The 57,671-nt window shown below is 68.2% G+C and carries 43 protein-coding genes (1 of these 43 cut by a window edge); 29 read left to right on the forward strand and 14 right to left on the reverse strand.

All coding sequences use genetic code 11. The features are described from left to right. Positions 1-2,347, forward strand: partial view of a hypothetical protein gene (locus tag ABS88_RS06950; RefSeq protein ID WP_076077308.1) — the 3' portion only. It extends 1,886 nt beyond the left edge of the window; the window shows 2,347 of its 4,233 coding nt (coding positions 1,887-4,233); the start codon falls outside the window, past its left edge; the stop codon is at positions 2,345-2,347. Between the two features lie 294 nt (positions 2,348-2,641). Here ABS88_RS06950 and ABS88_RS06955 read toward each other — a convergent pair whose 3' ends face one another. Further along, positions 2,642-3,394 carry a cold-shock protein gene (locus tag ABS88_RS06955; RefSeq protein ID WP_067113233.1) on the reverse strand — a complete coding sequence of 251 codons (753 nt, stop codon included), beginning with the start codon at positions 3,392-3,394 and terminating at the stop codon, positions 2,642-2,644. Between the two features lie 260 nt (positions 3,395-3,654). Between ABS88_RS06955 and ABS88_RS06960 the strand changes: the two genes are divergently transcribed. The 7 genes from ABS88_RS06960 (at position 3,655) to ABS88_RS06990 (ending at position 10,894) form a co-directional block, all read left to right on the forward strand. Next, the gene (locus ABS88_RS06960) at positions 3,655-4,272 is read left to right on the forward strand and encodes a ribonuclease D (protein ID WP_067186362.1); all 618 of its coding nucleotides are present in this window, start codon (positions 3,655-3,657) and stop codon (positions 4,270-4,272) included. Between the two features lie 29 nt (positions 4,273-4,301). Then, positions 4,302-4,940 (forward strand): LPS export ABC transporter periplasmic protein LptC, encoded by a 639-nt coding sequence (locus ABS88_RS06965; protein ID WP_067186361.1) that lies wholly within the window; start codon positions 4,302-4,304, stop codon positions 4,938-4,940. After that, entirely contained in the window at positions 4,937-5,521 is a 585-nt protein-coding gene (locus ABS88_RS06970; protein WP_067113226.1) for an LptA/OstA family protein, read from the forward strand. The genes ABS88_RS06965 and ABS88_RS06970 overlap by 4 nt, the downstream gene beginning before the upstream one ends. A 91-nt stretch (positions 5,522-5,612) precedes the next feature. Then, complete coding sequence (locus ABS88_RS06975; protein WP_286749481.1) at positions 5,613-7,427, forward strand: ABCB family ABC transporter ATP-binding protein/permease; 1,815 nt, start codon at positions 5,613-5,615, stop codon at positions 7,425-7,427. A gap of 109 nt (positions 7,428-7,536) precedes the next feature. Continuing rightward, positions 7,537-9,177, forward strand: coding sequence for a cation:proton antiporter domain-containing protein (locus ABS88_RS06980; RefSeq protein ID WP_286749482.1), 1,641 nt, complete (start codon positions 7,537-7,539; stop codon positions 9,175-9,177). A gap of 63 nt (positions 9,178-9,240) precedes the next feature. Next, positions 9,241-9,732, forward strand: a complete 492-nt coding sequence (locus ABS88_RS06985) for a hypothetical protein (protein WP_286749483.1) — start codon at positions 9,241-9,243, stop codon at positions 9,730-9,732. 19 nt (positions 9,733-9,751) lie between these two features. Further along, positions 9,752-10,894 (forward strand): epoxide hydrolase family protein, encoded by a 1,143-nt coding sequence (locus ABS88_RS06990; RefSeq protein ID WP_286749484.1) that lies wholly within the window; start codon positions 9,752-9,754, stop codon positions 10,892-10,894. Between the two features lie 205 nt (positions 10,895-11,099). Here ABS88_RS06990 and ABS88_RS06995 read toward each other — a convergent pair whose 3' ends face one another. Continuing rightward, a complete protein-coding gene (locus tag ABS88_RS06995; protein WP_067107239.1) occupies positions 11,100-12,350 on the reverse strand; it encodes a NupC/NupG family nucleoside CNT transporter in 1,251 nt (416 codons plus the stop codon). Between the two features lie 126 nt (positions 12,351-12,476). Between ABS88_RS06995 and ABS88_RS07000 the strand changes: the two genes are divergently transcribed. From ABS88_RS07000 to ABS88_RS07025, 6 genes are read left to right on the forward strand one after another with little or no spacing between them, the layout of a single operon-like run. Then, positions 12,477-13,151: a queuosine precursor transporter gene (locus ABS88_RS07000; RefSeq protein ID WP_067107241.1), complete on the forward strand. Its 675-nt coding sequence runs from the start codon at positions 12,477-12,479 to the stop codon at positions 13,149-13,151. After that, positions 13,148-14,056 carry an acetylglutamate kinase gene (gene argB / locus ABS88_RS07005; protein WP_404950385.1) on the forward strand — a complete coding sequence of 303 codons (909 nt, stop codon included), beginning with the start codon at positions 13,148-13,150 and terminating at the stop codon, positions 14,054-14,056. The genes ABS88_RS07000 and argB overlap by 4 nt, the downstream gene beginning before the upstream one ends. 45 nt (positions 14,057-14,101) lie before the next feature. Then, a complete protein-coding gene (locus tag ABS88_RS07010) occupies positions 14,102-14,401 on the forward strand; it encodes a YggT family protein (protein WP_067107243.1) in 300 nt (99 codons plus the stop codon). After that, complete coding sequence (gene folD / locus ABS88_RS07015; RefSeq protein WP_286749518.1) at positions 14,401-15,300, forward strand: bifunctional methylenetetrahydrofolate dehydrogenase/methenyltetrahydrofolate cyclohydrolase FolD; 900 nt, start codon at positions 14,401-14,403, stop codon at positions 15,298-15,300. Before ABS88_RS07010 ends, folD begins: the two co-directional genes overlap by 1 nt. After that, entirely contained in the window at positions 15,300-15,980 is a 681-nt protein-coding gene (locus tag ABS88_RS07020; RefSeq protein WP_286749485.1) for a hypothetical protein, read from the forward strand. Before folD ends, ABS88_RS07020 begins: the two co-directional genes overlap by 1 nt. After that, a complete protein-coding gene (locus ABS88_RS07025) occupies positions 15,977-16,606 on the forward strand; it encodes a MarC family protein (protein WP_067107249.1) in 630 nt (209 codons plus the stop codon). The genes ABS88_RS07020 and ABS88_RS07025 overlap by 4 nt, the downstream gene beginning before the upstream one ends. Positions 16,607-16,660: 54 nt before the next feature. On the opposite strand, the gene ABS88_RS07030 is transcribed toward ABS88_RS07025, so the two are convergent. Then, on the reverse strand, positions 16,661-17,350 hold the full coding sequence (locus ABS88_RS07030) for a YiaD family glycine zipper/OmpA-like lipoprotein (RefSeq protein WP_067107252.1): 690 nt from the start codon (positions 17,348-17,350) through the stop codon (positions 16,661-16,663). Between the two features lie 217 nt (positions 17,351-17,567). Between ABS88_RS07030 and ABS88_RS07035 the strand changes: the two genes are divergently transcribed. Beyond that, positions 17,568-18,890, forward strand: coding sequence for a hemolysin family protein (locus ABS88_RS07035; RefSeq protein ID WP_076077286.1), 1,323 nt, complete (start codon positions 17,568-17,570; stop codon positions 18,888-18,890). 703 nt (positions 18,891-19,593) lie between these two features. Here the strand turns inward: ABS88_RS07035 and ABS88_RS07040 are convergent. Continuing rightward, positions 19,594-20,163 (reverse strand): helix-hairpin-helix domain-containing protein, encoded by a 570-nt coding sequence (locus ABS88_RS07040; RefSeq protein WP_286749486.1) that lies wholly within the window; start codon positions 20,161-20,163, stop codon positions 19,594-19,596. Positions 20,164-20,352: 189 nt separating this feature from the next. Next, positions 20,353-21,630, reverse strand: a complete 1,278-nt coding sequence (gene purD / locus ABS88_RS07045) for a phosphoribosylamine--glycine ligase (protein ID WP_286749487.1) — start codon at positions 21,628-21,630, stop codon at positions 20,353-20,355. Here purD and xseA point away from each other — a divergent pair. The 4 genes from xseA (at position 21,629) to ABS88_RS07065 (ending at position 27,593) form a co-directional block, all read left to right on the forward strand. After that, entirely contained in the window at positions 21,629-23,083 is a 1,455-nt protein-coding gene (gene xseA / locus ABS88_RS07050; RefSeq protein WP_286749488.1) for an exodeoxyribonuclease VII large subunit, read from the forward strand. The two genes, purD and xseA, sit on opposite strands and share 2 nt — an antisense overlap. A gap of 76 nt (positions 23,084-23,159) precedes the next feature. Next, positions 23,160-23,372, forward strand: coding sequence for a DUF2093 domain-containing protein (locus ABS88_RS07055; RefSeq protein WP_067107269.1), 213 nt, complete (start codon positions 23,160-23,162; stop codon positions 23,370-23,372). Next, entirely contained in the window at positions 23,369-24,310 is a 942-nt protein-coding gene (locus tag ABS88_RS07060) for a M23 family metallopeptidase (RefSeq protein WP_286749489.1), read from the forward strand. Before ABS88_RS07055 ends, ABS88_RS07060 begins: the two co-directional genes overlap by 4 nt. Before the next feature lie 268 nt (positions 24,311-24,578). Continuing rightward, a complete protein-coding gene (locus tag ABS88_RS07065; protein ID WP_475283704.1) occupies positions 24,579-27,593 on the forward strand; it encodes a TonB-dependent receptor in 3,015 nt (1,004 codons plus the stop codon). Between the two features lie 337 nt (positions 27,594-27,930). Here ABS88_RS07065 and ABS88_RS07070 read toward each other — a convergent pair whose 3' ends face one another. Next, positions 27,931-28,971, reverse strand: coding sequence for a hypothetical protein (locus tag ABS88_RS07070; protein WP_286749492.1), 1,041 nt, complete (start codon positions 28,969-28,971; stop codon positions 27,931-27,933). 76 nt (positions 28,972-29,047) lie between these two features. Between ABS88_RS07070 and ABS88_RS07075 the strand changes: the two genes are divergently transcribed. Together ABS88_RS07075 and ABS88_RS07080 are read left to right on the forward strand one after the other, a co-directional pair. Next, positions 29,048-30,226, forward strand: a complete 1,179-nt coding sequence (locus tag ABS88_RS07075; protein ID WP_286749494.1) for an aspartyl/asparaginyl beta-hydroxylase domain-containing protein — start codon at positions 29,048-29,050, stop codon at positions 30,224-30,226. A 60-nt stretch (positions 30,227-30,286) separates the two neighbouring features. After that, positions 30,287-30,529 carry a hypothetical protein gene (locus tag ABS88_RS07080; protein WP_286749495.1) on the forward strand — a complete coding sequence of 81 codons (243 nt, stop codon included), beginning with the start codon at positions 30,287-30,289 and terminating at the stop codon, positions 30,527-30,529. A 113-nt stretch (positions 30,530-30,642) separates the two neighbouring features. On the opposite strand, the gene clpB is transcribed toward ABS88_RS07080, so the two are convergent. Next, entirely contained in the window at positions 30,643-33,222 is a 2,580-nt protein-coding gene (clpB, locus tag ABS88_RS07085) for an ATP-dependent chaperone ClpB (RefSeq protein WP_286749496.1), read from the reverse strand. Positions 33,223-33,677: 455 nt separating this feature from the next. Between clpB and ABS88_RS07090 the strand changes: the two genes are divergently transcribed. The 4 genes from ABS88_RS07090 to ABS88_RS07105 all read left to right on the forward strand — a co-directional run bounded on the left by ABS88_RS07090 (position 33,678) and on the right by ABS88_RS07105 (position 40,536). Then, a complete protein-coding gene (locus ABS88_RS07090; protein WP_286749497.1) occupies positions 33,678-35,834 on the forward strand; it encodes an acylase in 2,157 nt (718 codons plus the stop codon). Positions 35,835-35,929: 95 nt separating this feature from the next. Beyond that, positions 35,930-38,815 carry a M16 family metallopeptidase gene (locus ABS88_RS07095; protein ID WP_286749498.1) on the forward strand — a complete coding sequence of 962 codons (2,886 nt, stop codon included), beginning with the start codon at positions 35,930-35,932 and terminating at the stop codon, positions 38,813-38,815. A gap of 25 nt (positions 38,816-38,840) precedes the next feature. Continuing rightward, a complete protein-coding gene (locus ABS88_RS07100) occupies positions 38,841-39,143 on the forward strand; it encodes a hypothetical protein (RefSeq protein WP_067107285.1) in 303 nt (100 codons plus the stop codon). Between the two features lie 208 nt (positions 39,144-39,351). After that, the gene (locus ABS88_RS07105; RefSeq protein ID WP_234002514.1) at positions 39,352-40,536 is read left to right on the forward strand and encodes a multidrug effflux MFS transporter; all 1,185 of its coding nucleotides are present in this window, start codon (positions 39,352-39,354) and stop codon (positions 40,534-40,536) included. Positions 40,537-40,630: 94 nt separating this feature from the next. On the opposite strand, the gene ABS88_RS07110 is transcribed toward ABS88_RS07105, so the two are convergent. The 5 genes from ABS88_RS07110 to ABS88_RS07130 form a co-directional block, all read right to left on the reverse strand. After that, positions 40,631-42,160, reverse strand: a complete 1,530-nt coding sequence (locus tag ABS88_RS07110) for an amino acid permease (protein WP_286749499.1) — start codon at positions 42,158-42,160, stop codon at positions 40,631-40,633. A gap of 170 nt (positions 42,161-42,330) precedes the next feature. Further along, entirely contained in the window at positions 42,331-44,466 is a 2,136-nt protein-coding gene (pbpC, locus tag ABS88_RS07115; protein WP_286749500.1) for a penicillin-binding protein 1C, read from the reverse strand. A gap of 65 nt (positions 44,467-44,531) precedes the next feature. Then, a complete protein-coding gene (locus ABS88_RS07120; RefSeq protein WP_286749501.1) occupies positions 44,532-50,363 on the reverse strand; it encodes an alpha-2-macroglobulin family protein in 5,832 nt (1,943 codons plus the stop codon). 439 nt (positions 50,364-50,802) lie between these two features. Then, positions 50,803-51,180: a histidine triad nucleotide-binding protein gene (locus ABS88_RS07125; protein WP_067107293.1), complete on the reverse strand. Its 378-nt coding sequence runs from the start codon at positions 51,178-51,180 to the stop codon at positions 50,803-50,805. 11 nt (positions 51,181-51,191) lie between these two features. After that, positions 51,192-51,554 (reverse strand): phosphoribosyl-ATP diphosphatase, encoded by a 363-nt coding sequence (locus tag ABS88_RS07130; protein ID WP_286749502.1) that lies wholly within the window; start codon positions 51,552-51,554, stop codon positions 51,192-51,194. A 196-nt stretch (positions 51,555-51,750) separates the two neighbouring features. On the opposite strand from ABS88_RS07130, the gene ABS88_RS07135 reads away from it, so the two are divergent. The 4 genes from ABS88_RS07135 (at position 51,751) to ABS88_RS07150 (ending at position 56,604) form a co-directional block, all read left to right on the forward strand. Then, on the forward strand, positions 51,751-54,972 hold the full coding sequence (locus tag ABS88_RS07135; RefSeq protein WP_286749503.1) for a TonB-dependent receptor domain-containing protein: 3,222 nt from the start codon (positions 51,751-51,753) through the stop codon (positions 54,970-54,972). A 113-nt stretch (positions 54,973-55,085) separates the two neighbouring features. After that, positions 55,086-55,799, forward strand: coding sequence for a uracil-DNA glycosylase (ung, locus tag ABS88_RS07140; RefSeq protein ID WP_286749504.1), 714 nt, complete (start codon positions 55,086-55,088; stop codon positions 55,797-55,799). A gap of 106 nt (positions 55,800-55,905) precedes the next feature. Further along, positions 55,906-56,160, forward strand: a complete 255-nt coding sequence (locus ABS88_RS07145; protein WP_286749506.1) for a DUF2061 domain-containing protein — start codon at positions 55,906-55,908, stop codon at positions 56,158-56,160. A gap of 12 nt (positions 56,161-56,172) precedes the next feature. Next, positions 56,173-56,604 (forward strand): OsmC family protein, encoded by a 432-nt coding sequence (locus tag ABS88_RS07150; RefSeq protein ID WP_286749508.1) that lies wholly within the window; start codon positions 56,173-56,175, stop codon positions 56,602-56,604. Between the two features lie 10 nt (positions 56,605-56,614). On the opposite strand, the gene ABS88_RS07155 is transcribed toward ABS88_RS07150, so the two are convergent. Together ABS88_RS07155 and ABS88_RS07160 are read right to left on the reverse strand one after the other, a co-directional pair. Continuing rightward, a complete protein-coding gene (locus ABS88_RS07155) occupies positions 56,615-57,199 on the reverse strand; it encodes an Ivy family c-type lysozyme inhibitor (protein ID WP_286749509.1) in 585 nt (194 codons plus the stop codon). A gap of 75 nt (positions 57,200-57,274) precedes the next feature. Then, positions 57,275-57,655 (reverse strand): glycine zipper 2TM domain-containing protein, encoded by a 381-nt coding sequence (locus tag ABS88_RS07160; protein ID WP_212598247.1) that lies wholly within the window; start codon positions 57,653-57,655, stop codon positions 57,275-57,277. Positions 57,656-57,671: the final 16 nt, after the last annotated feature.

A 57,671-nucleotide genomic window follows, 5' to 3' on the forward strand; every position in this document is an offset into this window, starting at 1 on the left:
CCACGCCGAAAAGGGCATGCAGTGCGCCGACTGCCATTTCGCGCAGGATTCGCACGGCAACGGCTATATCCAGGGCGAGGTCGCCAATGCGATCGAGATCGGTTGCAAGGATTGCCACGGCACCGCCGACGCGCTGCCCAACCTGCTGACCTCGAATGTCGCGGCGCGGCCGCAGGGCACCAACCTTGCGCTGCTCCGCAACCCCGATGGCCGGCGCCGCTTCGAATTCCGCTATGACGACGACGGCGAGGTCACGGGCCTGATCCAGCGCTCGATCGTCGATCCGAAGCTCGAATGGCAGGTCAGCCTCGTCAAGCAGGCGGTGACGCCGGGGCCGCATTTCAACGCGAAGGCGGCGCGCGCCAAGCTGATGTCGCGGTCGGGCGCCGACGACGGCAGCTTCGCCTGGGGGCCGGGGGTGGCAAAGGCGGATCGCGCGCATGGCGACGACCGCATGACCTGTTTCACCTGCCACCTGTCGTGGACGACGAGCTGCGGCGGCTGCCACTTGCCGATCGAGGCGAACTGGAAGACCAGCTCGCACCATTTCGAAGGGGAGGAATCGCGGAACTTCGCCACCTACAACCCGCAGGTGGCGCGCGACGAGATGTTCCAGCTCGGCCGGCACCAGCTCACCAAGCCGGGCGAGCCCGACACCGACGGCAACCCGCGCGGTATCATCGCGCCGGTGCGCTCGTCGTCGGCGCTGATCCTGTCGTCGACCAACGTCAACCGCGAGCGCATCTATGTGCAGCAGCCGCCGATCTCGGCCGCGGGCTTCTCCAGCCAGGCCTTCGCGCCGCACTTCCCGCACACGGTCCGCCGCCAGGAAACCAAGCAATGCACCGACTGCCACCTGTCTGCGGCCGACGACAATAATGCGATCATGTCGCAGCTGCTGCTGATGGGCACCAATTTCGTCAACTTCGTCGGGCTCAACGTCTGGTCGGGGCTGGAGGACGGTTTCCAGGCGACGCGCGTCACCGAATGGGACGAGCCGCAGGCGGTGATCGGCAGCTATCTGCAGAAATACGCCTATCCCGACTATTGGCGCCTGCACGTCGAACGGAACGGGCGCGAACTGAAGAACTGGGTGCGCGGCAAGACCTTCGACAGCAAGGGGTCGGGCGAATCCCGCGCACTCGAGGAATTCCGCAATATCGTGCAGGGGACGAGCGGCCGGGTGAACTGCCTCCAGCAGCGCGGCGAATATATGTTCGTGGCAGAGGGCAAGGGCGGTTTCCGCGTCTATGACGTCGCCTCGATCGGCAACAAGGGCTTTTCCGAACGCATCACGCGCGCGCCCTTCTCGCCGCTCGGCCACGACACGCATGTGAAGACCCGCAATGCGACCTGCATGGCGATCGGCACCAACCAGCCGATCAGCATGGAACGCAACGATTTCATCCGGAAGCACTTCCCGCAGAATCACGAGCAGGCGCTGCACCCGCTCTATCGCTATGCGGTCGTCACCGACAGCGTCGAGGGGCTGATCCTCGTCGACATCGACACGCTGGCCGACGGCGAGTTCCGCAACAACAAGCTGTCGCGGGCGCTGACCTGGAACCCCGACAATCTGCTTGCAGGGGCGCGGCACGTGACGCTGGCGGGCGACCACGCCTATATCGCCGCCGACAGCGGGCTCGTCGTGGTCGACCTGTCGACGCCGCTCGAACCGAAGGTGACGGCGCGGCTGCCGCTGACCGGCGCGCGCGCCAGCGCGGCGCAGTTCCGCTATCTGTGGGTGAGCGATGCCGAGGGGGTGAAGCTGTTCGACATCACCCGCATGGACCGGCCGGTGCCGGTGCCCGAAGGGACGGTGCGGCTCGCCGATGCGCGCAAGCTCTATGTCGCGCGCACCTATCTGTATGTCGCGGCGAAGCAGGACGGGCTGGTGATCGTCGACGTGACGCGGCCTGCGGCGCCGGTCGCGTGGCCGGGGCTGACCTTCGGCGGCGCGATGAGCGATGCCGAGGACGTCATCGTCGGATCGACCAACGCCTCACTCTTCGCCTATGTCGCCGACGGGCGGAACGGCATCAAGGTGCTCCAGCTCACCAGCCCCGACAATCCGGGCCTCTACGGCTTCTCGCCGAAGCCGACGCCCGAGCTGATCGCGTGGGCGAAGACGCCGGCGCCCGCGCTCGCGCTGTCGAAGGGGCTCGACCGCGACCGCGCGGTCGATGAAAGCGGCGGTCAGATCGCGATCTTCGGCCGCATCGGCTCGCGCCCCTTCACCCGGCCCGAGATGGAGAAGCTGTTCCTCAACGGCAAGGGCCTGGTCTACAAGGTCAGCGACGCGGTCGACGAAGCGGGCTGGCGCCCGCCGCTGCGCTGGGGCGATTAGGGCCGGGGTCCGAGCTGGAGCGTCGAGCCCTATATCTGACTCACCCGATCGAAACGGCGCAGATTTAGAGCATGATGACATCGGTTGAGTTCGTCATTGCGAGCGGCGAAGCCGCGCGGCAATCCAGAGTCGCGTAAACCGCCCTGGATTGCTTCGCTCCGCTCGCAATGACGAAGCGGGTCAATCCAAAGTCATCGCTCTATATGCTCCGCGCAAGACCCGCCAGCGAGGAGCCCCGAAACGCAAAAGGGCGGCCCGCAGGCCGCCCTTTCGTCGTTTCGCTGTGGCGAAGGCTTATTCGCTTGCGGGCTGGAGGTTGACCGCCGCGAACTTGCCGCGATCGTCGACCTCGATGTCGAAGGCGACGCGGTCGCCCTCTTCGAGGCCGGCCATGCCGGCGCGCTGTACCGCGCTGATGTGGACGAAGGCGTCGGCCTGTCCATCATCGCGCGCGATGAAGCCGAATCCCTTGGTCGTGTTGAAGAACTTGACCGTGCCCGACGTGCGCTCGCCGGTAAGCTGGCGCCGACCGCGCGCGCCGCCGGGGCGCTCGCCGCCGCGATCGTCGCGCCGCGGCGCGAATTCCTCGACCGGCATCGGTTCGCCCTCGATCTTGAGGTCGATCGCCGACACCTTGCCGTTGCGCTCGACGAGCGTGAAGCCGAGCGGCTGGCCCGAGGCGAGCCCTTGCAGCCCCGCCTGCTCGACCGCGCTGATGTGGACGAACACGTCCTCGCCGCCGTCGTCGCGTGCGATGAATCCGAATCCCTTTGCCGGGTTGAAGAATTTCACCTGGCCCTGGCCCTCGCCGACGACCTGCGCGGGCATGCCGCCACCGCGTCCGCCGCCGAAGCCGCCGCGATCGCCGCCGCCGAATCCGCCGCGGTCACCACCGCCGAAACCACCGCGATCCCGATCGCCGAACCCGCCACGGCCGCCGCCATAGCTGTCGCCGCTGTAGGGCGCCGGTTCGAAACTGTCGAAATTGCCGAAGTCATCGCGCTTGCCGCGTCCCCGATGGCCGCGGCGATCCTTGTTGAAACTCATTGCTTAGTAGTCGCTTTCGGTTCGTCCACACCCCATTTACCGGCTCATTGCGCCGGACGGGGACGCAGTTCACCATGAGCACAGACTCGTCCCGTGCCGCTTGCGGCGCAATATATAGCCTATATGAATGGCTTCTGCGAACAGAAAATGCACGGCGTCGGTGCCCGGTTTCGCACGCTTTGCCGCGCGACGCGGAAAGCCCGGCGCGGCCGCGCAAACCAGTCATTGAGCGACGCGGCCGCTTCGCCTAAGGCGGGCGCATGAGCGTATATTTCCACGAAGAAGACCTGCCCGAAGGCGTGCTGGGGCCCGGCGCCGTCGCGATCGATACCGAAACGATGGGGCTCAACCCGCTGCGCGACCGGCTGTGCCTCGTCCAGATCAGCGACGGTTCGGGCGACGAGCATCTCGTCCGCTTCGGCCCCGGCAGCGCCTATGACGCGCCGGTGCTGAAGGCGATACTGACCGACCCCGGCCGCCTGAAGCTCTTTCATTTCGCGCGTTTCGACATCGCCGCGCTGCAGCATGCGCTGGGGGTCGTCACCGCGCCCGTCTATTGCACCAAGATCGCCTCGAAGCTGGTGCGCACCTACACCGACCGCCACGGGCTCAAGGAACTGGTGCGCGAACTGCTGGGGCAGGAAGTGTCGAAGCAGCAGCAGTCGAGCGACTGGGGCGCCGCCGAACTGACCGAGGCGCAGCGCGACTATGCCGCGAGCGACGTGCGCTTTCTCCACGCGATGAAGACCGTGCTCGACGCGCGGCTCGCGCGTGAGGGGCGTACCGAACTGGCGCAGGCCTGTTTCGACTTCCTGCCGGCGCGCGCGGCGCTCGACCTCGCGGGCTGGCCCGAGGTCGACATCTTCGCGCATACGTGATGACGATGAGCGAGCGAGCCGGCTGAGCCATGTCCGAACGCGCCGACCTTGATCGCACGATGCGCCGCATGTGGGCGGCGCGCGGGTCGAACCACGACCGCGTCGTGCGCCTGCTGCGCTTCGCGCTGCCGGTCGTCATCGGCGTCATCGCCGCGGTGCTCGTCTTCTCTCCCTTCACCCAGCGCGCCGAGGTGAGCTTCCTGCTCGCCAAGGACAAGGTCGAGGTGGCGCAGGAACGGATGCGCGTGACGCGCGCCGAATATCGCGGACAGGATGCGAAGGGACAGCCTTTCGCGCTGGTCGCGGGCAGCGCGGTGCAGAAGTCGAGCGCCGAGCCGATCGTGCGGATGACCGACCTGTCGGGTGCGATCCGCCTCGCCGACGGGCCCGCGACGATCGCCGCGCGGCAGGCGCAATACGACATGGACAGCGAAAAGGTGTCGGTGCCCGGCCTCGTGCAGGTCAAGAGCGCCGACGGCTATCGGATCGATGCGCAGGGCGTCGCGATCGACCTCAAGAACCGCAGCCTCGCCGGCGGATCGGGGGTCGACGGGACGCTCAACATCGGTCATTTCTCCGCCGATGAACTCTATGCCGATCTGGACCGGCGGATCGTGCGCCTGTCGGGCAACGCGCGGCTGAGGATCAACCAGGGAGTGCTCAAATGAACCGTCCGTCATCCGGCTGGAAGGGTTTCGCGCTCGGCGGCGCGAGCTTCGCGCTGACCAGCCTTGCCATCCTCGCCGCGGGGCAGGGCGGCGGCGCCGCGCATGCGCAGGCGCTCGCGAATCACAACAGCGGCGCCCCCGTCGATTTCTCGGCCGGCAGCATCGAGGTGCAGGATCGCGCCGACCGCGTCGTCCTCGCCGGCAATGTCCGCGTGACGCAGGCCGGGCTGACCGTCACCGCGCCGCGCATGACCGTCGCCTACACGCGGCAGGGCGGCACCGACGTCAACCGGCTCGACGCGACCGGCGGCGTCACCGTGACCAAGGGCGACGAAACCGCGAAGGGCAATGTTGCCATCTACGACCTCGACCGGCGGCTGATCACGATGGTCGGCAATGTCGAGTTGCGCCAGCGTGGCAACCGCCTGTCGGGCGGGCGGCTGCTGATCGACCTCAATTCGGGGCGCGCGACCGTCGACGGCCGCGGCGCCGCGCGCGGCCCCGACGGCAATGCGGTGCAGGGCGGCACTGGCGGCCGCGTGACCGGCACCTTCACCGTGCCGGAGCGCAAGGGGCAGTAACCGGGCAAGCCGGCGGAGCCCCCTTCCGGGAAGGGAGGGCGGTTTATCCGTGCCTTGGCGTTCGCGCCCCGCGCCCCTACATGGGGCATTCATGCCGCCCGACACGATCTCCTCTGCCGATGCGGCACGCGAACCACCCGTTCTTGCGACGCTGAAGCGCTTCCTGCCCTATCTGTGGCCGGCGGGGCATCGCGGGCACAAGGTGCGCATCGTCCTCGCCGCGCTGATCGTGCTCGCGTCGAAGGGCGTGCAGCTTTCGATGGGCTTCCTCTACGGCGCCGCGATCGACCGCATGGCGCCGGGGATGGAGCAAGGCGTGGCGCTCGCGATCGGGCTGGTGCTCGCCTATGCCGGCGCGCGCTTCGCGGGCGTGCTGTTCGACAATCTGCGCAACGTCGTCTTCGAGCGCGTCGGGCAGGACGCGACGCGCGAACTGGCGACCGCGACCTTCACCCATCTTCACGCGCTGTCGCTGCGCTTCCACCTCGCGCGGCGCACCGGCGAGGTGACGAAGGTGATCGAGCGCGGGACCAAGAGCATCGACACGATGCTCTATTTCCTGCTGTTCAACATCGCGCCGACGCTGATCGAGCTGGTCGCGGTGCTCGTCATCTTCTGGAGCAAGTTCAGCTTCGGCCTCGCGGGCGCGACCGCGCTGATGGTCGTCGTCTATATCGTCTTCACCCGCCGCGTCACCGACTGGCGCAACGCGCTGCGGACGCGGATGAACGATCTCGACACGCTGACCGTCGGTCGCAGCGTCGACAGCCTGCTCAATTACGAGACGGTCAAATATTTCGGCGCCGAGGCGCGCGAGGCGGCGCGCTATCGCGACGTCGCCGACCAATATGCGCGCGCCGCGGTGAAGAGCGAGAACAGCCTCGCCTGGCTCAACGTCGGGCAGAGCCTGATCACCAACGCGGCGATGGCGGGGGCGATGGCCTATACGGTGTGGGGCTGGTCGAAGGGGCAGTTCGCGGTTGGCGATGTGGTGCTGGTGAACACGCTGCTCGCGCAGCTCTTCCGCCCGCTCGACATGCTCGGCATGGTCTATCGCGTCATCCGCCAGGGGCTGATCGACATGGAGGCGATGTTCCGCCTGATCGACACCCCGCCGGAGATCGCCGATGCCCCCGATGCCTGGCCGCTGGTGGTGGCCGGCGGCGCGGTGACGTTCGACAATGTCGTCTTCGGCTACGAACCCGACCGCACGATCCTGAACGGGGTCAGCTTCGCGGTCGGGGCGGGCGAGACGCTGGCGATCGTCGGGCCGTCGGGGGCGGGCAAGTCGACGATCGCGCGGCTGCTGTTCCGCTTCTACGATCCGCAGCAGGGGCGTATCCTGATCGACGAACAGGATATCGCGCAGGTCACGCAGGCCAGCCTGCGCGCTGCGATCGGCATCGTCCCGCAGGATACGGTGCTGTTCAACGACAGCATCGGCTACAATATCGCCTACGGCCGCGAGGGTGCGAGCGCCGAAGCGATCGCTGCGGCGGCCGAGGGCGCGGCGATCGACGGCTTCATCGCGCTGCTGCCGCAAGGCTATGACACCGAGGTGGGCGAGCGCGGGCTCAAGCTGTCGGGCGGCGAAAAGCAGCGCGTCGCGATCGCGCGCACCCTGCTCAAGAACCCGCCGGTGCTGATCCTCGACGAGGCGACGAGCGCGCTCGACAGCCGGACCGAGGCGGCGATCCAGGCGACGCTCGACCGCATCGCCGAACGGCGCACGACGCTGGTCATCGCGCACCGCCTGTCGACGGTGACGGGTGCCGACCGCATCATCGTGCTCGAAAAGGGGCGGGTGGCGGAAACCGGGACGCACGACCAGCTGCTGGCGATGCGCGGGCTCTACGCCGACATGTGGGCGCGCCAGCAGGCGGAGAAGGAAGAGGGGACGGTCTAGGGCCGATATCCGAAGCGACATCGATGCCTTGCCGTGGGCTTTCCGCCCAATCGCAACGGAATCACTTGAGTTGCTTGACCGGCCGCCGCGCCGCCCTTTAGGCTGGGCCATGCCGCACGACACCAGCCTGATCGGAACCATCGTCGCCGGGCTCGGCGTGGCGTTCCTGATGGGTGCGCTCGCGCATCGGCTGCGCGTCGCGCCGATCGTCGGCTATCTGCTCGCCGGGGTGATCGTCGGACCGTTCACGCCGGGAAGCGTTGCCGACACCGGACTGGCGCTTCAATTGGCCGAGATCGGCGTGATCCTGCTGATGTTCGGGGTCGGACTGCATTTCTCGCTCAAGGACCTGCTCGCGGTGCGCGGGATCGCGGTGCCCGGGGCGATCGTCCAGATCGCGGTCGCCAGCGCGCTCGGCATCGCGCTGGGCCTGTGGCTCGGCTGGCCGTTCGCCGGCAGCGCGATCTTCGGCCTCGCGCTGTCGGTCGCGAGCACCGTGGTGCTGCTGCGCGCGATGCAGGCGCAGGACCTGATCGAGACCGAAAGGGGGCGGATCGCGGTCGGCTGGCTGATCGTCGAGGATCTGGCGATGGTGCTGGCGCTGGTGCTGCTCCCCGCGATGCTCGGCTCGCGCGGCGACGAGGCGAACGCGATGGGGCTGCTGCGCTCGACCGCGATCGTGTTGCTCAAGGTGACGGGCTTCGTCGCGCTGATGCTCGTGTTCGGGCGGCGGGTGCTGCCCGCGGTGCTGCACTGGGTCGCGCATTCGGGGTCGCGCGAGCTGTTCCGGCTGTCGGTGCTGGCGATCGCGCTGGGCGTCGCCTTCGGCGCGGCGGTGATCTTCGACGTATCCTTCGCGCTCGGCGCCTTCTTCGCCGGGATGATCCTGGGCGAAACGCAGCTTTCGCGCCGCGCGGCGGAGGAGACGCTGCCGCTGCGCGACGCCTTCGCGGTTCTGTTCTTCGTGTCGGTGGGCATGTTGTTCGACCCCCGCGTGATCCTCGAACAGCCGGGACCGCTAATCGCCACCGTCGCGATCATCATGGTCGGCAAGTCGGCGGCGGCGTGGGGGATCGTGCGTGCCTTCGGCCATTCGAACCAGACCGCGCTGACCATCGCCGCCAGCCTCGCGCAGATCGGCGAATTCTCCTTCATCCTCGCCTCGCTCGGCGTCGGGCTGAAAGTCATGCCCGACGCGGCGCGCGACCTGATCCTCGCGGGATCGATCCTCTCGATCCTCTTCAACCCGCTCGTCTTCACGCTCGCGATCCGGTGGACGCGCGGCGAGGAAGCGGAGGCGCCGCCCGATGCCCCCGATTCGCCCCCGCCCGAACGCGAGGCGGCGCGCACGGTGCTGATCGGCTACGGCCGCGTCGGCAGCCATATCGGCACGCTGCTGTGCGGGCGCGGCGAGGCGCTGACGGTGATCGAGGACCAGAAGGACCGCGCCGCGGCGGCCGTCGAGGCGGGGGCGATCGTGATCGTCGGCAACGCCGCGAGCGAGGGCGTGCTGCGCCAGGCGCGGATCGACACCGCCGCGACGCTGCTGATCGCGATCCCCGAGGGGGTCGAATCGGGCGCGATCGTGCGGCGCGCGCGCGCGATCAATCCGAAGCTACTGATCGTCGCGCGCGCGCATTCGGACGAAGAGGTCGATGATCTCGTGCGCCGCGGCGCCGATCATGTCGTGATGGCCGAACGCGAAACCGCCGCGCGGATGGCCGAGCGGGCGCTGCGCGCGCGCGGATAGGAGGCGGGAGCCGAATCGCGCCTTCGCGCGTTGATCGGTCGAAACATCAGTGGAGATCATGTCATGCTCAAGGCCGGGGTTTTCGCATTCGCCGCCGCCGCGCTGTCGCTGTCCGCCGCGCCGGCGCTCGCGCAGCAGGGCGCGCCCGACGAACCGACGCTCAAGAAGACCGGCGATTCGGTCACCGAGCCCTTCGACGGCAAGGAGGCGCCGGAGAAATTGAAGGCCATTCAGGACAACCCCTATTCGCTCGCCGGTCTGGGCAAATGCGCGGCGATCATCCGCGAGGTTAAGGAATTGAACGCCGTCCTCGGCCCCGACGTCAACGAGCGCGTCGACAAGAGCCTGGCAAAGAAGCGCGAGGAAACCGCCGGCCGCGTCGCGGGCACCGTCGCCGGCTCGGTCATCCCCTTCGGCGGACTGATCGGCGAGGTGACGGGCGCCAATGCCGAACGGCGGCGCTATGCCGAGGCGGTCTATGCCGGCACCGTCCGGCGCGGCTTCCTGAAAGGCGTCGGCCTTCAGCGCGGTTGCAAGGCGCCGGCGCGGCCCTAGGATCGGGGGAGGGGGGAACATGCACGTTCAGGATATCCGTCCGTTCCGCGTCGCGGTCCCGCAGGCCGCGATCGACGACCTGCGGGACCGGCTCGCGCGCACGCGCTGGCCGGAGAAGGAGACCGTCGCCGATTGGGACCAGGGCGTTCCGCTCGCCTATGCGCAGGAGCTTGCCGCCTGGTGGCGTGATCATCACGACTGGCGCGGGGTCGAGGCACGGCTCAACGCGTTGCCCAATTTCCTCGCGACGATCGACGGGCTCGACATTCATTTCCTGCATGTCCGGTCGGCCAATCCCGCCGCGCGGCCGCTGGTCCTGACGCACGGCTGGCCGGGGTCGGTGCTCGAATTCCTCGACGTCGTCGAACCGCTGTCGGCCGACTATCATCTCGTGATCCCGTCGCTGCCCGGCTACGGCTTTTCGGGCAAGCCCGATGTCGCGGAATGGGATGTCGAGCGGATCGCCGCCGCGTGGGACGCGCTGATGCGCGCCCTCGGCTACGAGCGTTATTTCGCGCAGGGCGGCGACTGGGGCAGCGCGGTGACCTGCGCGCTCGGCATGCATCATGCGGACCATTGCGCCGGCATCCACGTCAACATGGTCGTCGGCCAGCCCGATCCCGCGACGATGGCCGACCTCACCGATGCGGAGAAACGCTATCTCGCGCGCTTCGGCTGGTATCGCGACAAGGACAATGGCTATGCGACCCAGCAGGGGACGCGGCCGCAGACGATCGGCTACGCGCTCACCGATTCGCCCGTCGGGCAGATGGCGTGGATCGTCGAGAAATTCCACGGCTGGACCGATTGCGGGCACCGGCCGGGCGAGCAGTCGGTCGGCGGCCATCCCGAAAAGGCGCTGTCGCGCGAAGCGATGCTCGACACGGTCAGCCTCTATTGGTTCACCGCGAGCGCGGCCTCTTCGGCGCGGCTCTACTGGCACAGCTTCCGCAGCTTCGCGGCGGGCGCGATCGACGTGCCGACCGGGTGCAGCCTGTTCCCGAACGAGATCATGCGCCTGTCGCGCCGCTGGGCCGAGGGGCGCTACCGAAACATCGTCTACTGGAACGAACTCGACCGCGGCGGTCATTTCGCGGCGTGGGAACAGCCGGGCCTGTTCGTCGCCGAGCTTCGCGCCGCCTTCGCCCTGATGACGCTCTGATGCACCTTTCGGAAGAGGCATCACCCTTTCTGCCGTTCGTTCTGAGCTTGTCGAAGCACCGTCCTTCTTCTTGCGTCCCCGAAAGAAAGGACGGCCCCCTTCGACTGCCTTGCAGGCGCTCAGGACAGGCTTCGACAAGCTCAGGGCAAACGGTTCAGATTTAACGCACGATGCTTTGAGGGGCGGTGGAGCGCCGCGGCGGCGGCTACAGCGGCGCGGTGAAGGACAGCATCAGCCCGGCGAGCGCCGCCGACATCAGGTTCGACAGGCTGCCCGCAAGCAGCGCCTTCAGGCCCAGCCGCGCGATCATCGGGCGCTGGTTCGGGGCGAGGCCGCCGGTCACCGCCATCTGGATCGCGATCGAGCTGAAGTTGGCGAAGCCGCACAGCGCGAAGGTCGCGATCGCCACCGAGGTCGCCGACAGCCCGCCCTGTATCTTGCCGAGGTCGATGAAGGCGACGAATTCGTTGAGCACGACCTTGGTGCCGAACAGCCCGCCCACCGACGCGCTCTCGTCCCACGGCACCCCCATCAGCCACATTACCGGGCGGAAGATCGCGCCGATGATTGCCTGGAACGACAGGTCGGGTTGGCCGAACCAGCCGCCGACCCCCGCGAGCAGCCCGTTCGCCAGCGCGACCAGCGCGACGAAGGCGAGCACCATCGCGCCGACCGCGACCGCCAGCCGGACGCCGGTCTGCGCGCCCTGCGCCGCCGCCATGATGATGTTCGCGGGCTTCTCCTCGTCATGGCTCGCCTCGGGCATGATCACGGGTTCGATGCCGATGTCCCTGGGGTCGTCGGGCATCATGATCTTCGCCATCAGGATGCCGCCGGGCGCCGACATGAAGCTCGCGGCGAGCAGATAGGGCAGCAGCTGCTCGCCGATCATGCTCGCATAGGCGCCGAGGATCGTCCCCGCGACCCCCGCCATCCCCACGGTCATCACCGTGAAGAGCTGCGACGGCGTCAGCCCGGCCAGATAGGGGCGGATGACCAGCGGGCTTTCGCTCTGCCCGACGAAGATGTTCGCGGCGGCGCCCAGGCTCTCGACCTTGGTGATGCCCGTCACCTTCTGGATTGCGCCGCCGACCCATTTGATCACGAGCTGCATGATGCCGAGATAATAGAGGATCGAGATCAGCGATGCGAAGAAGATGATCACCGGCAGCGCGGCGATGGCGAAACTGTTCGCGCCCATTTCGGGCGAGGCGAGCGGCCCGAAGATGAAGTCGGTGCCCGCCTTCGCATAGCCGAGCAGGTTGGAAACGCCGTTCGACATCGCCTGGATCACCGCGCGCCCCCACGGCGTGCCGATCACCAGCAGCGCGAACCCCGCCTGCAGCAGGAAGGCGGGGACGACGACGCGCAGGCGGATCCAGCGGCGGTTCGAGGAAAAGAGCACGGCGATCGCGAGCAATGCGACGATGCCGAGCAGACCGATCAGGCGTTCCATGGATAGAGTGCGTCCCCCGCAAGGTTGTTTCGCCTGTCTAGCGGGCTTTGGCGGCGGGGCAAGGGGCGCGCGCCGAGCCGTGTTTCTCGGCCTTCCCTGTCCTGGCAAAACCGACTATCGGGCGGCATGACCGATACCACATCGACGGCGTTGCCGCGCACGTTGTCCCCATCGCTGTTCCTGTTCTCAATCCTCTACGGCGGGATGGTGGTGCTGGCGGGCGTGCTCGGGAACAAGCAGGTGGCGCTGGGAAGCTGGCTGGCGGTCGAGGCCGGAATATTCGCCTTCCTGCTGCTGGTCGCCCTGTCGAGCGCGGTGTCCGAACTGCACGGACAATCGGTCGCCAATCGGCTGGTGCTGTGGGGGTTCGTCCCGCTGGTGCTGTCGATCATGCTGACGGCGCTGGTGCTCGCGCTTCCCGCGTCGCCCGAAATGCAGCCCGAACGGCTGGCGGCGTTCGACATGATCCTGGGGCAGAGCCCGCGCCTGATGGCGGCGGGCATCGTCGCCTACGGGACGTCGCAATTCCTGAACGTCACCATCTTTTCCCGGCTGCGCGGCAGCGTCGGGACAGGCACGTCGACGTGGCTGGCGATCCGCGGCGCGATCGCCAGCGCGCTCAGCCAGATCGTCGACACGCTGCTGTTTGTCACCATTGCCTTTTACGGCGTGTTTCCGATCGCGAACCTGATGGGCGGCCAGATGCTCGCCAAGGTCGCGCTGTCGGTGCTCGTCATCCCGTTCGTGATCACCGGCCTTGTCGCTCTCGGCCGCAACCTCGATGCAAAGACCGCTGGATGATATCGATGACCGACCCTTCGAAAATGCCCGACCTGCTTGCCAAGGCTGAAACGCTCGTCGAGGCGCTGCCCTATCTGCAACGCTATGCCGGCCAGACCTTCGTCATCAAATATGGCGGCCATGCGATGGGCGATCCGGAGGCGCAGCGCGACTTCGCCGAGGATGTCGTGCTGCTGAAAGCCGTGGGGATCAACCCGGTGGTCGTCCATGGCGGCGGCCCGCAGATCGGCCGGATGCTGAAACAGCTCGGGATCGAATCGACCTTCGTCGGCGGGCTGCGCGTCACCGACGCCGCGACCGCGGAGGTCGCGGAAATGGTACTCGCGGGCAAGATCAACAAGGAGATCGTCGGCTGGATCGCCGGGCTCGGCGGCCGCGCGGTCGGCCTGTCGGGCAAGGACGCCAACCTCGTCCTCGCCGAAAAGGTGCGCCGGACCGAACCCGACCCCAATTCGGGGATCGAGCGCCATGTCGACCTGGGCTTCGTCGGCGAGCCGGTGGCGGTCGATCCGACGATCCTGACCAATCTGGCGAACGACAATTTCATCCCGGTGGTGGCGCCGGTCGCGCTCGGCGCCGACGGTGCGACCTACAACATCAACGCCGACACCATGGCGGGGGCGATCGCCGGCGCGCTCGGTGCGAAACGCTTCTTCCTGCTCACCGATGTCGCCGGGGTGCTGGGCAAGGACGGCGCGCTGCTCACCGATCTCGACCGCGGCGGGATCGAGGCGCTGAAGGCCGATGCGACGATCACCGGCGGCATGATCCCGAAGGTCGACACCTGCCTGGCGGCGGTCGACGCAGGGGTCGAGGCGGCGGTCATCCTCGACGGCCGCATCCCGCACGCGATGCTGCTCGAAATTTTCACCGCAAGGGGTGCGGGCACGCTCATTCACCGCTAAGAAAGCGGACCAACGCCTCTAGACGGAGACCCTGCCTTGCTTCTCATGCTCCTCCAGATCGTCGACATCCTGCTGACGGTCCTGTGGTGGTTCATCATCGCGCAGGCGGTGATGTCGTGGCTGATCGCCTTCAATGTGATCAACACGCACAATGATTTCGTCGGCCAGCTGTGGATGGTGCTCGACCGGATCACCGAACCGCTCTACCGGCCCTTCCGCCGCATCATGCCCGATTTCGGGGGCATCGACCTGACGCCGATGCTGGTGCTGATCCTGATCATCATCCTGCAGGGACCGGTGCTCGGCTACCTCGCGCGCTTCGCCTACACCAACGGGCTCGCGTGATGGGGGCGGGGGCGCACATCATCGACGGCAAGGCGTTCGCGGCGGGCCTGCGGGCCCGGATCGCAGAAGCGGTGCCGGCGTTCCGCGCCGCGACCGGGCGCGCGCCCGGACTGGCGGTCGTGCTCGTCGGCGACGATCCGGCGAGCGCGGTCTATGTCGGCTCGAAGGGCAAGGCGACGGTCGCCGCGGGCATGGAAAGCTTCGAGCACCGCCTGCCCGCCGATGCGACGCAGGAAGAGGTCGAGGCGCTGCTCGCCTCGCTCAACGCCGACGACGCGGTCGACGGCATCCTGCTCCAGCTTCCGCTGCCCGGCCATCTCGACGAGCAGCGCGCGGTGGCGACGATCGATCCCGACAAGGACGTCGACGGGCTGACCCCGGTCAGCGCCGGGCGCCTCGCGCTCGGCATAGCCGGCATGGTGCCGTGCACGCCCTATGGCTGTCTGCTGCTGCTGCAGGACCGGCTCGGCGACCTCAGCGGCAAGGATGCGGTCGTCGTCGGCCGCTCGATCCTGGTCGGCAAGCCGATGGCGGCGCTGCTGCTCGGCGCCAACTGCACCGTCACCGTCGCGCACAGCCGCACGAAGGACCTGCCCGCGCTCGTCCGCCGCGCCGACATCGTGGTCGCGGCGGTCGGGCGGCCGGAGATGGTGCGCGGCGACTGGATCAAGCCCGGCGCGGTGGTCATCGACGTCGGCATCAACCGCCTGCCGCCCGCCGACGGCGCGGCGAAGGGCCGGCTGGTCGGCGACGTCGCCTATGCCGAGGCGGCCGCCGTCGCCGACGCGATAACCCCGGTGCCGGGCGGCGTCGGTCCGATGACCATCGCCTGCCTGCTCCGCAACACGCTGGTCGCGGCGCACCGCCGCGCCGGCCTCGCCGATCCGGAGGGATTCTGATGCGGCGGCTCTGGCTCGCGGGCGCCGCGGTCGCGCTGCTCGGCGCCTGCGCCGGGCCGGGGTCCGACATGCGGAACCGGCCGCTCGCGCCCAATCCGAGCGGCTTCGTCGCCGCCGAACTGGCCTTCGCGCGGCTTGCGCAGGACAAGGGGCAATGGACGGCGTTCCGCGAGACCTCGGCGCCCGATGCGGTGATGTTCGTGCCGGAGCGGGTCAATGCGAAGGCCTGGCTCAAGGGGCGCGCCGACCCGCCGGCGTCGGTCCGCTGGCAACCGCACGCGGTCTTTTCGAGCTGCGACGGCAGCGCCGGCGCGACGACCGGGGCGTGGCAGCAGCCCGACGGCAGCACCGGCTATTACACCACCGTCTGGCTGCGCGACCCGTTGAAGGGCGAACTGCGCTGGGTGCTCGACCATGGCGACGGGCTGGCGGCGCCGCGCGAAGCGCCCGAGTTCATCGCATCGAAGCAGGCGGCGTGCGGCGCCCGCCCGGCGGTGGGGATCGCGGCCGGCGGTGAGGGCGACGATACCACGGTCGGCCTGTCGCGCGACCAGACGATGAGCTGGGCCTCGACCGTCCGGCCGGACAAGTCGCGGCGCGTCACCATCCGCCTCTGGGACGGCGAGGCGATGGTGCCCGTCGTCGACGACGTGGTCGCGGCGCCCGGCGCGGCGGCATGATCGACCTCTTCATCTCCGCCTTCGTCACGCTGTTCGTGGTGATCGACCCGCCCGGCTGCGCGCCGATCTATGCCAGCCTGACGACCGGCGCGGGCGCGGCGCAGCGGCGCTCGATGGCGTTCCGCGCGGTCGCGATCGCGGGCTGCATCCTGATCTTCTTCGCGATGTTCGGCGAGGCGCTGCTCAGCTTCCTGCACATCGACCTCGACAGTTTCCGCATCGCCGGCGGGATCATGCTGTTCATCATCGCCATCGACATGGTGTTCGAGAAACGCACCGAACGACGCGAACAACGCGCCGAGAAAGTGAAGGCCGCGGCCGAGGTCGACGATGTGTCGGTGTTCCCGATGGCGATGCCGATGCTTGCGGGTCCCGGCTCGATCGCATCGGTGATGCTGCTCGTCGCGCAGAACAACGGGCTCGACCGCGCGCTGGTGATCTTTGCCGCGCTGCTGCTCGTGCTGCTGCTGACGCTGGCGGCGCTGCTGATGGCGGGGCCGATGATGCGGCTGATCGGCAACAAGGGCGAGGCGGTGATCACGCGCCTTCTCGGCGTGCTGCTCGCCGCGCTTGCCGCGCAGTTCGTGATCGACGGGCTGAAGGCGAGCTTCCCGACGCTGGCCTGACGCAGGCCCCGCCCGGCATCCCGAAGCGCGGGAGGCCGGACGGGGGAGCGTGGCTTACCGCGCGGCGTTGACGTCGTTCTGCGTCACCGGCGCGATGCGGATTTCGACGCGGCGGTTGCACTGATAATCGGCCTCGCTGCGTTCGGGCGCGCATTTGAGCTGCGATTCGCCATAGCCGATCGTCGCCATGCGCGCGCGGTTGACGCCCCGGCCGGCGAGATAGTCGGCGACCGACGAGGCGCGCCGTTCGGACAGGCCCTGGTTGTAGCTGTCGCTGCCGGTCGAATCGGTGTGGCCGTAGACGTCGATATAGGTGCTGGGATATTCGGAGAGCGTCGAGGCGACGCTGTCGAGCGCACTGCGGAACTGCGATTTCACGACCGCGCTGTTATAGTCGAAGGTCACGTCGCCGGGCATGTTGAGGACGAGCTGGTCGCCCTGGCGCTCGACGTCGATGCCGGTGCCAGCGGTGCGTTCGCGCAGCTTCTTTTCCTGCTGGTCCATGTAATAGCCCGCGCCCGCACCCGCCACGGCGCCGATGCCGGCGCCGACGATCTTTTCGGTGCGGTCGCGCTTGCCGCCGATGAGGTCACCGAGCAGGTAGCCGCCGAGCGCGCCGCCGACGCCGCCGATCGCGGCCTTGGAAATGCGCTGCTGCCCGGTCTCCGGATCGGTCACGCAGCCGGTGAGCATCAGCGCGCCGACGGCGGTAAACATGGTGAGCTTGATCGTCCTGTTCTTCATGGGTCGCTCCCTTTCATGGGCGCCGCCGGCTGGTCTTGCGGCGGCCGCCCTCCATGGCGATAACATATGGCCGCGCATCTGGTTCCAGAATCTTGCTGAACGGCGGCTGAGCCGGCCGGTGGAGCATATTGTTGTGCAACGCGGCGGCTTTGCCGTATAGGGGCGCCATGACCGATCCTTGCAGGGGCCAGGCGCCGGAGCGCCCGTTGCCCGTCCCATGACGCCCTTCCCCTGGTCGGACGTCGCCATCATCGCGATCCTCGTCCTGCTCAACGGCGTTTTCGCCATGTCCGAACTGGCCATCGTGTCGTCGCGCGACCCGCGGCTGCAAGCAGCCGAGAAAAGGGGAAGCAACGGCGCGCGGATCGCGCGTCAGCTCGCCGCCGATCCGGGCCGCTTCCTGTCGACGGTGCAGGTCGGCATCACGCTGATCGGCGTTCTGACCGGCGCCTATTCGGGCGCCAGCCTGGGACAGCCGGTCGCCGACCGGCTGGCGGCGCTGTTCGGAATCGACCCGCAGACGGCGCTGAGCGCGGCCTTTGCCATCGTCATCGCGCTGACCACCTATGCCTCGCTGATCGCCGGCGAACTGGTGCCCAAGCAGTTCGCGCTGCGCTCGCCCGAGCGCGTCGCGATCATCGTCGCGCCCTTCATGTACTGGCTGTCGCGCATCGCCGCGCCGCTGGTCTGGCTGCTCGACACCAGTTCGAGTCTCGTCTTTCGCCTGCTTGGCCTCAACCGCGAATCGGAGGATCGGGTGACGGCGGAGGAATTGCACCTGATCGTCGCCGAGGCATCGAAATCGGGGGTGATCGAGGAAAGCGAGCGCGCGATCATCTCGGGTGTCGTGCGGCTGGCCGACCGGCCGGTGCGCGAGGTGATGACGCCGCGCAAGGACGTCGACTGGATCGACGTCGCCGCCGACGCCGCCGCGGTGCGCGCCAAGCTGCTCGAAACGCCGCACACGCGGCTGCCGGTGGCGCGCGGATCGGTCGACGACATCGTCGGCGTCGTCCAGGCGCGCGACATCGCCGCCGCGCTGTTCCGCGGCGAGACGCTCGCGCTCGAGACGCTGACCCGCCATGCGAGCGTCATCCATGATCAGATCGACGCGATGGACGCGCTGGAAGGCCTGCGTGCGGCCGACGTGCCGATGCTGCTCGTCCACGACGAATATGGGCATTTCGAGGGGCTGGTGACCCCCGCCGACCTGCTGTCAGCGATCGCCGGCGAATTCGCGTCCGACCAGGATATCGGCAGCGAGCCCTTCGTCGTCGAGCGTGACGACGGCAGCCTGCTGATCGCCGGATCGATGCCCGCCGACCAGATGGCCGAGCGGCTGGGGATCGAACTCGACGACGACCGCGACTATGCGACCGCCGCCGGTCATGCGCTCGCAGTGCTCAAGCGCCTGCCTGAGGAGGGCGAGCATTTCACCGACAGGGGCTGGCGTTTCGAGATCGTCGACATGGACGGGCGCAAGATCGACAAGCTGCTGGTCAGCGAAATCCGCAAGCCGCGGGAGGACGAAGGCGAGTGACGCCGTGCTTTCGTAGCTCCTAAAGCGACAAAAGAGACGGACGTGCGCCGTCATTCCGTCTCCGTTGTCGCCTTGGCGGGACAGGGCCGCTTTGCTTCGCCGCGCAAGGCGGCATGGATAACCGCCATGTCGGGCCGCCGCTGACGTCGATCGCTCCGCCCTTGAGAACGCGAACGGTCGCAACGCCGTTGAGCGCGCGATCCATAGCGATGCTATACTGATGCGTGCGCCCCATCGAAATCGCGCGATCCCATGCGGCGGCAAAGCTGGCCGCACCGGAGCGGTTACGGAGGCGATAGGCCGACGCGCGGCCCATCCCGACGGCCTTTGCGGCCTTTCCCACCAAACCCATGGCTTCGAGCGCGCGAATGAAATGCGCCTGCGTTTCGGGCGTCCAGCCATCGGCACGCTGCCGCCGCGAGGGCGCGGGAGTGAAGGCGAGGCAGCTGTCGGCAAGCAGCCGCCGCGGCGAGGCCGGTGTGATGCGTTCCATCCGGCAGTTTGGACCACGGCGGAACAATGTAGGAAAGGATTGTTTTCGAAAGGTGGCGGCTTTGGGACGGCTTCCCGATATCCCCCTTCTTCGTCATCCCCGCGAAAGCGGGGATCGAGAGCATTCGTCAGCCGACTGTCCCGGATTCCCGCTTTCGCGGGAATGACGATGTGAAAAACGGGATGGCGCCTTTCGGCTGCGTCCCGGCTGCTACAGTTCGCCGCCGAGCGCCCCATATTTCGCCTCGAACCCGGCCTTGTCGCGGCGCGCGAGGTAGGAGGCCTGGTCGACCCAGTTGTCGCGGACGATGCGGCCCTGGAAGGTGCCGAGTTGCGGGTCGATGGCGGCGATGTCGGCTTCGGTCCATGCCGCGATCTGGTCGAAGCGCGTGATGCCGAGGTCGTTCAGCAGCGTCGCAAGCTTGGGGCCGACGCCCTTCAGCAGCCGCAGATTGTCGCCGGCTGCCGCTGGCTGGGCGGGCGGCGGCGGGGCTTCGACTGGAGCTGGAGCCGGGAGCGGCGCTTCGGCGGCCGGGGCGGGCGGCGGGGGCGGTGCGGGGGGGATGGGGGCCGGAGCCGGCTCGACGGGCTTGAAGCGCGCGGGCTCGGCGGCGACGATGTCGGGCTTCGTCGGTTCGAGCGGTTTGCGCGGCTCGGCGGGCGCGACGGTCGGCGGCGCGGCCTCTTCGGCTTTCGATCGCCCGAACAGCCCCCAGAGAAGCGCGATCGCGACGACGAGCCCGACGACCGCGATGATCCAGTTTTCCTGTAGCCACGTCATGATGATCTCCCTGCTTTGCCGTCAGTTTATGCGGCGGCGCGCGGCGCGTCCAGTGCCGCGCCATCGCGGTCGGGCTGGGTCCCCGCGCAGGCGGGGACCCAGAGCGGCATAATACCACGCAGGCTTTTCGTCGTTCTGGGCTCCCGCCTGCGCGGGAGCACAAGGCTGTTTTTTCAGGCGATTCCGCCCTTAGCGCGCCTCGCGCGCGACTTCGCGCCAGCCGATGTCGCGGCGGCAGAAGCCGCTGGGGAAATCGAGCCGGTCGACCGCGGCATAGGCGCGCGCCTGCGCCTCGGTGACGCTGTGGCCGGTCGCGGTGACGCTGAGCACGCGGCCGCCGGCGGCGACGATCGCTCCGTCGGTGCGTGCGGTGCCGGCGTGGAAGACGCGCACGCCGCCCGCCTCCGCATCGGCGATGCCGCGGATGGCGCCGCCCTTTTCGGGGGTGCCGGGATAGCCGTTCGTGGCCATGATCACCGTCAGCGCATAGTCTCCAGAAAAGGCCGGCGGCGGCGTGTCGGCGAGGCCGCCGGTCGCGGCGGCGTGGAGCAATCCGGCGAAATCGCCGAGAAAGCGCATCATCAGCACCTGGCATTCGGGGTCGCCGAAGCGGCAGTTATATTCGATGAGCTGCGGCCCCGTGTCGCTTAGCATCAGCCCGGCGAACAGCACGCCGACATAGGGGGTGCCGTCGGCGGCGAGCGCCGCGACTGTCGGGCGGACGATGCGGTCCATCACCTGCGCCTCGAGATCGGGGGTCAGCACCGGCGCGGGGCTGTAGGCGCCCATGCCGCCGGTGTTGGGGCCGGTGTCGCCGTTGCCGACGCGCTTGTGGTCCTGCGCGCTGCCGAAGGCGATGACGTCGGTGCCGTCGGACAGCGCGAAGAAGCTCGCCTCCTCACCGGTCAGATAGTCTTCGAGGACGACCTCCGCCCCCGCGCCGCCGAAAGCCCCGGCGAACATGTCCTCGATCGCCGCCTCTGCCTCGGCGCGCGTCGCGGCGATGATCACGCCCTTGCCCGCGGCGAGGCCGTCGGCCTTGATGACGACGGGAATCGAAAAGCCGTCGAGCAGCGCCAGCGCCTCCTCGGCCGAGGTGGCGCGGGCGTAGGCGGCAGTGGGGATGCCGGCGCGCGCACACAAATCCTTGGTGAAGCCCTTCGACCCTTCGAGCCGCGCCGCGGCGGCCGAGGGGCCGAAGACCGCGACGCCGATCGCGCGCAACCGGTCGGCGAGGCCGGCGACGAGCGGCGCCTCCGGGCCGACGACGACGAAGTCGACGGCGTGCGTCCTGACGAAGGCGACGAGGCCGTCGAGGTCGTCGGCGGGAATCGGCACGCATTCGGCGTGCGCCTCTATCCCCGGGTTGCCGGGGGCGGCATAGAGCTTGGCGCAGCTTGGCGATTGTGCCAGTTGCCAGCTCAGCGCATGTTCGCGGCCCCCCGACCCAATGAGCAGGATATTCATGGCAGTCCCTTTTCCCGATCCGGCGTCCGACAGCGAAGCGCCCGCGCGGCTGTTAGCCGAGGCAGGCGCGCGCGACAATGCGTCCGCGGCATCCGGGGCGTCTGGCGCGCCCGCGATGACGGTCAGCCAGTTGTCGGCGGCGATCAAGCGCGCGGTCGAGGATGGATTCGGCCGCGTCCGCGTTCGCGGCGAGCTGTCGGGCACCAAGCGCGCGGCGTCGGGGCATTTCTATGCCTGCCTGAAGGACGACAATGCGCTGATCGACATGGTGATGTGGAAGGGGCAGGCGGGCCGCCTCGCCTTCCGGCCCGAGGACGGGATCGAGGTGATCGCGACCGGCAAGCTCACCACCTATCCCGGCCGCTCCAAATATCAGCTCGTCGTCGAATCGCTCGAGGTCGCGGGCGAGGGTGCGCTGATGCTGCTGTTCGAGAAGCTGAAGGCGCGGCTCGGCGCCGAGGGGCTGTTCGACCGCGAGCGCAAATATGACCGGCTGCCCTTCCTGCCGCGCACGATCGGGGTCGTGACATCGCCGACCGGCGCGGTTATCCGCGACATCCTGCATCGCCTCGCCGACCGCTGTCCGACGCATGTGATCGTCTGGCCGGTGCTGGTGCAGGGCGAGGGTGCGGCGGCGCAGGTCGCGGCCGCGATCCGCGGCTTCGACGCGCTGGAACCCGGCGGTCCGATACCGCGCCCCGATCTCGTCATCGTCGCGCGCGGCGGCGGCTCGATCGAGGATCTGTGGGCGTTCAACGAGGAGGTCGTGGTGCGCGCGATCGCCGATTGCCGCATCCCGACGATCAGCGCGGTGGGGCACGAGACCGACGTGACGCTCGCCGACTATGCCGCCGACGTGCGCGCCCCGACCCCGACCGCAGCGGCCGAGATGGCGGTGCCGGTGCGTGCCGAGCTGATGACGCAGCTGGCGACGTGGCGCGGTCGGATGCTCGGCGCGGCGAATCGCCATCAGGGGCTGGCAGGCGAGCGACTCACCGCGCTGGCGCGGCACCTGCCGCGGCGCGAGGCGCTCTATGCGCCGCAGCGCCAGCGGCTCGACGATGCCGGGGACAGGCTCGACCGCTGTCAGCGCCACCGGCTCGCGGTCGTCGCCGAGCGGCTGACGAGCCGGTCGGCGGCGCTGCGTCCGGCGCTGCTGGCGCGGGCATGGGATCGCGACCGGGCGCGGCTGTCGGGGCTGGCGCGGCTGCTCGCCTCGCTCGACCCGCGCGCGCTGCTGTCGCGCGGCTATGCGATGGTGCGCGATGCCGGCGGGACGATCGTGACGACCGCGGCCGGCGCGCGCGCGGCGGGGCATCTGCGGCTCCAGTTCGCCGATGGCGAGGTGCCGGTGCAGGCGGCGGCCGATGGAACGCCGCCTACGCCCGCGCCGAAACCCGCCCGCAAGCCGCCGCTCGCTGCGCCCGGACGCGGGCAGGGCGAGCTGTTCTGACGGCGGCGGGGGTGGCCGCCGGGGGCGGAGCTGCTATAAGCTCTGCCATGATTTACGCTCGAACGGACATCGAATCATGCTGATCGCCAGCCGCAACCGCCTCGCCCGCCTGCAATACGGCCCGAACGGCTTTCGCACCCTGTCGCCCGGCGACCATGTGCTGTGCGCGGTCAGCGGCGCGCCGATCGGGCTCGACGAACTGCGCTACTGGTCGGTGGCGCGGCAGGAACCCTATGCGAGCGCCGCAATCGCGACGCGGGCGATGCTGGACGCGGTGCCCGGCGCATGACGGCACGCGGGGCGCGGCCCCGGGGGCCGGTCTTCCTGTCGCTGCTTGGCATGATCGTCGTCGCCGGCTGCGTTCCGGCAGCGGAGGACGCGCCGCCCGCCCCGCCGCCGCCGCCGCCCGCGCCCGAGGCGTCCGTCCCGACGCCGCCCGCGCCGCCGCCTGCTGTCGCAGGACCCGCCGATTTCCATTTTCGCGGTACCGCCATCCAGGGCGGTGCGCTGATCGGGCAAGCGCCCGGCGGCACGCGCGCGCTGGCGCTCGACGGCGAAGCGGTGGCGCTCGCCGCCGACGGGGCATTCCTGGTCGCCTTCGACCGCGAGGCGCCCGCGACCCAGCGCCTCGTCGCGACGCTGTCCGACGGGCGCCGGGTCGAACGGACGCTGGCGGTCGCGGCGGGGCAGTGGCGGATCGAGTATGTCAACGCGCCCTGGCGCGGCAGCGCGGCGAGCGACGCGGAGTTCGAGCGGCGACGCCCCGGCGAGCTGGCGCAGATTCGCGCGGCGCGCGCGGTGCAGGCCGATTCGGACGGCTGGCGCCAGACGTTCCGCTGGCCGGCGACCGGCCGCCTGTCGGGCTTCTTCGGGTCGCAGCGCGTCTATCAGGGCAAGCCGGGGAGCTATCACAGCGGCACCGACGTCGCGGTTCCCGCCGGTACCCCCTTCCGCGCCCCCGCCGACGGCGTCGTCGTGCTGGCGGCGGCGGTTCCCTTCACGCTCGAAGGCCATCTGCTCATCGTCGATCACGGCATGGGCCTCAACAGCGCCTTCCTGCATTGCCAGCGGCTCGACGTGGCGGTCGGCGACCGGGTGGCGCAGGGGCAGGTGCTGGGAACGGTGGGCCGGACCGGCCGCGCGACGGGGCCGCATCTGCACTGGGGCCTGATGTGGCGCGGCGCGCGGCTCGACCCCGGCACGCTCGCGGGTCCGATGCAGCGCTGACCAACGGGAGCCGGGCCGCAAAATCGTAACCGTTGAAACAAAATAACGCAAAGCGGCCGCCCCGGCGCATAGTGTTTCGCGGCGTCTCCGGGTTGTTGCAAATACGTCACAATCGCTGGCGAAACGGCAGAAAGCGCCGGGAATTTCCTTTACTCCAGATGAATGACCGGCCATCCCGCACGCTATCGGGGTGTCTATGCGGGGGCGTTGAATCGTCCACGCCGTGTATGCCCGGGTATCTCGATCCATCAGAGCAAGGGACTGCACTGTGAAGAAAACCCAATATTCGAAGCTGAAGCTGGGCGCTGCGCCGCTGGTGCTCGGCGTCGCCCTCGTTTCGGCTCCTGCCTATGCGCAGGACGAAGGCGCGACCAGCAGCTCGGAAATCGTCGTGACCGGCACGCTGATCCGCAACCCGAACCTGGAATCGGCCTCGCCCGTTACCGCCATCGGTGCGGATGAGATCGACATGCAGCAGGCGAACGTCGCCGAAGAACTGCTGCGCGAACTGCCCGGCGTCACGCCGTCGATCGGCTCGGCGGTCAACAACGGCAACGGCGGTGCGTCGTTCGTCAACCTGCGCAACCTCGGTTCGAACCGCAACGTCGTCCTGATCGACGGCGTCCGTCTGGTGCCGGCCGAACTGAATGGTCGCTTCGACCTCAACAACATTCCGCTGGCGTTGATCGAGCGCGTCGATGTGCTGACCGGCGGCGCTTCGACGACCTACGGCGCCGACGCCGTCTCGGGCGTCGTCAACTTCATCACGAAGCGCAACTTCGCGGGTATCGAAGCCAACATCTCGAACCAGATCACCGAGCGCGGCGACGGCCACACGCTACGCGCCGACGTGACGATCGGCGCGAACTTCGACGATGGTCGCGGCAACGCCGTGTTCAGCATCGGCTATCAGGAATCGGATCCCATCTATCAGGGCGGCCGCGAGCATGGCCTCTATGCCCTCAGCTCCAGTTCTGGTGGCGCGGGCGGCTCGGGCACCGCGGTTCCGTCGCGCTTTTCGCTTCCTGGGCAGGGTACGCGGCAAATCAACGCCGCCGGCACGGACTTCAATCCGGGCACCAGCTTTACGGCGTTCAACTTCAACCCGTACAACGTCTACCAGACGCCCTTCAAGCGGTTCAACATGTACGGCGCTGCCAACTATGAGATCAGCGATGCGCTTGAAGTCTATACGCGCGGCGTTTTCTCGAAGAATACCGTCAGCACGATCATCGCACCGTCGGGCGCGTTTGGTATCGGGGTCAATATTCCGCTGAACAACCCGTTCCTCAACGATACTTTGCGCACCACCTTTTGTGATGCGAACGGCATTGATGCGGCGACCTGCACTGCCGCCGCCGATCCGTCTCTGACGCCGGGCGATGCGGCCTATCGGACGGTGACGAGTTCGTTGTTCCGTCGTGCGACCGAAGTCGGTCCGCGTATCAGCGAATACACGACCAACTTCTTCGATTATCGGCTGGGTTTCCGTGGTGGTGTCACCGATACGATCAGCTGGGATGTCTTCGGCAGCTATGGCGAATCCGAAAATCTGCAGCAGATCGGCGGTTATACGCTGAACTCGCGGGTGCGCGACAGCTTCCTCGCGAACAACACGACAAGCTGTTTTGACGGCACGGCCGCAGGCTGCGTTCCGATCAACTGGTTCGGCGTGGAAGGCAACAGCAGCTGGACGCCCGAGGCGATCAGCTTCCTGAACGAGGTGTCGACGGTCCGCACCAAGACGTCGATGGCGCAGGCCCGCGCGATGCTCAGCGGTGATTTCGGCGTTGCCAGCCCGATGGCGTCAGACCCGATCTCTTTCGCGGTCGGCGGCGAATATCGCGAGTATAAGGCGTCGCAGGCGTCCGATACACTCGCGGCCGGCGGTGACCTCGGCGGTGCTGGCGGTGCCGCGCCGAACATCGATGGTGGCTTCAACGTCTATGAAGCGATCGGTGAACTCATCGTTCCGCTCGTCCAGGACAAGCCTTTCTTCGAGGATCTGACCATCGAAGGCGGCATCCGCTATTCGTCCTACAAGGTCGATGCGGTCGGCAGCCCGTCGTACAACACCACGACGTGGAAGGTCGGCGGCAGCTGGACCCCGATCAGCGATATCAAGTTCCGCGGCAACTATGCGCGGGCGGTTCGTGCGCCGAATATCGCCGAACTGTTCTCGCCGGTGAATACGGGACTGACCAACCTGCAGGACGACCCGTGCGCGACGCGCGACGATAACGGCAACATCATTCGGGCCAATCCGACCGGCGAACTGCGCGCTGTCTGTATTGCGCAGCTCGCGCCGGGCACGCCGGCCAGCACGGTGGACTTCATCGCCCAGCCGATTTCGGGCCAGGCCAACGCCACGGGCGGCGGTAACCTGAACCTCGGGCCGGAAATCGGCAAGACCTGGACGGTCGGCGTCGTGCTGCAGCCCAGCTTCGTTCCGAAGCTGTCGCTGTCGGTTGACTATTACCACATCAAGATCACGGGTGCGATCACGTCGCCGACCCCTGGTGACGCTATCTCGGCCTGCTTCGGTGCCGATCCCTCGTCGCCGGCGGCTGGTGCGTCGTCGACGGCCGCCTGTACGTCGATCCGTCGCGATCCGCTGACGGGTGGTTTGAATGGCGATCCGAACACGACACCGGGTCTGTTCCTGACGACGTCGAACCTCGGCACGCTGGAAACCAGCGGCATCGACGTCAACCTGAACTACTCGCGCGACGTGGGCTTCGCGAACCTCAGCTTTGCCGGCCAGTTGAACTGGACGGAGCAGTCGAAGTTCCAGTCGGCTCCGGGCAGCTATAATCGCGATTGCGTCGGCTATTTCTCGGCAAACTGCGGTCAGCCGATTCCCGAGTGGCAGTGGTCGCTTCGCACCTCGCTGGCGTTCGACGACTTCGACGTCTCGCTGCTGTGGCGCCACATCGGCAGCAGCAAGTATGAAGGTCTGGCCAGCGACTACGCGGACCGTGGCTTCGATGACAACTCGCGCGAGATCTTCGAGGGCGCGCTGGGCGCCGGCACGGGCACCCTGTCCGGCAAGCAGGTTAACTTCAATCGTATCAAGGCATATGATTATTTCGACCTGACGACGCGGTTCAACGTTCTCGAGAATCTGACCGTGACGGTGGGCGTGCAGAACCTGTTCGACAAGAAGCCGCCGCTGGTTGGTGGTGAAGCGGGTTCGACGACCTACAACAGCGGCAACACCTTCCCGTCGACCTACGATTCGATCGGACGCCGTTACGTCGCCGCGGCTCGCGTCCGCTTCTAAGAGCGAATACGCGAAAAAATCGGGAGCGGGCAGTGATGCCCGCTCCCTTTTTTATGGGTGATCGCTGAAGAATGGCTCGAACGGTTTTACTCGAAAGGGAGGCACGGTTCTTCTGGGCGGCAACGCCATTCACGCCTTTCGCTATGTCAGGGAAATCGATTCGAAACGCCGCACGTGAGCGGGACAGCCGATCCATCTTCCCGATCCAAAGCCATATCGCCTTGGTCGGAGACCGTTTCGCCTTCCGGAACCCCGGCGAAAGCGAGGTTCCAGATAGCATGGTCCGCCTCGCGCGGACCCCGCTTTCGCCGGCGATTCTAGCGACAGTCGTCCCGCGCTAACGCGCACCGGCAGGGGGTAGCAGGGCGTTTGGCAGGACCAGCGGGATCGCGGCGGTGTCAGCCACCGCTAGCGTCCAATCATGCACCTTGTCGATCTCGTCGCCATAGGCTGCCGTCGCCGCGGCGCGCTCCTGCTTGCGCGCTTCGACCGAGAAATCGGCGCCCGATTTGCTGTGCCGCGAGAAGACGGTGCGGCCGGCCAGGTCGCCGCCTGCCGCCGCTGCGGCCGGAAGCATCGAAAAGTCCGCGAGCGCCTTCAGCGTGGCGGCGGGGTCGGCCAGCAGGCTTTCCGAATCGAGGGTGCGGACGCGATCGGGAAAGCGTTCGGCCAGTGCGATGAACAGGCGCTGCTGGGCCAGCCACCCGACCGCCGCCACCTGAAGGTCGCTGAGCCGGAAATAGTCGCGGGCCTCGAACCCCAGATCGACGAGATTCTCGCGCAGCAATCCTTCGAGAAGCTCGCGCGCCCATAGACGGCACCATAAACCCTTGCGTGCGACCGACAGCAGAAACTCGCGCAGCGGTGCGTGCAGGAGCAGCGCATGGGCGTCGGGGCGCAGTGCCATCATCGGCGTCATCAGCCCCGCAAGGATGTTGGAAGGCTTGACCACGACCGTCTCCGCCGGTGTCCAGCGCCGCGCGAGCAGCAGGAGCGCATCGTCGAGCAGATGTGCAAGCTCCGCCCCCCCGCGCTCGCCACGGCGATGGATGCCGGTGATGTCGTTGAGCAGGACGGGTTCGGAAAGACCCATCGAATGACCCGGAATATCCAGCGCCCGCACGAGCAGCGTCGAGGCGCAGAAGGCGGAATGAAACAGGAAATGGATCGCGCCAGCGTTACCGCGCGCGGCCTCGACGCTCGCGGCGCGCGGCGCCACGATCTCGGGCTGCCCGCCGACGAGCTCGTCGGTCAGAAATGGTCCTGCGGCGTGCATTGCGTGGGGCACGTGACGGAACAGCAGGCGGTCCGCCGCCATGTCGTAGCGGTGTGCAAGCCATGTCGGATCGGCGGGATCGAAAGCGGGCGTGGAAACCATGGTCGCACCATAATCGCGACCGGCCGGGCGACAAGCGCCGTCTTTCCAATGCGCCGTTCGCAGCGTAGGGAAAGTCATGTCCAAGTCGACTCTTTCGTCCCACGAAGCCAATGCTCAGGGGCTCGTCGCGCTGAACGTCGGCGATTCCGCGACCGCGGTTCGGCTGTTCACGCACGCCGTCTCAGTCGATCCGCAAGCCGGAAGCCTGTGGCGCAATCTCGCGCATGCGCACCGCCTGCTCGGTGACGACGACGGTGAGCGGCGGGCCTTGCAAGGCGCGCTCGAGACCGACCAGCGCGACGTTGCCGCGCTCGTCCGGCTGGCCGAACTGCACGAACGGCGCGGCGAAACGCGCGACGCGCTTCTGCGCTGGTCGGCGGTGCTCCAGCTCGGCGAGCAGATCGCCGATCCGGCGCCGGCCTTTGTGCAGATCCTCGACCATGCGCGCGCCTATTGCCAGGCGCAACAGGCCGCGCTCGCCGGCTTCGTCGAGCGCGAATTCGGTTCGCGCCTTTCGGCGCTCGATGAAACGGCGCGCCGGCGTTCCACCGCTTTCCTCGACCATGCCCTCGGGCGTCGCCGCGTCTATCGGAACCAGTGCGCAGGCCTCCATTATCCGTTCCTGCCGGCCGACGAATATTTCGACGACCACCATTTTCCGTGGTTCGACGATCTGGCCGCGCGCGCTCCGGCAATCCGCGCCGAACTCGAGGCGTTGCTCGCCGATCCCGGCGACGCGCTGCGGCCCTATGTCCGCATGGACAAAGGTGCATCGGGCAGCCAGTGGGACCAGCTGGACCACAATGCCGACTGGAGCGCCTGCTTCCTGTGGGAGTATGGCCAGCCCAACCAGCCCGTCCTCGACCGCTGTCCGGAAACCGCTGCCGCGCTCGCCGCGACGCCCAGCGCGCATATTCCGGGCCGGGCGCCCAGCGCCTTTTTCTCGATGTTGCGCCCGCATACGCGCATTCCGCCGCACACCGGCGTCACCAATACCCGGGCAATCATCCATCTGCCGCTGATCGTGCCGCCGCGTTGCGGCTTCCGCGTCGGCGGGGAGACGCGCGAATGGGTCGAAGGCCGGCCCTTCGCTTTCGACGATACCATCGAACATGAAGCCTGGAACGAAAGCGATTCGCTGCGCGCCATCCTCATCTTCGACGTGTGGAACCCGCATTTGAGCCCCGAAGAGCAGGCCGTCATCGCCGATTATTGCCGGACAGCCGACACGCTGACCGAGCCGGCGGCGCGATGAGCCTCTTGCGAGTGGCGCGATCCATTGGTAATTCGGGCTGATTGGCCGGAAGGGGCAGACATGTACGTGGCATCCATTATCCTGAGCGCCCTCTTGCAGGCGTCCAACCCGCAGCCCGTGGCGGACAAGAAAGACGACCCCGATGCGGAAATGGTTTGCCGCCGGGTCGACGTGACCGGCTCGCTCGCCCGCAAGGAACGGGTGTGCAAGACGCGCGGCGAATGGCGCCGTCTGGCGGATTCCGGCAATGCGACCGCCCGCGACATCATCGATTACAGCCGCGGTCGCCCGAGCGGGCAATAATCGTCGGCGCCGAACAGTATAGTCTGACGACACGGCGAGACATACGGTAGAAGCGGATTTCAGAACCACCGGTCTGGATCGAATCCAGACCGGTGGTCTTGTCTTTGGCCTCCTTATACCGGCGTCAGCACCAACGCCCCGTCGCCCTCGTCGACCTTGACCGTCTGACCGTCCCTGACCTCGCCCTTGAGGATGAGGTCGGCGAGCGGGTCCTGCAGATATTTCTGCACCGCGCGCTTCAGCGGGCGGGCGCCATAGACGGGGTCGTAGCCGACGCGGCCGAGCCAGCTGCGCGCCGCGTCGGTGAGGTCGAGCGTCACCTTGCGGTCGGCGAGCAGTTTCTGCACGCGCGCGACCTGGATGTCGACGATGCCGCCCATATGCTGCTGGCCCAGGCGGTGGAACAGCACGATCTCGTCGAGCCGGTTCAGGAACTCGGGCCGGAAATGGGCGCGGACGACCTCCATCACCGCGGGTTCGGCCTGTTCGACCTGCGCGTCGTCGGGAAGCGCGGCGATCGCCTGGCTGCCGAGGTTCGAGGTCAGGATGATCAGCGTGTTGGTGAAGTCGACCGTGCGGCCCTGCCCATCGGTCAGCCGCCCGTCGTCGAGCACCTGGAGCAGGATGTTGAACACGTCGCCATGCGCTTTCTCGACCTCGTCGAACAGCACGACCTGATAGGGGCGGCGGCGCACCGCTTCGGTGAGCACCCCGCCTTCCTCGTAACCGACATAGCCCGGCGGCGCGCCGATCAGCCGCGCGACGCTGTGCTTTTCCATGAATTCGGACATGTCGATGCGGACCATCGCATTGTCGTCGTCGAACAGGAAGCGCGCCAGCGCCTTGGTCAGTTCGGTCTTGCCGACACCCGTCGGACCGAGGAACAGGAAGCTGCCGAGCGGCCGGTTCGGGTCCTGCAGCCCGGCGCGCGCGCGGCGCACCGCGGTCGAGACCGCGCGCACCGCCTCGTCCTGCCCGATCACGCGCTGGCCGAGATGCGCCTCCATGCCGAGCAGCTTCTCGCGCTCGCCCTCCAGCATCCGGTCGACCGGGATGCCGGTCCAGCGGCTGACCACCGCGGCGATGTCGTCGGCGGTGACCTCCTCGCGCAGCATCGCATTGCCCGCGACGGCCTGCGCCTCCTCGAGCTGCTTTTCGAGCGCTGGGATGGTGCCATAGCTGAGCTCGCCTGCCTTGCCGAGGTCGCCCGCGCGCTGCGCCTGGTCGAGCGCGACGCGCGCGGCGTCGAGCTGTTCCTTGATCTTCGCCTCGGCGTGGATCTTCTCCTTTTCGGCCTGCCACTTCTGGGTGAGTTCGGCCGACTGCTGTTCGAGGTTGGCGAGTTCGGCCTGCAGATTCGCAAGCCGGTCGCGCGACGCGTCGTCGCTTTCCTTGCCGAGCGCGGCTTCCTCGATCTTCATCTGGATGATGCGGCGGTCGAGCGTCTCGATCTCCTCGGGCTTCGATTCGACCTCCATGCGGATGCGGCTCGCGGCCTCGTCCATCAGGTCGATCGCCTTGTCGGGCAGGAAGCGGTCGGTGATATAGCGGTTCGACAGCGTCGCCGCGGCGACGATCGCGCCGTCGGTGATCCGCACGCCGTGGTGCAGCTCGTATTTCTCCTTGAGCCCGCGCAGGATGCTGATCGAATCCTCGACCGTCGGCTCGCCGACGAACACCGGCTGGAACCGCCGCTGGAGCGCGGGGTCCTTCTCGACATATTTGCGATATTCGTCGAGCGTCGTCGCGCCGATGCAGTGGAGCTCGCCGCGTGCGAGCGCGGGCTTGAGCAGGTTCGAGGCGTCCATCGCGCCCTCGCCCTTGCCGGCGCCGACCAGCGTGTGCATCTCGTCAATGAACAGGATGATCTCGCCCTCGGCCGACTTGACCTCGTCGAGCACGCCCTTGAGGCGCTCCTCGAACTCGCCGCGATATTTGGCGCCCGCGATCAGCGCGCCCATGTCGAGCGCGAGCAGGCGGCGGTCCTTGAGGCTGTCGGGGACGTCGCCGTTGGCGATGCGCAGCGCGAGCCCTTCGGCGATCGCGGTTTTGCCGACGCCGGGTTCGCCGATGAGGACGGGGTTGTTCTTGGTGCGGCGCGCGAGAATCTGCACGGTGCGGCGGATTTCCTCGTCGCGGCCGATGACCGGGTCGAGCTTGCCCTCGCGCGCGACTTCGGTGAGGTCGCGAGCATATTTCTTGAGCGCTTCGAAGCTGTCCTCGGCGCCCGCGGTGTCGGCGGTGCGGCCGCGGCGCAGCTCGTTGATGACGGCGTTCAGCGCGTCGGCCTTCACGCCGGCGTCGGCGAAGGCCTTGCCGACCGGGGTCGTCGCGGCGAGCACCATGGCGAGCAGCAGCCGCTCGACGGTGACGAAGCCGTCGCCGGCCTTGGTGGCGACCTGTTCGGCCTGATCGAGCAGGCGCACCGCGTCGTTGTCGAGCCCCGGCGTGGACTGCGCGCCCGATCCCGACACGGCGGGCACCTTGGCGAGCAGGGCGTCGATGCCCTGCACGGCGCGCGCGGCATCGCCGCCGGCGCGCTGGATCAGGCCGGCGGCCATGCCGTCCTTGTCCTCGAGCAGTGCCTTGGCGATGTGCTCGGGGCCGATCCGCTGGTGGTTCATGCGGATCGCGATCGTCTGCGCCGACTGGAGGAAACCCTTGGCGCGGTCGGTGAATTTTTCGAGGTTCATGTAAAGGATCCCCTTTCTTGCCGACAGAGATAGTGTTGCCGTTATGCAACACAAGGGCGCGTTTCGAGATTCGCGTGGAGAGGGGGAGGTGCGGCGAAAATCGGCCGGGAGGAGCGGAGGGTTGGGGAAGATTCGCGCAGAGGCGCAGAGATCGCAGAGATCGCAGAGAGTTTGAATCGGGTTCACGCGGAGCCGCGGAGACGCGGAGAAATCGCGCTTGCCGCGAAGCGGCTTCTTCTCGCCCACCTTGTCGTCAGGCGCACAGATCGGGAAAATATGGGGCCTGTCGGCCCTAACCATATCTCCGCGGCTCCGCGGCTCCGCGTGAACATGATCTCTGCGATCTCTGCGCCTCTGCGCGAATCGTTTCCGAAGCCCCCAGGCGACACAGCCGCTTGCCTTCGCACCGTTCGCCCGCCACACCATCGCGGCCGAAGACAGGAAGGATGGCGGACATGCTGCGACGGGCTGTGCTGGGATTGCTCCTGCTGCTGGCGGCCGCCGCGCTGGGGCTTGGCTTGTGGGAGCCGCTGACGGCGCAAGCGCCCGCCGCGCCCGCCTTCCGACCGACCGACGTCCAGATCGCGCGCGACAAATTCGGGGTGCCGCACATCTTCGGCAAGACCGATGCCGACGTCGCCTATGGCGTCGCCTATGCCCATGCCGAGGATGATTTCTCGACCCTGCAGGAGGTGCTTGCGATGACCCGCGGGCGCGCCGGGGCGATGCTGGGCGAGGATGGGGCGAAGATCGACTATGTCGCCGAACTGCTCGGCGTGCGCGCGACCACCGCGCGCGACTGGCCGCGCCTGCCTGCGGACGTGCGGGCGCTGTTCACCGCCTATGCCGCCGGGCTCAATCATTATGCCGACAAGCATCCGGGCGAGGTCCGCCTGTCGGGGCTGTTCCCCGTCACCGGCGAAGATGTCGTCGCAGGCTTCGTGCTGCGGTCGCCCTTCTTCTTCGGGCTCGATTCGACGATCGGCTCGCTCGCCGAGGGCACGCCGCTGGCGCGCGAGGGCGGGCCGGCGCTCGACCCCAAGGGGCAGCCGGTCGCGCGCGACCTGACCCCGGTCGGGCGCGATCCCGACGACAATGGCTCGAACGCGATGGCGGTCGCGCCGTCGCGCTCGACCGACGGCGCGACGCGGCTCGTCTCCAACTCGCACCAGCCGTGGACCGGCGGCGTCGCCTGGTACGAACTGGTCGTCCATTCGGGCGAGGGCTGGGATTTCGCCGGGGCGAATTTTCCGGGGTCGCCCTATCCTTTCCTCGGTCACAACAAGTATCTCGGCTGGACCAACACGGTGAACCGGCCCGACCTGATCGACGTCTACCAGCTGGCACTCGATGACAGCGGCGAGAATTACCGCTTCGACGGGAAGTGGGCGCCGCTGGAAACGAAGCGGGTCTGGCTGCGCGTCAAATATGGTCCCTTCGTGCTGCCGGTGCCGCGCACCGTCCATCGCTCGGTGCACGGGCCGGTGATCGTCGGTGCCAAGGGCGCCTTCGCCATCCGCTACGCCGGGATCGACCAGGCGAACATGGTCACGCAATATTACCGGCTGAACAAGGCGCGCAATTTCGCCGAGTGGCGCGCGGCAATGGCAGGGCAGGGCGTGCCGGCGACCAATTTCGTCTATGCCGATGCCAGGGGCAATATCGGCTTCTTCTACAATGCGATGTTCCCCGACCGGCCCGCCGGCTATAATTGGCGCGGCGTCCTGCCGGGCGACACATCGGCGAATTTGTGGACGAAGGCGCTGCCCTTCGACCGGGTGCCGGCGCTGGTCAATCCGCGCTCGGGCTATGTGATGAACGCGAACAACACGCCGTGGGTCGCGGCGGGGCCGGGCGACGAGCTCGACGCTGCGGCCTTTTCGCCCTTGCTGGGGATCGAGGACGACATGACCAACCGCGCGGCTCGGCTGATCGAGTTGTTCGAGGCGTCGGGGCCGATCGACGAGGCGCGGCTGAAGGCGATCAAATACGACACCAGCTATGCGAAGACCGGCTATGCCAAGGCGTGGATCGACCGGCTGCTCGCGATCGACGTCAGCGGCGACCCGGCGCTGGCCGAGGCGCAGCGGCTGCTGCGCAAGTGGGACTGGAACCTCGACGGCAAGGGGCACGGCGATGCGCTGGCGCTGATGCTGCTGCGCCCCGCGGGCGGGCGCCATTACCAGCGCCGCCCGCCGCCCGACCCGCTGACCGTGCTCAAGCAGACGGTCGTGCATCTACAGGACCATTTCGCGACGCTCGATCCGAAGCTGGGCACGGTGCTGCGGCTGCGGCACGGCGAGGGACCGCACCGTGTCGACCTGCCGCTCGACGGCGGCAACGACACGATCCGCGCCTCGACGCTGTGGGATGTGGAGCCCGACGGGCGGCTGAAAGTGCGCCACGGCGACAGCTTCATCCTGTTCGTGACGTGGGACCGCGACGGGCGGGTGCATTCGGAATCGATCCAGCCCTTCGGGGCCGCGACGACGCGGCCGGACAGTCCGCACTATAACGACCAGGCGCCGCTGTTCGTGGCGCACAGGTTGAAGCCGGTGCTGTTCGACCCGGCGGCGCTACGCGCCAGCGGGGCGCGTTTCTATCGGCCTTGAAAGCCCCGCACGGCCGTCCTACACCATTGATACACTGCCGTTCGGCACGGCCGGTCCGCAGGCCGGCCGGTTTCTCCCCGTTCGAGAGGATGTCCATGCCGCGTCTTTCCCGTCTCGCCGCCGCCCTTGCCCTGTCGACCGCGCTGGTCGCCGCCGGTCCCGCGCTCGCCAAAAGCAAGGCGGCGCAGCCTGCGCCGGTCGCCGAACTGGTGAAGGCGGTCGACATTCCGTGGCAGGCTTTCACGCTCGACAACGGCCTGCGCGTGATCGTGCACGAGGATCGCAAGGCGCCGGTGGTCGCGGTGTCGGTGTGGTATCGCGTCGGCTCGAAGCATGAGCCGAAGGGCAAGACGGGCTTCGCGCACCTGTTCGAGCATCTGATGTTCAACGGATCGGAGAATGCGCCCGGCGATTTCTTCGAGCCGCTGCAACAGGTCGGCGCGACCGATTTCAACGGCACCACCAGCATGGACCGCACCAATTATTTCGAGACGGTGCCGACCGGCGCGCTCGACCGCGCGCTGTTCCTCGAAAGCGACCGCATGGGGCATCTGCTCGGCGCGGTGACGCAGGACAAACTCGACAACCAGCGCGGTGTCGTCCAGAACGAGAAGCGGCAGGGCGACAACAATCCCTTCGGCCTGCTGCGCTACGAGATTTTCGAGAATCTCTTTCCCACCGGTCATCCCTATCATCACAGCACCATCGGTTCGATGGCCGACCTCGATTCGGCGTCGCTCGACGATGTGAAGCGCTGGTTCACCGACCATTACGGGCCGAACAACGCGGTGCTCGTGCTCGCGGGCGACATCGATGTCGCGACCGCGAAGGCGAAGGTGACCGAATGGTTCGGCGACATTGCGCAGGGCCCCGCGGTGACCGCGCCGCCGGTGTCGGTGCCGACGCTGCCCGCGCCGCTCGCCAGGGAGGTCCGCGACCTGATCCCGACGACGCGCCTCTATCGCATGTGGGCGATCCCCGGCCTCAACGATCCCGAGGCGGTGCCGCTGCAGATGGCGGCGACCGTGCTCGGCGGTCTGTCCTCTTCGCGGCTCGACAATGCGATGGTCCGCAAGGACCCGGTCGCGGTCGCGGTCGCCGCCTTTGCCCAGACCTTCGAGGATGCCGGCATATTGATTGTCCAGGCGGACGTGAAGGAAGGCGTCGATCCGGCGCTGGTCGGCCAGAAACTCGACGCAGAGATCGCCAAATTCCTCGAAACCGGGCCGACCGCCGACGAACTGCAACGCGCGGCGGCGAGCTATCTGGGCGGCACGATCGCCGGGCTCGAATCGGTCGGCGGCTTCGGCGGCAAGGCGGTGACGCTGGCCGAGGGCGCGCTCTATTCGAACGATCCGGATCATTACCGGACCGAGCTCGACCGGCTGGCGAAGACGACCCCCGAGCAGGCGGCGGCGGTGGCGCGCAAATGGATGGCGCGACCCGCCTTCTCGCTCACCTACACGCCCGGCGAGCGGACCGAGGGCGGCGAGAACCGCGGCGGCGCGGTGACGGCGGGCAAGGCCGCGGCGGCCGTCGCGCCCGACCGCTACTGGAACGCGGCGCTCGGCGACGTCGGGCCCGACACGGGCGCGATGGGCGCGACGGCGATCGCCGACCGGTCGCAGCTGCCGGCGGTGAGCGGGCTCACCGCGCTCGACTTCCCGGCGATCGAGCGCACGACGCTGCGCAACGGGATCGAGGTCGTCTTTGCGCGGCGGACCGCGGTGCCGACGGTGCAGGTCGCGGTCAGCTTCGACGCCGGCTATGCCGCCGACCCGCACGATGCGCTGGGCACCCAGTCGCTGATGCTCAGCCTTATGGACGAGGGGACGACCAGCCTCGATTCGATCGCCTTCGCCGAGGCGAAGGAGCGGCTCGGCGCGCAGATCGACGGGACCGCCAACGCCGACGAGACGATTTTCAGCCTGTTCGCGCTCAAGCCCAACCTCAGCGCCTCGCTCGGCCTGCTCGCCGACTATATCCGCCACCCGGCCTTCGACGCGCAGGAGCTGGAGCGGGTGCGCGCGCAGCAGCTCAATCGCCTGAAGGCCGAACTCAACAACCCGAACGCGATCGCCTCGCGCGTGCTGCGGCCGGCGCTTTATGGCGCCGACCATCCCTATGGTATCCCGCCCTCGGGCCTCGGGAATGCCAAGGCGGTCGCGGCGGCGACGCGCGACCAGCTCGTCGCCTTCCATTCGGCGTGGATCCGCCCCGACAACGCCCGCATCTTCGTCGTCGGCGATACCACGCTCGCCGAAGTGCGGCGGCAGCTCGACGCGACTCTCGGCCAGTGGAAGCCGCCCACGGCGCCGAAGGGCGAGAAGCATTTCGACATCGCCATCCCCGCGCCGCAGCCGCGCATCCTGCTGGTCGACCGGCCCAAATCGCCGCAATCGGTCATCATGGCGGGCAAGGTGCTCGCCGCGAAGGGCTCCGACAGCCTCGAGGTGCTGCGCGCCGCGAACGACATCTTCGGCGGTGACTTCCTGTCGCGCTTCAACATGAACCTGCGCGAGACCAAGGGCTGGTCCTATGGCGTGCGTTCGGCGGTCTCGGCCGACAAGGACCGGCTGACCTGGGTCGTGGTCGCGCCGGTGCAGGCCGACCGCACCGGCGATTCGATCCGCGAGTTCCGCAGCGACCTCCAGACCTTCCTCGGCGACAAGGGGGTGACGGCGGCGGAGCTGGAGCGGACGGTCAACGGCAGCGTCCGCGAATTGCCCGGCAGCTTCGAGACGTCGGGCGACGTGCTCGGCGGGCTGCGCTCGATCGTCAAGTTCGATCGCCCCGACGATTATTACGAGACGATCGCCGCGAAATACGAGGCGATGTCCATGCCCGCCGTCGACGCCGTGGCGCGCGAGGCGCTGAGCGTCGACGATCTCGTCTATGTCGTCGTCGGCGACGCCTCGATCGTGAAACCACAGCTTGACGGACTGGGTTTGAACGTCGAAACAGTGGCTCCAGCTAATTGACATTAGTTTCAGTAGGAGGGTTTCGATGTCTCAAGTCGACGGCAGCTATGATTGCGTGACCAAGTCGCCGATGGGCGACCAGAAGTCGGTCTTCACCGTGAAGAGCGAGGGCGACAGCTTCACCGGCCAGAACGCCGGCACGATGGGATCGCTCGACGTCGAGAACGGCAAGGTCGACGGCAACAAGCTGAACTGGACGATGAACATGAAGGTGCCGATGCCGATGACGCTCGAATGCGAAGCGACCATCGACGGCGACACGCTGACCGGCACGATCAAGGCCGGTCCCTTCGGTTCGATGGCGATGACTGGCACCCGCCAGGCCTGACCGTCCGGTCCGGACCATATTTCCGGCGAAGGGGCCGTCCCGGGCGACCGGGGCGGCCCTTTGCTTATGGGGCCGTCCAGTCTTTCGCCGGCCGGCACGTGGATAGGGGCTATCCAAAGCGGCGGCATGTGCATACATTGTTGCAATGCACAAAATGACAGAGCCTTCGCCGCGGTTGAGCCTCCCCGGCGATCGTGAAATGGTGATCATGATGGCGATGGTTATGGCGCTGAACGCGCTCGCCATCGATTCGATGCTGCCCGCGCTGCCCGCGATCGGCCGCGGGCTGGAGGTCGCGGTGGCGAACCACCGCCAATATGTGATCTCGGTCTATCTGCTCGGCATCGGGATCGGTTCGCTCGTCTATGGCCCGCTCGCCGACCGCTTCGGGCGCAAGGGGGTGCTGGTGCCGGCGCTGGTCGGCTATGTGATCCTGTCGATCGGCTGCGGGCTCGCGATGAGCTTTCCGATGCTGCTCGCGCTGCGTTTCGGGCATGGGCTGGTCAGCGCTGCGCTGGGCGTGATCGTCGTCGCGGTGATCCGCGATCTCTTTTCGGGCGATGCGATGGCGAAGCGCCTGTCGCTGATCTTCCTCGTCTTCATGGTCGTGCCGATCATCGCCCCGACGATGGGCGCGGGGGTCGAGGCGGTCGCCGGCTGGCGTGCGATCTTCATCGTCCTCGCGGTGATGGGGGTGGTGATGATCCTCTGGCTGCGCCGGCTGCCCGAAACGCTCGCTCACGCCGACGTGCGCCCGCTCGACTGGCGCACGATGGTTGCGGGCTGGGCGACGGTGACGCGGCACCGCCGCGCCGCGGGCTACATGATCGCCTCGGGCATGATGCAGGCCGCGCTCTATGGCTATCTCAATAGTAGCGAGCAGATCATCGCCGATGTCTTCGACGCGCGAAGCCTGTTTCCGTTGGTCTTCGCCTGCGTCGCCATCGGCATCGCGGCGGCGAATTTCTCGAACGCGGCGATCGTCGAGCGCTTCGGTGCACGGCGCGTGTCGCAAAGCGCCGTCTTCGCCTTCATGGCGACGTCGATCGCACAGATCCTCGTCGCGCTGAGCGGCGGCGAGACGCTGTGGATGTTCACGGTTCTGATGATGATCAACGTCGGTCTGATCGGGTTCATCGGCAGCAATTTCGGTTCGATCGCGATGGAGGATTTCGGCCATATGGCGGGCGTCGCCTCCTCCTATCAGAGCTTTGCGAAGACGCTGCTCGCCGCGGGGGCGGGGGCGCTGATCGGGCAATTGTACGACGGGACGACGCTGCCGCTCGCCTATGCCTTCTGCGCCTGCGCCGTCATCGGCCTGGCGCTGGTCCTGTGGGCCGAGCGCGGCAAGCTGTTCACCCGGCCGGGAACCGCGGCCAAAACCCCCTTCTGACGCGCCGGACGGTGGCGGCCCGCGCAGCAGAGAGGCCGCGCAAGAGAAAGGGGGCGCGAGGCCCCCTTTCGTCTTTCGAGTTCCGATCGCCGGCTCAGGGGATCGGGGGCACCGGCTGCGGCGGTGCGTCGGGATCGTCTTCGTGCACGTCGATGATCCCGCGGCCGACATAGCTGCGCGAGCGGCTGTACAGGAAATAGACGACGAGACCGACCGCCGCCCAGATCAGGAACAGCGTGATGCTCTTGTGATCGAGGTTGAAGAACAGATAGATGCAGCCGAGGACCGCGATCGGCGCCGTGACGAAGATCATCGGCGTCTTGAACGGCCGGTGCCGGGTCGGATCGGTGCGGCGGATCGTCATCACCGCGATCGACACGGCGGCGAAAGCGAACAGCGTGCCCGAGTTGGAGATGTTGGCGAGTTGTCCGACCGGGAAGAAGGCGGCGAACAGCGCCACGGCAATGCCCGTGATGATCGTGATGACATGCGGGGTGTGGAACTTCGGGTGAATCCGCGAGAAGGCCTGCGGCAGCAGCCCGTCGCGGCTCATCACGAAGAAGATGCGCGTCTGGCCGAACATCATCATCAGGATGACCGACGGCAGGGCAAGCCCGGCGGCGAGGCCGATCAGGTTGCCGACCTGCGGCCAGCCGATTTCACGCATCGTCCAGGCCAGCGCCTCCTTCGAACAGACGACCGCCTGGTCGCCGATCGCGCCGCATGCCGACGCCAGCGCGCGGCTTCCGGGTTCGAGCGCGTGACCGGTGGCGGCGTCGATGCCGACCGGCTGTGCGCCGACGGTGCCGATGACGCCCGCGGCGACAAGCAGGTAGAAGACGGTGCAGATGGCGAGGCTGCCGATCAGGCCGATCGGCATGTTGCGTTGCGGGTTCTTCGTCTCTTCCGCCGCGGTCGACACGGCGTCGAACCCGACATAGGCGAAGAAGATGGAGGCGGCGGCGGCGCCGATCCCCCCGATGCCGAGCGGTGCGAAGGGTTCGAAATTCTCCATGTTCATCACCGGCACCGCGAGCGCGATGAACAGCGTCAGCGCCGCCACCTTGATGACGACGAGGATCGCGTTGACGGTCGCGGATTCGCGCGTGCCGATCACCAGCAGCCAGGTGACCAGCCCCGCGATGGCCATCGCCGGCAGGTTGATCATCCCGCCGTCGAACGGCCCGAGCACCCATGTGGAGGGTATGTCGATCCCCAGCGCATTCTCCGCCAGCCCGACGACATAGCCTGACCAGCCGACCGAGACCGCGCCCGCGGCCACCGCATATTCGAGGATCAGCGCCCAGCCGACCATCCAGGCGATCAGTTCGCCCATCACCGCGTAACTATAGGTATAGGCCGATCCCGAAACCGGCACCATCGCCGCCATTTCGGCATAGCAGAGCGCGGCAAAGGCGCAGACGAAGCCGGCGATGATGAAGCTGACCATCATGCCCGGCCCGGCCTTTTGCGCCGCCTCGGCGGTCAGCACGAAAATGCCGGTGCCGATCACCGCGCCGATCCCCAGCATGGTGAGCTGGAAGGCGCCTAGCGAACGGTGCAACGATTTCTTTTCCGCCGTCGCCAATATGGCGTCCAGCGGTTTGACACGACCAAATATCATGCGAGTGTCCCCTTGTCGGGCGGCAAGGGCCGCCGCCCGTCTCCTGGCGGCGCAGACTAACCGCTCCGCCGGTCAGCGCAACATAATTTCATGGGGAATGGCTTAACTTCGCTTCCATCGCTCCGCCGTGAATTCGGCGGCTCCGGGCGGGGTCCGGTGGCCGGCCTGTCCTATCGCACCGTGAAGCGCACGCGGTCGATCGTCCGCCCGCCGGGATCGGTGAGGGTCAATATATGGCTGCCGGGGCGCGGCACGATCTGCTGTCCCGCGTCGGCGTCGCCGAGCACCTGCTTGTCGAGAATCAGGCGGAAACCCGTGACCTCGCCGCTGACCATGACCGCGAGTTGCTGGCGGCCCGCCGGGATGTCGGGGTCGAGCGCATAGACGCTGCCGCTGACCGGGCTGGTGATGCGCGGGCGGCGCGCGGCGGCGGGGGCGGCCGCCATCTCGGCCTGCGCGGTGCCGCGCAGGAAATATTCGCGGCGCGGCGGCTCGCGCGTGCCGGGCAGGTTGACGCGGCGCGCCTCGACGCCTTCGGGCATCCCCGGCGGTCTGCCGGGGCGGCCGGCGTGGAGCGCGAGCATCACGTCACGCCACACCGGCGCCGCGCCCGAGGTGCCCGACACCGCGCGCATCGAATCCCCCTCCAGATTGCCGACCCAGACCGCGACCGTGTAGCGGTCCGAAAAGCCGACGCACCAATTGTCGCGCATTCCCTTCGACGTCCCCGTCTTCGCCGCGGCCCAGAAGGGCAGGCGCAGTGCGCTGTCGGCACCGAAGGCGTCGGCGCGCGCCGTGGCGTCGGCCATGATGTCGGCGACGATGAAGGCGGCGCCGGGATCGACGATCCGGCGCTCCTCCCCCCGTGCCGTGCCCTTCACGAAACGGACCGGCGACCAGCGGCCCTGGTTGGCGAGGGTGCGGAAGGCGTTCGCCTGTTCGACGAGGCTGACCTCGGCCGACCCGAGCGCGAGGCTGAAGCCGTAATAATCGCCATCCTCGACCAGCCCGCGATAGCCGAGCGCCCACAGCCGGTCGCGGAACTGCTGAACGTCGTCGATCACAAGCGCGCGCACCGCGGGGACGTTGAGCGACGCCGCGAGCGCGTGGCGCACGCTGACCGGCCCCTTGAAGCTGCGGTCGTAATTCTTGGGGACATAGAGGCCCGAGGCGGTGTCGAGCTGCACCGGGCTGTCGTCGAGGATCGAGGCGGCGGTGAGCCAGCCCTTTTCGATCACCTGCGCATAGAGGTGCGGTTTGAGCGTCGAGCCCGCCTGCCGCCGGGCGTTGGCGCCGTCGACCGCGGCGGCGGTCGATTTCAGCCCAACCCCGCCGACATAGGCGAGCACGTCGCCGGTGGCGTTGTCGAGGACGACCACCGCACCGTCGCGCACCCGATCGGCGCCGAGCCCGGCGAGCTGACGGCGCATCGCGACAATCGCCGCGCCCTGGATGCGGCGGTCGATCGTCGTCGTCACGCGCTTGCCCGGCGCGTCGAGCAGGCGCACGGCGAGGTGCGGCGCGAGCGCGGGGTCGAAGCGCGCGGCGCGCTCGCCCGACACCAAAGTCGCGGCGGCGGCGCGCAGCGGGGCGCAGTCGGCGGTGCGCGCGAGGCGGCACGCGCGCCGCCCGAGCGCCCCGGCGTCCGCCGCCGGATTGGGGAGCAACGCCGCGAACAGCACGGCGTCGGTGCGCGTCATCTGCGCCGGCGGCTTGCCGAACAGGCTGCGCGCGCCGGCGCCGACCCCTTGGACCTCGCCGCGCAGCGGCACGAGGTTGAAATAGGCCTCGAGCATCTGTGCGCGGGTCCAATGCGATGCGAGCGCCTGCCCGGCGCGCATCTGGCGAAGCTTCGCGCGCCAGCCGCGCTGCCCCGGCTGCGCAAGCTCGGGCGCGAGGAAGGCGGCGAGCTGCATCGGCAGCGTCGAGGCACCGCGCGACCGGCCGCCACTCCAGCGCGCGCGGGCCGCGCTTGCTATCGCGAGCCAGTCGACGCCGCCGTGCGACCAGAAGCGTTTGTCCTCTGCCGCGACCACCGTGTCGCGCAGCGCGGGATTGATCGCCGCCAGCGGCACCCACGCCGTCCGCCGCCGCTCGAAATCGACGCGCTCACTGTCGAGGAGGCGGCCGTCACGGTCGTAGAGCCACGCCTCGCTGGGCTTCCAGCCGGCGCGCACCGTTTCGTAATCGGGCATCGCGAGCGGGCGGGTGAGAAGGTGCGCGATCGTGACGAGAACGAGCATGGCAAGTGCGGTCCACAGCAAGGCGTTGCGCCAGCGGCGTTTGCGGGGGACGTGTTCAGTCATCGTCGGACTGCGAACTTGCGATGCGTGCCATCATCACGGCGATGGAAAGATGCGCTTCGGCTCCATCACTCCGCCGCCACCGTCAGCGGTGCGTTCGGCCACTGGCCGCGGATCGCGGGCGAATACATCGCCTCGACCCGCGTCGCGGGCAGGGTGAAGCGGCCCGATCCGTTGAGCCGCACGACATATTCGACCGCGTGCTTGCCCGCGGGCATCCAGCCGAAATAGCCGCGCCAGCTGTCGCGCCCGCGCTCGACATAGCTTGGCTGCCAGCCCGACCCGCTGGCCTGATCGGCAAGCATTTCGGACTGGCCGCCGAGATTGCCGACGATCGTCGCGCCGGGCGGGATCGGATCGTTGACGATCACCCATGTCCGGCCCGCGGCCGCGGTGATCTCGATCCGCACCTTGACGACGTCGCCGCGCGTCAGCCGGTCCTTGTTCGCCGCCTTGACGATGTGCATCGACCGCTTGATGCGATAGCCGGCGTTGAGCGGTTCCTTGAGCGGCACTGCCGCCCGGACGCGGACGGTCGCCCATGGCGCTCCGCTGCCCTGGTGGGCGAGCGTCATCGGCGCGGCGGCGAGCGGAAGGCGCAGCGGCGCGGCGTCGGCGGGCAGCGGCCAGCCTTGCGACGCGCTGGCGCCCGCGAGGCCGACGGTGGTGGTGCCGGTGATCGCGCTCGCCGGATAGAGATCGGCGAAGCGGCGCACCGTCACTGCGCCCCAGGCGTTGGCGGGAGTGGTGTCCCAATGGCCCTTGCGCTGGCGCTGCGCGACGCCGACCATCAGCCGGCCCGCGTCGTCTTCCCAGCCCTTGCGGCCGAGCACGGCTTCGAGCGTCTTGATCGCCATCTCGTCGCCGCTCGTCATCATCCACCATGGCGCCTTCGCGTCGTCGACGAGGTCGAGACGCATGCCTTCGTAGACGAGCCGCTTGCGCAGTTCGGTCTCGGCGGCGGTGCGCAGCGCGGCCGCGCCCCGGACGCCCGGCGTCCGCTCGATCGCGACGAGCCAGTCGGCGAGCGTGCCGGTCGCCATGTCGGCGGGCGCCATGTCGATCGCGGCCACCAGCGCGGGGCTGGCCGCATTATTGCGCGCGAGCGCCGCCAGCGCGGCAACGCGCACCGGCCGGATGTCGTAGGGACCATATCCCTTCCGGGTCAGCCGTCCCTCGACGACCGCCTGCAGCGCCTTGACCATCTTTGTCTTCGATGCCTCGGGGATCGCGAAGCCGTTCGCTGCGGTAATCGCGAGGACATAGGCGGTCAGCTCGGGCGAGCCTTCCAGCCGGCTGCTCGGCCAATAGCGCAGCAGGCCGTCGTCATCGAGATAGGTCGGCATCGCGCCCGCGAGCGCTTGCCAGTGGCCGAGGTCGCCGAGCGCGACCGCGCGCGAAGTCGATTGCTCGAAACAGTCGTAGGGGTAGATCGCCATATAGTCGCGCACCCCGGCAAGCGGCGGCGCGAGCGTGCCCGCCAGCGCGATGTCGACGGTGCCGCCGGGCAGAGCCCCCGCCGGAATGGCGATCGGCAATGACGTGTCCGACCCGACGCGCAACAGGCTGGCGGCCCATGTCTCGACCGGCACGGCGGGTTCGACCTGCTGCGCGAAAACCAGCCGGTCGCGTTGCCGGCCGTTCTTCGACACCGCCTCGATCGTCCATTCAAGCGGTCCCGATTCGGCGGGGGCGGTCATCGACCAGCTGATCGGCACCGCGCCGCCCGCCGGGATGGTGACGGTCAGCGACTGGCCGGTCGCCACCGCGGGCGACAGCGTCGGGGTCGCAACGACCTCCATCGGTCGGTCGGTGCCGTTGCGCAGCGTGAAGCGCGCGTCATAGGTGTCGCCGGTGCGCACCAGCTCGGGAAGCCCGGCAAAGACCGCGAGGTCCTGCACGGTGCGCACGCTCGTTTCGCCGGTGCCGAAATATTGCGCGCCGTCGGTGGCGATCGCGACGAGGCGGAAGCCCGACAGATTGTCGGACATGGGCACCTCGACCGTCGCACGGCCCTTTGCGTCGAGCGGGACATGCCCCTTCCACAGCAGGACGGGACGGAAATCCTCGCGCGTCAGGCCGCTGAGGTCGCCGCCGCCGCCTCCGCCGGGGGCGAGTGTTTTGCGGCCATAGTGGCGTTTGCCGACCACCTGCATCTGCGCGGTCGAGGTCAGCACGTCGAGCGTGCGGTCGCCCATCATCGCGTCGAGCAGCGCCCAGCTGTCGTTCGGCGCGAGCTGGAGCAGCGCCTCGTCGACCGCGGCGAAGGCGACGTCGGCGCCCGCGGCGGGCTTGCCGTTCGGGGTCCTGACCTCGATCGCCACCTTCGCGGTTTCGCGCACCGCATATTTCTCCTTGTCGGCCTTCACCTTGACGCCGAGCCGGTGGCCTTCCCAGCCGACCTTGATCCGCGCGATGCCCATGCGATAGGCGGGCTTGGCGAGATCGACGAGCGCGGTGGGCGGCGCGCCCTCGCTGTTTTCGATGCGGAAGCCGACCGCGCGCTTCATCTTGCGGAACCAGCTTTCGCCGCCGGTCACGCGCCCGCGCACCGCCATCACCGAGACATAGACGTCGGGGGCATAGGTCGCGGGCAGCTTGACCTTCACCACCGGGTCGGTGCCCTTCAGCGGCGTGACGAAGCTCGACAGCACGCCCTCGCGCTCGACGGTGACCAGCGCCGTCGCCTCGCGGAAGGGCATGCGGACCTGGAAGGTCGCGGTGTCGCCCGCGGCGTAGCGCGGCTGTTCGGCGATCACGTCCATGCGGTCGCCATTGTCGCCGCCGAACCACCAGTCGTCGTCGCCCGCGAGCCAGACCGAGCGAACCGCGCGCGCCTCGTTGCCGTCGGCGTCGGTCGTCGTCGCGACCACCGTGACCTCGCCCGAGACGCCGGGCGCCATCGCGCAGCTCGCGCGGCCGAGGCGGTCGGTCGCCGCGCTGCACGCGGCATCGAGCTTCGTCGTGCGCATCTGGTTGTCATAGGCGTAGAAACCGCCGATCAGCCGCCGCCGCGCGGTGATGATCTCGCGATTGTAGAGGGTCACCGCGACGCGCTGGCCGCGGATCGGCTTGCCGTCCAGATCGAGCGCGATGAATTTCAGGCGCAGGTCGTTGTCGCGCATCAGCCAGCCGTCGGTCCTGACCCCCAGCCGCACCGCCGACGGATAGAGGGTGATGCGCCGGCTGCTGGTCAGCGTCTCGCCGTTCGCGTCCTGATAATCCATCTCGACCGCCATCTGGGTCGGCCGGACGATCGGCTGGTCGACGATCACGCTCGTCGACGCGGTGCCGTCGGCGCCGAGGGTGATCGGCACCGACCGCGCGAGCGGCATGGCGGCTTCGGGTTCCTCGCCGCTGTCGTCGAGCTGGACCACCCCTTCGCGGACCGGCTGGCCGTCGAAATCCCAGTCGCGATAATCCTCCGGCGGCGACCAGCGCGGGGTGAAGGCGGTGCGCACCTCGACGGGCAGGTTCCCGGCGGGGCCGCCCGACAGATAGCCGACGAACAGCGCGAGCGGGACCGCGGTCGGGCGGACGAGCGCCGATTTGGGCCCGGTGACCGTCGCCTTCATCGTCGGCAGGCGATATTCGTCGACGCGGATCGACGCGTCGCTCCAGATCGTCTTGTCCTCGCCATCCTTGTCCTTGGTGACGAAGACGAGGTCATAGTCGCCCATCGGCGCCGAGGCCGGGACGGCCCATATCGTGTCGCCGCTGCCGCTCGCGTCGATGGCGAAGGGCATTTCGAACTCGGTGTCGGAGCCGCGATGGACGAGGCGGAGCCGGCCCGCCATCGGCTGCGGAACCGCGAAGCCCGTGCCCACGGGGCGGCGCAGGATATGCTTCATGTTGACCGTCTCGCCCGCCTTGACGAGCGCACGGTCGAACAGGGTGTGGAGGATGTCGCCGCGTTCGGACCAGCCATAGGGCAGGTCGAAATCATAGGGGCGGATGCCGCTGCCCCAGTCGGTGAGGGTGAAGCTGAAATCGTCGCCCGCGCGCGCGGTGACCATCAGCGCATGGCCTTCGCTGTTCGACGGGTCGGCGTCCGTGTCGCAGCTCGACCAGGTTTCGGGCTGCGGCAGGCCTTTCGGGAAGGCGAGGCGGCCCGCCTTGTCGGCGGTGCCGCGCGCGAGCAGGCGGCCGGTGCAGCTGTCGCTGACGCGTATCTCCGCACCCGCGACGGGCAGGCCGGTGTCGAGCGCCGTCACCCAGGCGAGCGAGCTTTCGCGGCCCCATTTGAAATGCACCGCCATGTTGGTGACGAGCGCGGCGGTCGCGACATAGCGCGTCGCCTTGCGCCCGAGCAGCGCGGCGCCGAGTTCGGGGCTCGCGATCTCGACGACGTGAAAGCCCTTTTCGGTCAGGGGGATGCCGACGACCTCAAAGTCCTTGCCGCCGCCGGGGGGCGACAGCGTCAGGCCGCGGCGCTCGCCGCCCGCCGGCGCGCCGTCGAACACCGATGTCGTGCCGGTGTAATTGACGGTGACCTCTTCGCCGCGCGCGTTCTTCTCCTCACGATAATCGGTGTCGTCGGCGTCGTCGACGCGCTTCAGCCAGCGCGCGACCGCCGCATCGTCGTCGCCGACCTTCAGCGCGGTCGCCGGTATCCTGAGGTTCGCCTGGACGAGCGACGATTCGACCCCGCGCACCGTGACGGGCAGCACGCCGCCTTCCTTCGCCTCCAATATGCCGAAGCTCGCGGCGAACTTGACCAGCGGCGGGGCGCGGTCGATGTGGAATTTCAGCGGGAAGTTCGACGCGTTGGCAAGCTTGCGGCCGCTCTGGTCGACGACGTCGGCGGGCAGGGTCAGCGTCGCGTCGACATTCTGCGGCAGCGGCCCGGCGAAGCGGACCTGGGTCAGCCACCGATCATTGGCATCGTCGGCGTCGGCTTTCGCGGTCAGGCGCTTGCCATCGGCGGTGGCGAGCGTCGCGGCGAGTGCGGTCTCGCGCGCCACCGGCGAGGCGAACTTGACCACGACGTCCTTGATCGGGTTGCAGCCCGCCTGCGGATTGACGCGGCTGCACGCCATCTTGGCGGTGAAGGCCGGGCGCACATTATAGTCGAAGCGCTGGTCGCGACCGGCGGTACGGCCGGGGACGCCGGCCTGCTGGATGCGGGCATCCCAGACGAGCGCCATCTCGCGGCCCGGCGGCAGCGGCCGGCGGCACTTGACCGGCACGATGCGATCGAGCGCGGCGTCACGATCGGTGCCGGCCGCGGGCAGGCGCAGCGGCAGGCCGGCGTCATAGGCGAAGGACTGGCGCGACCAGTCGCCATCGCCAAGCCCGGTCAGAATCCGCTCTGCGGTATCGCGCGGCAGCACGTCGACCGGAATCTTCTCTCCGATCCCGTCGACCGCGCAATAGGCGAAGCGGCCGACCGAGGCGCGGTCGGCGGCGACGTTGGTGGCGACGAGGAAGAGCTGATCCTCCTCGATCCCGTCATAGGTCCCCCCGGCGAGCACGGCGCGCGCCGACGGGCCGCCGGTGTCGATCGCAAAGCGGCCGTTGCCGACCACCGACACGCCGCGCGCGGTGGCGAGGTCGGGGCGCAGTTCGACGTGGCAACGCTTGCCGCCGGGCAGCGGCGCGTCGAATTCGAGCACCCACGTCCGCGTATCGACCCAGCGTCCGGTGCCGGGTATCTTGCAGTCATGGGTGGCGGGCGCCTTCGCGCGCGGATCGCCGAGCGGCACCATGTCTTCGGAGAAACGCAGTGTGAAGCGGCTGATCGCGCCGTCGCCGCCGCTGGCGCTGCCCGGCGTCGCGAGCGTGACCTGCGGCACCGTGTCGCCGCCCGCCGCAGCGAGCGCGAGACCGAGCGGAACCAGCAGGGCCAGCCGCATCTTTCCGGCCAGGCGTGTGCCCAGGCCCTGCCATCGCTGCATCATCGCCTCAACTCTCCTGCGCCGGCTGGCGTATCTATCCTGCTGGAAACAGGGGCAGGAGTCCACCCGCTGCCGCGCCGCGCACAGGATCCGCCACGCGCGGCGTCATCGCTGTGATCGCGATCATTGCGAGGCGGTGGGGGTGCTGTCCTGGAGCGTGATGACATCGAATGGAGATGACATCGAATGGAATCGTCATTGCGAGCGGCGAAGCCGCGCGGCAATCCAGAGCAGGCATAAACCGCTCTGGATTGCTTCGCTCCGCTCGCAATGAGCTATGGCCTGTGGAGATTCAGTTTTTCCGCAAAACAAAGCCAGGTTCTCCCGCGAAGGCGGGAGCCCAGAGTGGAGGAAATCAGGGTTTGCGTCCCACCGCACCGGGTCCCCGCCTTCGCGGGGACACGCCCCTATGCGTCCGCAAGCGCCCGAATCCCCACAGGCCCTAGCGGACGAGCATCGGGCCGAGCCCATGTCCGCCGAACAGGTGGACGTGCAGGTGCGGCACCTCCTGCCCGCTGTCGGGGCCGACATTGGCGAGCAGGCGATAGCCGGGTTCGACGAGGCCGAGGTCGCGCGCGATCTTTCCCACCGCGCGCACGAAGCCCGCGATTTCGGCGTCGCTCGCGCGCGCCGAGAAATCGTCCCAGCTGACATAGGCGCCCTTGGGAATCACCAGGATATGCGTCGGCGCCTGCGGGTTGATGTCGTGAAAGGCGAGTGCATGCTCGTCCTCGTAGACGGTCTTCGCGGGCAGTTCGCCGCGCAGGATGCGGGCGAAGATGTTACCGTCGTCGTAGGGCAGCGTCGCGTCGATCGCCATGTCGGGGGCTCCTATGATTGTCGGGCGGCTTTTTCGGCGTGGCCCGAGACGCCGTCGCGCCGGTCGAGCTCGGCGGCGATCGCATCCCAGCCGAGGCCCCGCTCGGCGAGCAGGACCGTCAGGTGAAAGACGAGGTCGGTCGCCTCTCCGGCCAGCGCCGCCCGGTCTTCGGCCAGCGCCGCGATGACGGTCTCGACCGCCTCTTCCCCCAGCTTTTGCGCGATCTTCGCCGGACCCTTGGCGGCGAGGCTGGCGACATAGGAGGAGGCGGCGGTTCCCGAATCGAGCCGCTCGCGCACGGTTGCCTCCAGACGCGACAGCGCGGCGCCGATCGGCGGCGTGTCGGGTGTCAGGCTTGTCGTTCCGCTGCTCATGGTGCGACCGTTAGCGGCGCCGTCGCAACACAGCAAGGCGGCCCGGCGGGCGATGGGAAGCAGGTGTCGCATTTCGGCCACACCCGCCACTTTTTTTCCGGCGAAACGGATAGTCAACCCGCGTTAGGCATTTATACCGAAGTCGTGGGGCAAAACACGGGATCGCGCATGCGATTCAGACAACCGGGGATGCAGCATGAAAATTGGAACAAGGACGTCGGCGATCCTGACCGCAACGGCATCGCTGATCGCGATCACCATGTCGGCCGCGCCGGCACAGGCGCAGCAGGCGGAGGATTGCTCGGCCTATGACACGCAGGCCGAGCGCGATGCCTGCGCCGAGCGCGTCAACACGACCGTCGCGAGGCCGGACAGCGTCAGCAGCGACGACGGGGCCATCGTCGTCACGGGCTCGCGCATCCGCAAGAGCGAGTTCAACAGCCCCGACCCGATCCAGATCATCAACCCCGAACTGGGGCAGAAGCAGGGCCAGAACCAGCTTGCCGACATCCTCCAGTCTTCGCCGGTCGCGGCGGGCTCGATCCAGATCACCTCGGCGATTTCGAACAGCTTCGTCACCAACGGCGGCGCCGACGCGCAGACCGTCTCGCTGCGCGGCCTCGGCGCCGAGCGCACGCTGGTGCTGCTCAACGGTCGCCGCGCCGGCCCGGCGGGCGTCCGCGGCGCGGTGTCGTCGTTCGATCTCAACGTGCTGCCGCTGTCGGTCGTCAAGCAGGTCGAGGTGCTGAAGACCGGCGCCTCCTCCATCTATGGCTCCGACGCGGTCGCGGGCGTGGTCAACATCCTGACCAAGACCGACACCGACGGCTTCGAGGTCGGCGGCTTCACCGCGGTTCCGGTGCACGGCGGCGGCGAAACCTATGATTTCAACGTCACCTGGGGCAAGCGCTTCGACCGCGGCCATGTGCTGGCGACGGTCGATTATTACCAGCAGCAGAATCTGCGCCGGAACGACCGCAAGTTCCTGGGCTGTCAGGAGGAATATCTGACGCGCGAGGACGGAACGCGCGCCGACATCGTCGATTTCCGCACCGGCAAGCCGGCGTGCAACGGCATCATCGGCAACCTGATCCTGACCAACAATGATTTCAGCGGCGATCCGATCGTCAACGATGACGGCGACCTTGTGGGGTTCCAGCCGACGCTGCTGGCCCCCAACGGCCAGCAATTGTTCATCGGACAATATGGAGCGCAATTCGGCCAGGTCGGCATTTCGTTCAACGATTACGGGGCGTTCGGCATATCCGCCCCAGCCGATTTCTTCGGGCTGAACTTCGACGGTCCGTCGACCGGCGCGACGAATCAGTATCTGCCGCTCGAGCAGATGTCGGACGTGTTCTCGAAGGTCACGCGTCTCACCGGTTATCTCGACGCGTCCTACGAACTGACCGATAATGTCGAAATCTACACCGAACTGCTGTTCAACAACCGCAAGTCCTACAACAACAGTTTTCAGCAGGTCAGTGTGTTCCAGTTCACGGGCGATTCGACCCGAACCGGGGCCCTGCCGGTTCCCATCACCCTGCTGTTCTGCGATCCGTCGGTGTATAACTGCACGCCCGGCGACCTCGGCGATCCTTTCAACACCGAATTTACCGGGGCTTTCCTGCTCCGCCCGCTGGTTCTGACCAAATCGGACTTCAGCACCGACGTCGACTATTATCGCGGCGTGCTGGGCCTGCGCGGCGACTTCGGCGGCTTGCTGTCGGGCTGGAACTGGGACGTCTACGGCCAGTACAGCCGGTCGGACGCCAAATATACGCAGGATGTCGTCTATCAGGATTCGCTCGATTCGCAGACCTTCCGCACCCGGTCGTGCGTCGGGCTGACGACGGCGATCCGCGGCGTGCCGTGCATCGACATCGACTTCACCGATCCCAGGGTCCTGAACGGCGATTTCACGCCGCAGGAACGCGCCTTCCTGTTCGGCAAGGAAACCGGCCGCACGCTGTTCACCCAGACATCGGCCGAAGCCACCGTCGCCGGCGACCTGTTCGAACTGCCCGCGGGCAAGGTCGGCGCGGCATTCGGCGCGCAAATCCGGCAGGACAAGATCAACGATACGCCGGGCGAGGTGACGCTGGCGGGCAATGCCGCGCTGCGCACCTCGTCGGGGATCACCGCCGGCAAGACGGTCAGCAAGGAAGTCTTCGGCGAACTCCAGATTCCGCTGATCCACGACACGCCGTTGATCCAGCGCCTGACGCTGTCGGGCGCCGGCCGCTATACCAGCGTCGACGCCACGCGCCGCGACGGGGTGAAGGACAGCTTCAGCGACGCGACCTGGAAAGCCGGGCTCGACTGGGAGGTCACCGACTGGCTGCGCTTCCGCGGCACCTGGGGCACCTCGTTCCGCGCGCCCGCGCTGTTCGAACTGTTCCTCGAGAACCAGACGGGCTTCCGCGATCAGCAGGATATCGACATCTGCCTCAACGCCGCGACCAAGCTTGCCGCGGGTACGATGAGCCAGCGAGTCTACGACAATTGCATCGCGGCGGGCGTTCCAGCCAATTTCACCGGCGCGACGGGATCGGCGACCGTGGTGTCGGGCGGTGGCATCGGGCAGCTCAAGCCCGAAACCTCGACCGCCAAGACGGCGAGCGTCGTCCTGACGCCCGATCTGTCGGGCGTGCTGTGGAGCGGCCTCAAGACCAGCCTCGCGGTCGATTATTTCGACATCAAGGTGAAGGACGAGATCACGACGCTTGGCGCCGCGAGCATCATCAGCGGCTGCTACAATTCCGAGTTCGGGCTCGACGATCCGCTCTGCGACCTGATCACGCGCGCGCCGTCGGGTCCCGAGGAGCATAATATCACCGATGTGCGCGACACCTATGTGAACATCAACCGCCAGCGCAACCGCGGCATCGACGTGACGCTGCTGCTCGACCAGGACCTCGGCAACCTCGGCTCGCTGGCGTTCCGCGCCCAGATGACGTGGCAGATCGAGGACAAGGTCGCGCTGTTCGACGGCTTCGTGATCGACGACAATGGCGAGGCCGGCGATCCGAAATGGGTCGGCGATTTCAACCTCGCATGGGAAAAGGGGCCGTGGACGCTCTTCTACGGTCTCGACGTGATCGGCGGCACATCGAACCAGCAGGACCTGCTCGACGAGCAGGGCAGCGCATGCCGTACCTCGATCTTCCGCCCCGGCGGCACCTTCTGCCCCGACACGCGGCTGGCGCCGACCTTCTATCATTCGATGTCGGTGACGCGCGATGTCGCGGACCGTTTCGAGATCACGGTCGGCGTGGCGAACATCTTCGACACCGCCCCGCCGCGGGCGTCGACGATCTACACCAGCGTTTCGGCCCTCGGCCAGGCGCCGGTGTTCGGTTCGCAATATGATTATCTCGGCCGCCGGCTGTTCCTGCGCGCCAGCGGCCGCTTCTGACGCGCGCCGCCACGGAAGCACCGGGCGGCGGGAGCGATCCCGCCGCCCTTTTTGTGCCCGCCACGGGCGAAGCATGCTGGACAAGCGGCGCCGGCTCTGGTCGAACGGCGCGCATGGCGGACGTCAAGCTTCATCCCGACTGGCTCGCACGGATCGGCGGCGAGTTCGATCAGCCCTATATGGGCGCGCTCAAGCAGTTCCTCGCCGACCAGCGGGCGAAGGGCAAGCGCGTCTATCCAAGGCCGCGCGACTGGTTCGCGGCGCTCGACGCGACGCCGCCGCAGGACGTGCGCGTCGTCATCCTGGGGCAGGACCCCTATCACGGCCCCGGGCAGGCGCACGGCCTGTGCTTCTCGGTCCAGCCGGGCGTCCGCGTGCCGCCGAGCCTCGTCAACATCTACAAGGAGATGCAGAGCGACCTCGGCATCCCGCCGGCGCGCCACGGCTATCTGAAACACTGGGCCGAACAGGGCGTGCTGCTGCTCAACAATTGCCTGACCGTCGAGGCGGGGCAAGCCGCCTCGCACCAGGGCAAGGGGTGGGAGCGCTTCACCGACGCCGCGGTCGCCGCGGTCGCCGCCGACCCCGCACCCAAGGTCTTCATCCTGTGGGGCAGCCACGCGCAGCGCAAGGCCGCGAACGTGCCGGGGCTGGGACCGGGCACCCCGCACCTGATCCTGCGCGCGCCGCACCCGTCGCCGCTGTCGGCGTCGAACGGCTTTTTCGGATCGCGGCCGTTCAGCCAGGCGAACGCCTTCCTGGCGGAGCACGGCCGCGGTACCATCGACTGGCGCCTGCCCGAGACGGCGGAGGTCGCCGTCGGCTGACCGTCGCATCGCGCGGACGAATCGATCAGAGTGAGCGAAAGCGTGTGTTGGCGCGGCGCCGTGCAACGGGTCTATCCCATGCCCTTGCCCCGCTGGAGACGCGCCGATGCCGACCGACCTGATGAAGACGCTGACCTATCTGTCGCTGCACCTCGCGATCGGCTTCGGCGTTGCCTATGCGCTGACGGGATCGGCCCGGGTGGCGGGCGGGATCGCACTGATCGAGCCGTGCATCAACGCCGTCGCCTTCTTCTTCCATGAAAAGGCGTGGCGCCGCGCCGATGCGATACGAATCGCCGTGCCCGCCCGGCCGCGCGGGAACCCCGGCCGCCCCGGCGCCGTTGCACTGCTGTGTCGATGAAGGAGAAGAAGCATGACGGTGAACAGCGCAAGCGCCCGCTACGAAGGGCTGGGCAAGGACGGCAAGGGCCATATCTGGACCAAGCGCGGCACGCTCGACGGCGCGCCCTACGGTTTCGCCTCGCGCTTCGAGGACGGGTCGGGCACCAACCCCGAGGAACTGATCGCCGCGGCGCATGCCGCCTGCTTCACCATGGCGCTGTCCTTTGCGCTGGCGCGCGCCGGCCATAGCGATGGCCAGCTCGACACGCGCGCCGACGTCACGCTGGGCAAGGACGGCGATGGCTTCGCGGTGACGAAATCGGCGCTGACCCTGACCGCGAAGGTGCTGGGGATCGACGCCGACGCCTTTGCCGCGATCGCGGCCGATGCCAAGGCCAATTGCCCGATTTCGAAGCTGCTGAACTGCGAGATCACACTCGACCACAGCCTCGAAGGCGGGTGAGCGCCGCGGTTCAGCCGGCGCCGAACTGGCAGTTGCCCTTGCGTCTTTCCTCCTTGCCGCCGGCGAGGAACCAGCGCGCATCGGTCGCCGACGCCGCTTCGTCATAATAGCAGACGTCGGTCGCGCCGGTCGCGGGATCGACCAGCACCGCCCATTGGTGCGGTCCGCAATTATGCTGCTGGCAGGCCCAGGCCATGACCTTGCCGTCGTGCATCTCGATCGGCGCCGACGGACCCTCCAGCGTCTGGATGGCCTTCAGCACCTTCGCGTCCTTCACCGTCGCGGCGAGCCCCGCCTTGACCGCGGGATGATCGTCCCATGCGACGCCATCGACCTTGTCGAACGGATATTTGCCGACATAGGCGGCGAGGTTCTTCGCGTCGCCGGTTTTCGCGGCGGGCGCCGTGTCGGCTGGCGCGGGCGCCGCCGGGTTTTCCGACGGCGCTGCCGGTCGGTCGGCAGCGGCCTGCGCGTCAACGCCTTGCGCATCGGCGGGGGGCGGAGCGGCATCGCCGCCGGAACCGCAGGCGGCAAGCGCAAGCAAGGCGGCCCCGGCGAGCACGGGAAAGAGCGGAAGGCGGCGGAATGGCGTCATGGCAGGTCCCCTTTCGCGGGCGATCATGCCACGGCCCGGCCGCCGCCGATACTCTTTTCCACCGGCGGCGGCGCGTCAGCGACAGCGCACGTCGTCGTCGCCGCTCTTGTCGATCGCGCGGCCCGCAACCGCGCCGCCGATCGCGCCGAGCACGGTGCCGAGCGTCTTCGAATCGCCCGGCGCGATGACGTTGCCCAGCGCGCCGCCGGCGATGCCGCCGATGATCAGCCCGGTCGTGCCGTCGGAGCGCTTGCAATAATAGCGCCCGTCGCGCCCGCGATAGATGCGGTCGCCCTTGCCCAGACGGCGCTCGCGGTAATCGCCGTCGCGATAATGGTCGTCGGCATACCAGCCGCCGCCGCGGCGCGGTCCGTCGTCATAGCCATAGCCGGTCGAGGCGCAGCCGCCGGCGAGCGCGGTCGCGGCGACGAGCGGGGCGAGCAGGAGCTTGTTCATGGGACATTCCTTTGCA

The organism is Sphingopyxis sp. SCN 67-31 (assembly GCF_001725095.1).

Coding starts and splice junctions, on each gene's coding strand:
- ABS88_RS06955 (WP_067113233.1), bottom strand. CDS start 3,394: ATGAGTTTCAACAAGGATCGCCGCGGCCATCGGGGACGCGGCAAGCGC.
- ABS88_RS06960 (WP_067186362.1), top strand. CDS start 3,655: ATGAGCGTATATTTCCACGAAGAAGACCTGCCCGAAGGCGTGCTGGGG.
- ABS88_RS06965 (WP_067186361.1), top strand. CDS start 4,302: ATGTCCGAACGCGCCGACCTTGATCGCACGATGCGCCGCATGTGGGCG.
- ABS88_RS06970 (WP_067113226.1), top strand. CDS start 4,937: ATGAACCGTCCGTCATCCGGCTGGAAGGGTTTCGCGCTCGGCGGCGCG.
- ABS88_RS06975 (WP_286749481.1), top strand. CDS start 5,613: ATGCCGCCCGACACGATCTCCTCTGCCGATGCGGCACGCGAACCACCC.
- ABS88_RS06980 (WP_286749482.1), top strand. CDS start 7,537: ATGCCGCACGACACCAGCCTGATCGGAACCATCGTCGCCGGGCTCGGC.
- ABS88_RS06985 (WP_286749483.1), top strand. CDS start 9,241: ATGCTCAAGGCCGGGGTTTTCGCATTCGCCGCCGCCGCGCTGTCGCTG.
- ABS88_RS06990 (WP_286749484.1), top strand. CDS start 9,752: ATGCACGTTCAGGATATCCGTCCGTTCCGCGTCGCGGTCCCGCAGGCC.
- ABS88_RS06995 (WP_067107239.1), bottom strand. CDS start 12,350: ATGGAACGCCTGATCGGTCTGCTCGGCATCGTCGCATTGCTCGCGATC.
- ABS88_RS07000 (WP_067107241.1), top strand. CDS start 12,477: ATGACCGATACCACATCGACGGCGTTGCCGCGCACGTTGTCCCCATCG.
- argB (WP_404950385.1), top strand. CDS start 13,148: ATGATATCGATGACCGACCCTTCGAAAATGCCCGACCTGCTTGCCAAG.
- ABS88_RS07010 (WP_067107243.1), top strand. CDS start 14,102: ATGCTCCTCCAGATCGTCGACATCCTGCTGACGGTCCTGTGGTGGTTC.
- folD (WP_286749518.1), top strand. CDS start 14,401: ATGGGGGCGGGGGCGCACATCATCGACGGCAAGGCGTTCGCGGCGGGC.
- ABS88_RS07020 (WP_286749485.1), top strand. CDS start 15,300: ATGCGGCGGCTCTGGCTCGCGGGCGCCGCGGTCGCGCTGCTCGGCGCC.
- ABS88_RS07025 (WP_067107249.1), top strand. CDS start 15,977: ATGATCGACCTCTTCATCTCCGCCTTCGTCACGCTGTTCGTGGTGATC.
- ABS88_RS07030 (WP_067107252.1), bottom strand. CDS start 17,350: ATGAAGAACAGGACGATCAAGCTCACCATGTTTACCGCCGTCGGCGCG.
- ABS88_RS07035 (WP_076077286.1), top strand. CDS start 17,568: ATGACGCCCTTCCCCTGGTCGGACGTCGCCATCATCGCGATCCTCGTC.
- ABS88_RS07040 (WP_286749486.1), bottom strand. CDS start 20,163: ATGACGTGGCTACAGGAAAACTGGATCATCGCGGTCGTCGGGCTCGTC.
- xseA (WP_286749488.1), top strand. CDS start 21,629: ATGGCAGTCCCTTTTCCCGATCCGGCGTCCGACAGCGAAGCGCCCGCG.
- purD (WP_286749487.1), bottom strand. CDS start 21,630: ATGAATATCCTGCTCATTGGGTCGGGGGGCCGCGAACATGCGCTGAGC.
- ABS88_RS07055 (WP_067107269.1), top strand. CDS start 23,160: ATGCTGATCGCCAGCCGCAACCGCCTCGCCCGCCTGCAATACGGCCCG.
- ABS88_RS07060 (WP_286749489.1), top strand. CDS start 23,369: ATGACGGCACGCGGGGCGCGGCCCCGGGGGCCGGTCTTCCTGTCGCTG.
- ABS88_RS07070 (WP_286749492.1), bottom strand. CDS start 28,971: ATGGTTTCCACGCCCGCTTTCGATCCCGCCGATCCGACATGGCTTGCA.
- ABS88_RS07075 (WP_286749494.1), top strand. CDS start 29,048: ATGTCCAAGTCGACTCTTTCGTCCCACGAAGCCAATGCTCAGGGGCTC.
- ABS88_RS07080 (WP_286749495.1), top strand. CDS start 30,287: ATGTACGTGGCATCCATTATCCTGAGCGCCCTCTTGCAGGCGTCCAAC.
- clpB (WP_286749496.1), bottom strand. CDS start 33,222: ATGAACCTCGAAAAATTCACCGACCGCGCCAAGGGTTTCCTCCAGTCG.
- ABS88_RS07090 (WP_286749497.1), top strand. CDS start 33,678: ATGCTGCGACGGGCTGTGCTGGGATTGCTCCTGCTGCTGGCGGCCGCC.
- ABS88_RS07095 (WP_286749498.1), top strand. CDS start 35,930: ATGCCGCGTCTTTCCCGTCTCGCCGCCGCCCTTGCCCTGTCGACCGCG.
- ABS88_RS07100 (WP_067107285.1), top strand. CDS start 38,841: ATGTCTCAAGTCGACGGCAGCTATGATTGCGTGACCAAGTCGCCGATG.
- ABS88_RS07105 (WP_234002514.1), top strand. CDS start 39,352: ATGATGGCGATGGTTATGGCGCTGAACGCGCTCGCCATCGATTCGATG.
- ABS88_RS07110 (WP_286749499.1), bottom strand. CDS start 42,160: ATGATATTTGGTCGTGTCAAACCGCTGGACGCCATATTGGCGACGGCG.
- pbpC (WP_286749500.1), bottom strand. CDS start 44,466: ATGACTGAACACGTCCCCCGCAAACGCCGCTGGCGCAACGCCTTGCTG.
- ABS88_RS07120 (WP_286749501.1), bottom strand. CDS start 50,363: ATGATGCAGCGATGGCAGGGCCTGGGCACACGCCTGGCCGGAAAGATG.
- ABS88_RS07125 (WP_067107293.1), bottom strand. CDS start 51,180: ATGGCGATCGACGCGACGCTGCCCTACGACGACGGTAACATCTTCGCC.
- ABS88_RS07130 (WP_286749502.1), bottom strand. CDS start 51,554: ATGAGCAGCGGAACGACAAGCCTGACACCCGACACGCCGCCGATCGGC.
- ABS88_RS07135 (WP_286749503.1), top strand. CDS start 51,751: ATGAAAATTGGAACAAGGACGTCGGCGATCCTGACCGCAACGGCATCG.
- ung (WP_286749504.1), top strand. CDS start 55,086: ATGGCGGACGTCAAGCTTCATCCCGACTGGCTCGCACGGATCGGCGGC.
- ABS88_RS07145 (WP_286749506.1), top strand. CDS start 55,906: ATGCCGACCGACCTGATGAAGACGCTGACCTATCTGTCGCTGCACCTC.
- ABS88_RS07150 (WP_286749508.1), top strand. CDS start 56,173: ATGACGGTGAACAGCGCAAGCGCCCGCTACGAAGGGCTGGGCAAGGAC.
- ABS88_RS07155 (WP_286749509.1), bottom strand. CDS start 57,199: ATGACGCCATTCCGCCGCCTTCCGCTCTTTCCCGTGCTCGCCGGGGCC.
- ABS88_RS07160 (WP_212598247.1), bottom strand. CDS start 57,655: ATGAACAAGCTCCTGCTCGCCCCGCTCGTCGCCGCGACCGCGCTCGCC.